The 40,967-nt window shown below is 58.1% G+C and carries 32 protein-coding genes and 5 tRNA genes (1 of these 37 running past the window's edge); 14 read left to right on the top strand and 23 right to left on the bottom strand.

Annotated elements, in window-relative coordinates; translation table 11 throughout:
* Positions 1-653 precede the first annotated feature (653 nt).
* The 10 genes from JMJ97_RS06480 to JMJ97_RS06435 form a co-directional block, all read right to left on the bottom strand.
* A tRNA-Lys gene (locus tag JMJ97_RS06480) sits at positions 654-726 on the bottom strand.
* A 28-nt stretch (positions 727-754) separates the two neighbouring features.
* Positions 755-2,035 (bottom strand): aminopeptidase, encoded by a 1,281-nt coding sequence (locus JMJ97_RS06475; RefSeq protein ID WP_260699582.1) that lies wholly within the window; start codon positions 2,033-2,035, stop codon positions 755-757.
* Positions 2,036-2,124: 89 nt separating this feature from the next.
* The gene (locus JMJ97_RS06470) at positions 2,125-2,700 is read right to left on the bottom strand and encodes an ABC-2 transporter permease (RefSeq protein WP_035136480.1); all 576 of its coding nucleotides are present in this window, start codon (positions 2,698-2,700) and stop codon (positions 2,125-2,127) included.
* Positions 2,701-3,579, bottom strand: coding sequence for a phosphoribosylaminoimidazolesuccinocarboxamide synthase (locus JMJ97_RS06465; protein ID WP_035136481.1), 879 nt, complete (start codon positions 3,577-3,579; stop codon positions 2,701-2,703).
* A gap of 118 nt (positions 3,580-3,697) precedes the next feature.
* Positions 3,698-5,263 (bottom strand): sensor histidine kinase, encoded by a 1,566-nt coding sequence (locus tag JMJ97_RS06460; RefSeq protein WP_055310312.1) that lies wholly within the window; start codon positions 5,261-5,263, stop codon positions 3,698-3,700.
* 11 nt (positions 5,264-5,274) lie between these two features.
* Positions 5,275-5,997: a response regulator transcription factor gene (locus JMJ97_RS06455; protein WP_006236208.1), complete on the bottom strand. Its 723-nt coding sequence runs from the start codon at positions 5,995-5,997 to the stop codon at positions 5,275-5,277.
* Between the two features lie 153 nt (positions 5,998-6,150).
* Entirely contained in the window at positions 6,151-7,362 is a 1,212-nt protein-coding gene (locus JMJ97_RS06450) for a twin-arginine translocation signal domain-containing protein (protein ID WP_260699581.1), read from the bottom strand.
* Positions 7,362-7,625, bottom strand: a complete 264-nt coding sequence (locus JMJ97_RS06445; RefSeq protein ID WP_117848466.1) for a TIGR03905 family TSCPD domain-containing protein — start codon at positions 7,623-7,625, stop codon at positions 7,362-7,364. The genes JMJ97_RS06450 and JMJ97_RS06445 overlap by 1 nt, the downstream gene beginning before the upstream one ends.
* A 128-nt stretch (positions 7,626-7,753) precedes the next feature.
* Positions 7,754-9,100: an adenylosuccinate lyase gene (gene purB, locus JMJ97_RS06440; RefSeq protein ID WP_022093797.1), complete on the bottom strand. Its 1,347-nt coding sequence runs from the start codon at positions 9,098-9,100 to the stop codon at positions 7,754-7,756.
* Positions 9,101-9,394: 294 nt separating this feature from the next.
* Positions 9,395-9,469: transfer RNA gene (locus JMJ97_RS06435), tRNA-Gly, on the bottom strand.
* A 297-nt stretch (positions 9,470-9,766) separates the two neighbouring features.
* On the opposite strand from JMJ97_RS06435, the gene JMJ97_RS06430 reads away from it, so the two are divergent.
* Positions 9,767-13,195 carry a SpaA isopeptide-forming pilin-related protein gene (locus JMJ97_RS06430; protein WP_260699579.1) on the top strand — a complete coding sequence of 1,143 codons (3,429 nt, stop codon included), beginning with the start codon at positions 9,767-9,769 and terminating at the stop codon, positions 13,193-13,195.
* Between the two features lie 66 nt (positions 13,196-13,261).
* On the opposite strand, the gene JMJ97_RS06425 is transcribed toward JMJ97_RS06430, so the two are convergent.
* Both JMJ97_RS06425 and JMJ97_RS06420 read right to left on the bottom strand, forming a co-directional pair.
* Positions 13,262-13,480 (bottom strand): hypothetical protein, encoded by a 219-nt coding sequence (locus JMJ97_RS06425; RefSeq protein ID WP_022094153.1) that lies wholly within the window; start codon positions 13,478-13,480, stop codon positions 13,262-13,264.
* A gap of 21 nt (positions 13,481-13,501) precedes the next feature.
* Complete coding sequence (locus tag JMJ97_RS06420; RefSeq protein ID WP_260699578.1) at positions 13,502-16,699, bottom strand: hypothetical protein; 3,198 nt, start codon at positions 16,697-16,699, stop codon at positions 13,502-13,504.
* Positions 16,700-16,897: 198 nt separating this feature from the next.
* On the opposite strand from JMJ97_RS06420, the gene JMJ97_RS06415 reads away from it, so the two are divergent.
* Together JMJ97_RS06415 and JMJ97_RS06410 are read left to right on the top strand one after the other, a co-directional pair.
* Positions 16,898-17,920, top strand: a complete 1,023-nt coding sequence (locus JMJ97_RS06415) for a helix-turn-helix transcriptional regulator (RefSeq protein WP_260699577.1) — start codon at positions 16,898-16,900, stop codon at positions 17,918-17,920.
* The gene (locus JMJ97_RS06410; RefSeq protein WP_260699576.1) at positions 17,907-18,824 is read left to right on the top strand and encodes a helix-turn-helix transcriptional regulator; all 918 of its coding nucleotides are present in this window, start codon (positions 17,907-17,909) and stop codon (positions 18,822-18,824) included. The genes JMJ97_RS06415 and JMJ97_RS06410 overlap by 14 nt, the downstream gene beginning before the upstream one ends.
* Here JMJ97_RS06410 and JMJ97_RS06405 read toward each other — a convergent pair.
* Positions 18,821-21,715 carry a helicase C-terminal domain-containing protein gene (locus tag JMJ97_RS06405; RefSeq protein WP_260699574.1) on the bottom strand — a complete coding sequence of 965 codons (2,895 nt, stop codon included), beginning with the start codon at positions 21,713-21,715 and terminating at the stop codon, positions 18,821-18,823. The two genes, JMJ97_RS06410 and JMJ97_RS06405, sit on opposite strands and share 4 nt — an antisense overlap.
* On the bottom strand, positions 21,709-22,674 hold the full coding sequence (locus tag JMJ97_RS06400) for a D-alanine--D-alanine ligase family protein (RefSeq protein WP_260699573.1): 966 nt from the start codon (positions 22,672-22,674) through the stop codon (positions 21,709-21,711). Before JMJ97_RS06400 ends, JMJ97_RS06405 begins: the two co-directional genes overlap by 7 nt.
* 85 nt (positions 22,675-22,759) lie before the next feature.
* Between JMJ97_RS06400 and rlmN the strand changes: the two genes are divergently transcribed.
* Positions 22,760-23,812, top strand: a complete 1,053-nt coding sequence (gene rlmN / locus JMJ97_RS06395) for a dual-specificity RNA methyltransferase RlmN (protein WP_260699571.1) — start codon at positions 22,760-22,762, stop codon at positions 23,810-23,812.
* Between the two features lie 199 nt (positions 23,813-24,011).
* On the opposite strand, the gene JMJ97_RS06390 is transcribed toward rlmN, so the two are convergent.
* The 9 genes from JMJ97_RS06390 to rpmH form a co-directional block, all read right to left on the bottom strand.
* Positions 24,012-24,266 carry a hypothetical protein gene (locus JMJ97_RS06390; protein ID WP_149926478.1) on the bottom strand — a complete coding sequence of 85 codons (255 nt, stop codon included), beginning with the start codon at positions 24,264-24,266 and terminating at the stop codon, positions 24,012-24,014.
* Positions 24,256-25,161 (bottom strand): ParB/RepB/Spo0J family partition protein, encoded by a 906-nt coding sequence (locus JMJ97_RS06385; RefSeq protein WP_260699569.1) that lies wholly within the window; start codon positions 25,159-25,161, stop codon positions 24,256-24,258. The genes JMJ97_RS06390 and JMJ97_RS06385 overlap by 11 nt, the downstream gene beginning before the upstream one ends.
* Positions 25,154-25,954, bottom strand: coding sequence for a ParA family protein (locus tag JMJ97_RS06380; protein WP_022093800.1), 801 nt, complete (start codon positions 25,952-25,954; stop codon positions 25,154-25,156). The genes JMJ97_RS06385 and JMJ97_RS06380 overlap by 8 nt, the downstream gene beginning before the upstream one ends.
* A gap of 134 nt (positions 25,955-26,088) precedes the next feature.
* Positions 26,089-26,826 (bottom strand): 16S rRNA (guanine(527)-N(7))-methyltransferase RsmG, encoded by a 738-nt coding sequence (rsmG, locus tag JMJ97_RS06375; RefSeq protein ID WP_229030414.1) that lies wholly within the window; start codon positions 26,824-26,826, stop codon positions 26,089-26,091.
* Positions 26,827-26,922: 96 nt separating this feature from the next.
* Entirely contained in the window at positions 26,923-27,492 is a 570-nt protein-coding gene (locus JMJ97_RS06370) for a Jag family protein (RefSeq protein ID WP_260699568.1), read from the bottom strand.
* A 44-nt stretch (positions 27,493-27,536) separates the two neighbouring features.
* Complete coding sequence (locus JMJ97_RS06365) at positions 27,537-28,307, bottom strand: YidC/Oxa1 family membrane protein insertase (RefSeq protein WP_035136499.1); 771 nt, start codon at positions 28,305-28,307, stop codon at positions 27,537-27,539.
* A 29-nt stretch (positions 28,308-28,336) separates the two neighbouring features.
* On the bottom strand, positions 28,337-28,561 hold the full coding sequence (gene yidD, locus JMJ97_RS06360) for a membrane protein insertion efficiency factor YidD (RefSeq protein WP_082222962.1): 225 nt from the start codon (positions 28,559-28,561) through the stop codon (positions 28,337-28,339).
* Complete coding sequence (gene rnpA / locus JMJ97_RS06355) at positions 28,558-28,896, bottom strand: ribonuclease P protein component (protein WP_006236191.1); 339 nt, start codon at positions 28,894-28,896, stop codon at positions 28,558-28,560. The genes yidD and rnpA overlap by 4 nt, the downstream gene beginning before the upstream one ends.
* Before the next feature lie 20 nt (positions 28,897-28,916).
* A complete protein-coding gene (rpmH, locus tag JMJ97_RS06350) occupies positions 28,917-29,051 on the bottom strand; it encodes a 50S ribosomal protein L34 (protein WP_019127408.1) in 135 nt (44 codons plus the stop codon).
* A gap of 366 nt (positions 29,052-29,417) precedes the next feature.
* Between rpmH and JMJ97_RS06345 the strand changes: the two genes are divergently transcribed.
* From JMJ97_RS06345 to JMJ97_RS06300, 10 genes are all read left to right on the top strand, one after another.
* A complete protein-coding gene (locus JMJ97_RS06345; RefSeq protein ID WP_260699565.1) occupies positions 29,418-30,749 on the top strand; it encodes an ATP-binding protein in 1,332 nt (443 codons plus the stop codon).
* A gap of 15 nt (positions 30,750-30,764) precedes the next feature.
* A complete protein-coding gene (locus JMJ97_RS06340; protein WP_040360018.1) occupies positions 30,765-32,489 on the top strand; it encodes a DnaA ATPase domain-containing protein in 1,725 nt (574 codons plus the stop codon).
* A gap of 238 nt (positions 32,490-32,727) precedes the next feature.
* The gene (dnaN, locus tag JMJ97_RS06335; protein ID WP_022094338.1) at positions 32,728-33,831 is read left to right on the top strand and encodes a DNA polymerase III subunit beta; all 1,104 of its coding nucleotides are present in this window, start codon (positions 32,728-32,730) and stop codon (positions 33,829-33,831) included.
* A gap of 9 nt (positions 33,832-33,840) precedes the next feature.
* Positions 33,841-34,947 carry a DNA replication/repair protein RecF gene (gene recF, locus JMJ97_RS06330; RefSeq protein ID WP_260699564.1) on the top strand — a complete coding sequence of 369 codons (1,107 nt, stop codon included), beginning with the start codon at positions 33,841-33,843 and terminating at the stop codon, positions 34,945-34,947.
* Positions 34,934-35,497 carry a DUF721 domain-containing protein gene (locus JMJ97_RS06325; protein ID WP_260699562.1) on the top strand — a complete coding sequence of 188 codons (564 nt, stop codon included), beginning with the start codon at positions 34,934-34,936 and terminating at the stop codon, positions 35,495-35,497. The genes recF and JMJ97_RS06325 overlap by 14 nt, the downstream gene beginning before the upstream one ends.
* A 105-nt stretch (positions 35,498-35,602) precedes the next feature.
* Positions 35,603-37,633 carry a DNA topoisomerase (ATP-hydrolyzing) subunit B gene (gyrB, locus tag JMJ97_RS06320; protein WP_117769723.1) on the top strand — a complete coding sequence of 677 codons (2,031 nt, stop codon included), beginning with the start codon at positions 35,603-35,605 and terminating at the stop codon, positions 37,631-37,633.
* A gap of 41 nt (positions 37,634-37,674) precedes the next feature.
* A complete protein-coding gene (gene gyrA / locus JMJ97_RS06315; RefSeq protein ID WP_276550572.1) occupies positions 37,675-40,386 on the top strand; it encodes a DNA gyrase subunit A in 2,712 nt (903 codons plus the stop codon).
* Positions 40,387-40,685: 299 nt separating this feature from the next.
* Positions 40,686-40,762: transfer RNA gene (locus tag JMJ97_RS06310), tRNA-Ile, on the top strand.
* Positions 40,763-40,829: 67 nt separating this feature from the next.
* Positions 40,830-40,905, top strand: a tRNA-Ala gene (locus JMJ97_RS06305).
* Positions 40,906-40,909: 4 nt separating this feature from the next.
* Positions 40,910-40,967 (top strand) — tRNA-Ile (locus JMJ97_RS06300); it runs 119 nt beyond the window's last position.

Below are 40,967 nucleotides of genomic sequence, written 5' to 3'. Positions count from 1 at the left end.
AACAAATCCAAGTTAGACCATTTCAAATGGTTCGATGTCTGCCCGGATGCGACACTGAAGTGAGTGTCCATCCTCGCAGTATCCGGTTCTCAAGGTGCACGCCTGCGCTGGTTCCCGGTTCCACCGGGCCGCGCGGCAAGGAGATATATTGCCAGACCGGAGGGGCCCCGTGGGCGGGAATCGCGCACTCCATATTTTGTTCACAAATAAATAGGTCCCTCAGTCGCATCACTGAGGTTAAAACTGAAGCATTGGCTTCTGATATTGGCGATGACCAGCTGTTTTATGTGTATTGAGACATCGGTCATCTCTGGAGCGCTACTTTACTCCAAAGGCATCAGTTATTTGTTTCCCATCGGTAAAAGGCGGGTTTTGTTCGCCAAGCGTTCTTATATATAGCTAGATACGGGTTCGAACCCGTGCACCGGCAACAAAAAAGCGACCAACCGGAGTTGATCGCTTTCTATTCCATGGTGGGCCGTCAGGGGTTCAGCCTGCTTCGCAGGCGGCCGCTGCGGCGCTTTCGCGCCTTGCGCGCTGCGCTGGCAAACGCTCACGCGTTTACTCAGCTCCGCGCCCCGACGGGTTCGAACCCATGAAAGGGCGACAAAAAAGACGGCCAACCGAAGTTGACCGTCTCAACAATCTTTGGGTGGGCCGTCAGGGGTTCGAACCCTGGACCTTGGGATTAAAAGTCCCCTGCTCTGCCAGCTGAGCTAACGGCCCGCGGGTGGCATTGTACCACGGTCTGGGACTATTCCCAACTCCATTGGCCGTTCTGGAAAATCACAACTTCACGTCCATCAGGCGTAATGCCCACAATATCGATGTCGTCCGTGCCGATCATAAAATCGACGTGCGTGCTCGAGACGTTAACGCCATGCTCCAGAAGCTCCTCCTTGGACATGTCATACCCACCCTCGATGCATTCGGGGAAACCGACACCTAGCGCGAGATGGCAGCTAGCGTTCTCGTCATAGAGCGTATCGTAGAACAGAACACCACTTTCGCGGATCGGCGTGTTCTTGGAAATGAGCGCGACCTCTCCCAGGTGAGCAGCGCCCTCGTCAGTATCGATGATACTTGCGAGCGTTGCCTTGCCCACGCGGGCGTCGTAGTCCACCACGCGGCCGCCCTCGAACTTAATCCAAAAATCTTCGACCTTATTGCCGTGATGGATGAGCGGCATGGCCGAGTACACGATACCGTCGGCGCGCATGCGATCGGGCGAAGTGAAGACTTCCTCGGTGGGAATGTTGGGGAAGAAGGGGTGCCCATCGGGCGTCTTGCCCTTGCCGCCGGCCCACTCGTGACCTTTCGTCATGCCAATCGTCAGATCGGTTCCATTTGCCGCGTTGTAATGCAGGTAGTCGAAACGATTGTCGTTCAGGAAACGCAGGTTCTTTTCGAATGCGGCGTCATGGAGTTCCCAGTCGCTCTCTGGGTCCTGGCCATCGGCGCGCGCGGTGTGCAGAATCGCATTCCACAGCTTATAGATTGCAACCTCATCGGCGTCTCCCGGGAACACCTCGTGCGCCCAAGCCACGACCGGAGCGCCGGCGATGCACCACGGATTGATGTTGTAATCCAGTCCACGGCGGAAAACTTTGCACTGCGTATTCCTCGCCTTTGATGCCGCGGCCGGCTTGGCTGGATCGATGCCCTTGAGGGCCGCAGGATCCGCACCCTCGATAAAGACAAAGCAGGCACCATCCTGGGCCAAGGAATCCAGCTGCATGCGCTTCCACTCGGACGTCTGCTCAAAATAGCTTTTCTCGACATGCTCGTACGTGAGCCTCGTCACGGCATCATCGGCCCAAATGACCGTCACGTGGCCGGCGCCGGCAGCATAGGCCTCCGCGACCACCACGCGCGCAAACGGCGCGCACTCGACCGGAGACTGAACGACGACCTCCTGGCCGGGCTTGACGTTTACGCCCTTGCGGACGACCAGGCGCGCGTAGTTTTTAATCTTGGGCTCCAGGGCCTTCATGCCCTCCAGAGCCTCTTCGACCGTCAGGGCAGCTCGAATCATGTGCCACTCCATCTATCTATAGAACAGTAAAAAGGCGCGCCGCAAAAACGACGCGCCTTATATCTTAGCGATAAGTATGTATGCAAACGCTACTTCTTCTTGGAGTCCTTCTGGTCCTCCTCGGCAGCCGCGCGCTCAATAAGAGCGTTGAGCTTGTTCTCGGACATGCCCTCGGCCTGCGCGCGGTACATGTTGCGCAAGGGACGAATACGAGCGAAGTCGTAGATAAAGTCACCTAGGATGATGACATAGGACAAAACGATGCCGACCATCTGGACAGGGCTGGACACCATGCCAGCGGGAGCGAAGTACAGCGAGGCCCAAATTGCCACGACGAGCACCATGCCAATGGCGAGCACAATCCACCAGATGCGACGGCGCTTGGTGTAGTCCTCGTCCTGCTTGAGGAGGATATTCGACACCGTATAGATGCGGTCCTCCTTGGCGCGCTGCTTGGCCTTGCGGGCGCGCTTCTCCTCTTTAGAGAGGCCCTCGAGGTTCTCGCCCTTCTCGAGCTCTTTGCGGCGTGCCTTAGACGAAGCCGGCACGACGCGAACGGAGCTCGCTGCTTGGCGGGCGGGCTTAGCAGATGCGGCAGACTTGCGCGCAACCCCGGTAACTTCGTGGGATTGCGTGCGCTTGTTCGTGGCGCTACGGGTACTCACTTATGCGTTCTCCTTCATGCTTGTGAACTGGGAGCCCGTGATGATCTGGAAGGCCTCGCGATAGCGCTCGGACGTGCCATCGATGACCTCGGCGGGCAGGTGCGGGGTCTCCCCCGTCATATCCCAGTTGGCCTTGAGCCAATTGCGGACGAATTGCTTGTCGTAGCTAGGCTGGATCTTGCCCTCCTCGTAGCTGGCAGCAGGCCAGAAACGGCTGGAGTCGGGCGTGAGGCACTCGTCGATCAGCGTGACCTTGCCATCGATGACACCAAACTCGAACTTGGTGTCGGCAATGATGATGCCACGGGTCGCGGCGTACTCGGCAGCGGCCTTGTAGATCTTGAGGGAAAGGTCACGAATCTGCGTGGCGATGTCCTCGCCCACGATCTCGCAGCAACGCTCGAACGAGATGTTCTCGTCGTGGTCACCGATCTCGGCCTTCGTGGACGGCGTGAACAACGGCTCGGGAAGCTTGGAAGCCTCGGTCAGGCCCTCAGGCAGCTGGATGCCGCAGACGGTGCCATTCTCGTCGTAGGTCTTCTTGCCCGAACCGGTCAGATAGCCGCGGACGATGCACTCGATAGGAATCGTCTGGGCCTTCTTAACCAGCATGGCGCGGCCAGCGAGGTAGTCACGATACTCAGCAAACTCCTCGGGGAAATCCGCCGGGTCGATGGAAACGAGATGGTTGGGGACGATGTCGGCAAACTTATCGAACCAGAATGCCGAGATGCGATTGAGCACCTCTCCCTTAAACGGAATCTCGTCGGGAAGAATGAAGTCGAACGCAGAAATGCGGTCGGTGGCGACCATCAGCAGGTTTTCACCGGCATCGTAAATATCACGAACCTTGCCACGGGAATCCGGACGACGCTCCATCGTTGTCACGTGAGTCACTCCTTACCTAAATACGACAGAAATGCGGGTTCTTTCCCGCATGTTTTCGCAAACTCGGAGCGGCAGGGACACGGCCCCTCCTTCACCGAATAGCGAAAAGCTAGTGCTCCATTGTAGTAGATGCCGCGTCCGCCATGTGCTCGCGGGGCAGATGAATTGTAAAAGTCGTACCCTTTCCAAGCTCCGACTCCACGGATATGTAGCCATGGTGACGCTCGACGATCTGCTTGGTCACGGCGAGGCCGACGCCCAGGCCGCCAGCTTCGCGGGCGCGGCTGGCATCGGCGCGCCAAAACCGCCCGAAAATGCGCGACAGATCGTCCTTGGCAATACCGATGCCGGTATCAGAAACGGCAATGCTGACGTGCCTGCGGTCACTGAGCACCGACACCACGACCCAACCGCCCTCGGGGGTGTAGCGCATGGCGTTGCTCATGAGGTTGATAACACATTGCGTGATCATGTCGGGATCGGCCTCGACGACATCGTCGTGCCCTTGGGTTTCATCTGCAAAGCGAAGACGAAGGTCACGGTCGGCAAACAGACGCTCCTGGCCGTTCACAATCGATCGCACGAACGGAACCATGTCCACCGGTTCTAGATTGAGCGGAGCCGTGCTGTTTTCCATACGCGATAGGTCGAGCATCTGCTGCACCAGACGAGCCAGGCGACGCGTCTCGGAAGCAACGGTCTCCAAATGCTCATCGTCGGTGGGATACACGCCATCCTGCATGGCCTCGACCGTTGCGAGCATGGCCATAAGCGGCGTGCGAAGCTCGTGTGCAACGTCTGAGGTCAGGCGCTTCTCGTGTTTCATATCCTTCTCGAGCGAGGTGGCCATCTCATCGAAGGTCTCACCCAGCTGATCGATCTCGTCATCACCGCGCAGCCCCGTGCGAGCCGACAGGTCGCCGTCACGGATTTGCTTTGCGGTACTGGTGATGCGATGAATCGGCTTGGTGAGCATGCGCGACACGAGCGATCCGATAACGACCGAAATGCAGATTGCAACAACCGCGGCGAGGGCCATAGCGTTAAAGGTCTTCTCCCTAAACGCAGAGTCCGCCTTAGTGAGCAGAGCGTCGGAGCCGATGGCCCACAGCTTTACCTGTCCGACATGCTCGCCGGAAGACGTTACAATCTCGACGTTAGCAACGCTATCGGAGTCGGTTGGAGCAGACGAGACCGGGCTATGCGATGCCCTCTTGCCGCTCGTGTCGTCGGTCGTAGCCTGGTTTTCGCGTACATCGGCGGTGGCGCTTGCCGAGGGCCATGAGTCGTCGTAGACGATGACGCCCTTTTTATTGACGACCTGCATGCCCAGATCGTCGGAAACCAAACTCGACGTTGCGACCGTGCGCAGTTCTCCCGCGGTCCAAGAGCCGTTTTCCTCATATGAGGTTGCCAACTTCTCGGCAGCGGAATTTGCGATTTCGACGATATTGGAGCGTGTGTAATCCGAAAAGACCGTGCCCCACACAACAGAGACAACGCCCACCAGCACCAATACCGTCATGAGCGATGTCAGAGCAAAAGCAAGTGCCATGCGCGAGGGATAGCTCATCGTTGGCCGTGAATCGGAACGAGGCGTGTTCCAACTAGCCTTGGAACCCGCCTCGCTCTCCTGCTTGTGCTTTTGTCCGATTTCAAAGCGCGCAGGTGTCATATATGATTTCCCTATTTCTCGTCCGACTTATCGGTCTTGGCCGGAGCCTCGAAGCGATAGCCGACACCATGGACGGTGTAGAGCCACTTGGGCTTCTTGGGATCATCGCCCAGCTTGGCGCGAAGATTCTTCACGTGGCTATCGATGGTGCGCTCATAGCCCTCAAAGTCATACCCGAGCACTTTCTCGACCAGCTCCATGCGGTTATACACACGGCCGGGATGGCGGGCAAGCGTGGTGAGCAGCTTGAACTCGGAAGCCGTCAGATCGACTTCCTTGCCCTCGACCAAGATCTTGTGGCCCGAGATATCGATGACCAGATCGCCGAAGTCGAGTACCTCGACGGCGGGCTCGTCGGCCTGATGGGCACGGCGGAACAGAGCGCGAACGCGAGCGACGAGCTCGCGCGGCGAGAACGGCTTAATCAGATAGTCGTCGGCGCCGAGCTCAAGACCGATAATACGGTCCTCGATCTCGCCCTTAGCCGTCAGCATGATGATGGGGACATCCGAGGTATCGCGAATGGTGCGGCAAACGCGCTCGCCGGGAATCTTGGGGAGCATAAGGTCGAGCACGACCAGGTCGAACTGATGCTTCTCGAACTCCTCGATCGCGGACTGGCCGTCGCCGACGCCCACAACCCAGTAGCCTTCGCGCTCGAGATAGGCAGCGACGGCGTCACGGATTGCCTTCTCATCCTCGACCAGCAGAATCTTTTTTGCATCTGAAGCCATAACACGGCCCCCCTGTCTCAATTAGCTAAGAACAAGCCCATTTTAACGCACCTGAGCCCGCCGGATGCCGCTATGACGCGGCAGCTCGGCGGGCGGTACTCACAATTACAACGCGTTTATTCCCCTGTTGGCGCCTTTTTAACCCCTCTAAGCTTAAAGAGAGAATAGGCGTGCAGTGACCGTCTCTGGTATACCCTGGCTGTTGCGCACCGTGGCGTACGTAAGGAATGAGTCCGATTTTCCCGCCGTAGCTGGATAATCGCCATACTCCAAAGCGCGGTCGGGCGACAGCAGCGAGCCATAGGTCTTGGCAGAGGTGTCGATCAGGAAATGCGACGCCTGTACCTTAACAAGGTATTTATTCTTCTTGCCAGCCGCACATGCGAGCGGCTCACGGGACAGGAAGAGATACGGCCCTCCCTCATTACCGATATACGTGCCCATGTTGCCCAGGCTGCCCACGCCACTATAGGCCGCCTCGATAGAAAACACGAAGGTATCGCCCATATATACGGCCTCGAAAGGCGAGACTGACGAGGGAAGGACTAGCTGGGCACGTTTGGTGTTGTTGCCGTCGGTCAAATCGATTGCCGTTATGCCGTAGTAGACGCCCTCGTCGTTGCGGACACGCGGCGAGATGGTCAAAATGCCGTCGCTCGCGCGCGGGGCCGATGCAAAGCGACCCGTCGATTTCCAAATTATCTCAGCCTTGGATTCATCAAGCGAGCGACGATAGCAAAACGAATCGCTACTCGTTTTATTGCCACCTGCCGAGGGCATTTTATACCAGATGACTGATGACCCGAACGCCGTAAACAGCGGCGGATCGTAGTCCTTGCCACCTCGATCGAGCTCAACCACGTCGCCAGAGAGCGAAGCGCCCGACAGATTTTGAGCGTAGAGCTTCCACGATGAATTGGCAAAGTTCATCTCAACCCACGCGAATACGCCGTCGCCGGCACGGACATCGTAGAATGCATATCCCGTGCCCTCGATAGGATCCTCGATTAATGTGGTAAGCGAGCCATCGCCCAGGTTGAGCACACCGAGTGTGTTGGCGTGCAGTGCCGATGCGGGCGCCATCATTGCCGCGGCGTAATCGCCGTCGCAGTAGTACAGCAGCGTACCCAGAGGCAGCGTCCACGACGCCGCCGGCTCAAGATCGATGTCGACTGCCTCGTACTCATCCGTAATCGAGATGATTTTGGAATCATCCTTGATAACCTGCGGCTCGCCGGCGGCATCATCGCTGGTACCCTTTTTTTTCGAGCATCCGGCAAGCACCGTGGCAGCGCCCGCAGCAACCCCACCGAGCACAAAGCCGCGACGCGATATTCCGTTCTTGATGTGATCGGCGATACCCATTAGGCGATCTCGGCGCGAGCGGCCTCGATAGCGCGTGTAAGCTGGTCGGCGCAGGAGGTCTTTTTCATACCGCAGGTATTACCGGCGAGAACCTCGATTACGCGATCGGCAGGAGCGCCCTCGACCAGCTTGGAGATAGCCTTGAGATTGCCGTCGCAGCCGCCGGTAAACTCAACGCCCATCACCTTGTTGCCGTCATCGGAAAGGTCAAGGTGAATATTGCGAGCACACACGCCCTGAGGCTTGTAATCAAACGAAATCATGCGATCCCCTCTCAGAATGTTATTCGAGACGACTATTATCCCCGTCTTTCCCTAAATGCAACGAGGCGCTTTGCCGGCAACACACATTACCAGCAAAGCGCCCTAAAAAGCTAACGTTATGCCCGAACCTACTCGAAGCTCAGCTGCTCCAGGCGATCGAAGACCGTGTCGATACGGGTGAGGAAGTCCCACGGATCAAAGATCTCGTCGAGTTTCTCCTGGCTGACGGTGCAGCGCGGATCGGCCTCGAGACGTTCCTTAAAGGTAGGGCCGGAGACACAATCCTGTACCTCGTGCCAGGTTGCCATGGCGTTCTCCTGCACAATGGCGTACGCGTCCTCGCGGGTGATGCCCGTGTCGACGAGGGCGAGCAGGACCTTGGAGGAGAAGATGAGGCCGCGTGTCTTGTTGAGGTTGGCCATCATGCGAGCGGGATACAGCTGCAGGCCGTCGATAACGCGGATGAGGCACTGGAACATGTGGTCGAGGGCGATGAAGCTGTCGGCCTGGGCGACGCGCTCGGCAGAGGAGTGCGAAATGTCACGCTCGTGCCACAGGGCGACGTTGTCGAAGGCAACCTGCGCGTTGGCCTTCACGACGCGCGACAGGCCGCAGACCTTCTCCATGGTGATGGGGTTGCGCTTGTGCGGCATGGCGGAGCTGCCCTTTTGACCCTTACGGAACGGTTCCTCGGCCTCGAGTGTATCGGTCTTCTGCAGATTGCGAACCTCGGTAGCGATGCGCTCACAGGTGGCCGCGGTGGTGGCAAGAACGCCGGCGAGGTAGGCGTGATGATCGCGGCTAATAACCTGCGTGGACAGCGGGTCGTGAACCAGGCCCAGGTGCTCGCAGACATATTCCTCGACAAACGGCTCGATGGAGCTGTACGTGCCGACAGCGCCCGAGATGGCACCAAAGGCAACGTTCTTGCGGGCATCCTCAAGACGGTCCAGATCGCGCTTGAGCTCCCAGGCCCAAGAGCCAAACTTCATGCCGAAGGTCATCGGCTCGGCGTGGATGCCATGAGTGCGGCCGGCACAGAGCGTGTTGCGCTCCTCAAAGGCGCGACGCTTGCAAATCTCGCCGAGCTTCTTGACGTCCTCGATGATCAGGTCGCAGGCCTGGGTGAGCTGATAGCACAGGGCCGTGTCGCCCAGATCCGAGCTGGTCATGCCATAGTGAACCCAGCGGCTGGGCTTGGGGTCGCCCTCGGGAACATCGGCATCGATGTATTCCTTCATGTTGGTCAGGAAGGCAATGACGTCGTGGCGCGTGACTTCCTCGATCTCATCGACCTTCGCCTTCTCAAAGTTGGCATGGTCGCGGATCCACTGGGCCTCGTCTTTGGAAATACCGATCTTGCCGAGCTCCGCCTGGGCCTCGCAGGCCAGAACCTCGATCTCCTGCCAAATGGCGTACTTGTTCTCGAGGGAGAAGATGTGTCCCATCTCCGGGCGGGTATAGCGATCGATCATAGCGGCTCCTTTTTGGTTATTGGCACGTTGGTCGTAACCCAACCATTGTACCGTGCGCAGGTGCAAGTATGGGCAGCAGGCATTAACCTAACATTTTGGAATTGGAGCGGGCAACGGGACATCCGCGTATTTGCTTCGCAAATCCGCACCGGCTTCAGGCGCCTGTCGGCGCCTTCGCCTGCTCGCTACAAACGCTTCGCGTTTGCTTAACGCTCGCACCCTGGCGGGTTCGAGTCCCGGCGCTTGATAGTAAAAAGCACGGCAACGTAACGCTGCCGTGCTTGTGCTTCTAGCTGGAGCGGGCAACGGGACTCGAACCCGCGAGTGTCAGCTTGGGAAGCTGATGCCTTACCACTTGGCGATGCCCGCATATGTGGGGGATAGTATAACGCGGTTGTCTTGTTCGATACAAGGGTGTCGATGCTTGTTTTAGCTGTGGAGAATCGTTTGAAAACCGCGCCAATTGTGGAGATGAGGACCTTTGTCTTTCTTTTCTTACCATCTTCTACCTGCACTTTTATCTGATTGTTGTATTTGAGCTCGATTTGTCAGAAATCGGGCAAGCTTTTGGTCAGGCTCCGGTACTTACCCGCATGAACCTCGGGGGTAGCCTCATCCTACGCGTCGCAGCCTCCCCGTGCGGCGCACGAGGGATAAGGAGCAGTCATGTCCAACGCACCCACGCACTCTGTCCACAGCGCAATCGCAACAGGTCCGCTGCTCCTGCTCCTCTTCCTGCTTTTCGGCTGCCTGGCACCGGGAGCCGCATTTGCCGTCGATGGCTACGACCAGCTCGGCTTCCGCACTATTAGCGATGATTGTGGACCCTTCCTCATCGGCAAGTATGAAGCTCAAGACGCCTCGATTGCCTACTGCATGAACCAGGAGCGCCCCGGCCCCACCAAGCCGGGCGGCCCATGGCTCAACTTTGATCAAGGCTGGGTGTGGCTCGACGACGAGTTCGCGGCAATCGTTTGTCACGGATATCCTACCGCCACGTCGTTTGGCGGTTACCATCTTTCACCCGATCGCGCCCGCGCCGCAACCCAGCTTGCCGTATGGATGCTCAACGGCACTACCCATGTCGACGGTACCTATTCCTACACGACCGCTCAGGGCAAAACCAAGAGTGGGCACTTTACCGCCGACAATGAAGTCGTGGCGGCTGCGCGGTGGCTCCACGACAGCGCAAAATCAGGAAGCATCAAAGCCGCTCCGCACCGCGCGCGGCGCTATCTAGGAGCCGTATCGGGCGGCAGCAAACGTCAAGACATGCTCTATGTACTGCCGGCGGTCTCTGTTTCCTTCCAAAAGCAGTCTGCAAACGCTGCCATTACCAGCGGAAACAATACTTATCAGTTTGACGGGGCAACATTCGATGTTTTTGAGAGCACCAGCGGCGCGCGTGTCGACACCGTCCAGATGGACAGCAACGGTCGAGCGCAAGCAACACTTCTGCCCAACACGGCATACTACCTAGTTGAAACGAAGGCGCCGGCCGGCTATGTCCCCCGTCGTGATCGCATCGCCTTTACCACGGGGAATGACGGTGGACAGGTCGCCATTGATGAACAGCCCGGCACCATCAACCTGCGTATCGTAAAACTCGATGCCGCGACGAATGCCGGCCCCCAGGTGGGATCTTCACTCGCAGGAGCAGAGTTCACGTGTGTGTCGCAATCAACCCCTGGATGGGCGCAAATCCTCACGACCGACGAAAGCGGTCGGGCCACCCTCGCCGATGTCCCCTTAGGAACCTTTACCATCTACGAATCAAAAGCCCCCGAGGGCTACCTGCCATCCAACGACAGCTGGACCTATACCGTTGGAGCCGACCAGCTCGGCGATTCAGGCGTGGTCGAGATCGAATCTCGCATTTCCGATATCCCCATTGCGTTTAACCTTGAGATTTCCAAATTCAAGGATTACGGCAATAGCGATCAATCCGGCCTGGAGCAGCCGGCGGGTGGTGTTGTCTTTGAGGTTGTCAGCAACAGCTCTCAGCAGGTTGTTGGCACACTGACCACAAACGTCTATGGCTTTGCCTCCACCAAAGATCAGCCCGAAGCATGGTTCGGCGCAGGCAAGCGACCCGCCGGTGTCCACGGAGCCGTCCCATACGACCGTGCCGGCTACACGGTTCGCGAGGTTCCGGAAACCGTCCCCGAGGGTTTTAAACGTGCAGGGGAATGGACCGTCGGGGCCAATCAGATTTCCAACGGCGCCGAGCTTCAATATATCGTGGACAACCACGCTCTGTCGACGCATCTCCAGATTGTAAAACGCGATGCCCAAACAGGCGCTTCTGTTCCACTAGCCGGATTCACCTTCCAACTCCTAGACAGCAATCACGAATCTGTCTCACAAACTTGCTGGTATCCAACACATAACGTAATGGACACCTTTACGACTGACGCGACCGGGACCGTCACACTGCCCGAATCGCTCGTGCCGGGCACCTATTATGTACGCGAAACCTCGGCCAAAGAGCCCTATCTTGTCGGCGAGGAGATCGAGGTAAACATACCCGCCGACATGAACCTAACGCCCGTTGCAATCGCCTCGTATTATGACCACGCCGCGACCGGAAACATCAGGATCGTTAAAACCGATGCCATAGACGGCAGCAGCCTCGCGGGCGCCGTCTTTGAGATCCGTGCCTCGGGTGATATCGTGCGCCCCGACGGTAGCATTGCCGCGCTCGACGGTGAGACTGTCGCTACCGTCACGACGGATGAAACTGGAGAAGCACGCGCGGACAACCTCCCGCTGGGATCTGGCACCGCACGCTACGAGGTTGTCGAGACTCAAGCGCCGGCAGGCTTCTTGCTCGACCGGACAACCCATATTGTCGACCTTACTTATGCCGACCAGAAAACACCCGTTGTAGAAGCACGGCTTAACGTATCCGACGATTACACCAAGGTTGATATCTCCAAGGTCGATGCAAGCGGTGAGCAGGAAGTGGAAGGCGCACAGCTCACCTTATATGGTCCCGATAAAACCGAAATAGACTCCTGGACCTCATCCGACAAGCCACACCGCGTCGAACATCTTGCACCCGGCACCTACTCGTTGCGCGAAATGATGTCTCCGCGGACCTATGACCTTGCCGAGGAAATAACGTTTGAAATAAAGGATACGGGAGAAGTCCAATCCGTCGCGATGAAGGATGCGCCCATCGAGATCAAGGGACAGGTCGACAAGCGTCAGGAACTTGTCCAACCTATCGAAAAGGGCCTGTTGGCTAACGGCGATGGTAAAAACCGCGCCACGACGCAAACCAATAGTGATTGGCTTTTCTCCTATACCATCGATGCTCGAAACGATTCCGCTACTTGGGTTGATGAGTTTACGATTACCGATGATCTTGAGTGCGCCAAAGACGGCACAGCGAGATTCATCTCAATCGAAACCCCCGTCGCCATCGGCGACCTCAACGGTCTGTGCAACGTATGGTATCGCACGACGCCGTTGGACTCGACAGACGTCGATGAGCCGGCAAACGCGACACTTGACGATGGGCACGAAAATCCTTGGCTTGAGTCCGACGAAGTAAAAGAGAGCCTTGGTGAGGACTGTCGCCTCGTCGATTACGACGGTTGGCACCTCTGGAAGGCGGATATCTCGACCACGGAATCCACCACACTCGAGGCGGAAGAGCTCGACCTTGCATCCAATACCGTCGTAACGGGCATTCGAATTGAATACGGTGCGGTAGCCGCCGACTTTACGACTCGAAGCGATGCGGATTCTTGGACCCGCGATGATCTCAAAGATGAGCACGACGACCTTGACGATGCCAAAGCAATCCTTGGTGCAGACGCTCGGGGCGCAGTCGTGCACATGCAGGCAACATCGGCTTATACGCCCCAAACCGCACTCACCAACAGCGCACGCGTCGATCTTTGTCGCAACGGCGGCGATAAACTTGAGTCACATGACGAGGACTGTGTCATTCAACGCTGTACCCTACCGCAGGACCTACCGGCAACAGGACCAGTCCCCATCGCCGCTTGCATCACCGCGCTCCTGACCTCGGGTGCCGCAGCCCTATGGTTCGCTCGCCTTAGGTCGATCCCAAAGAACCGCTAGCGCGATGAAAAAGCGGGCGAGCCAGTCCCCTGGCTCGCCCGCTTTCAATCATTTAAATCGCCGTATCTACTCTGCAGACGAAGATCCACCATCAACGATTGCTTGCTCGGACTCAGGAATCCCATCGGCACCCGTGCTCTGTTCTTGCTCCACCTCTTCGCTGATTGCGGAGGCGGGGGTCGAGCCCTTCGCACCCACGATGTAGGCGGCCCCAAATCCTAACGCAATGGCAATCAAGGTCAAAATCACGTAGACAGGCCAATGGCGCTTAATATACGAAAACACGTTGACTCCTTAGAGCTCCGCCTACGAACGGCGGATAACCTCGGTAACGACCTCGGATACCGTGGCAATGTTCGTCGGGTTGACATTGTGGGGCAGGTCGTCCTCGGTACGAGCGCAAGCCAGACGTGTGCCGTCCACACCGGCGATGGTGAGGGCTCGGCGGCTCGCCTCGAGCGCGGCGTAGGCATCGGTCTTGGCATAGGGCATCTCGAGCGCGCCACAATCGACATGGAACGACTTGCAGACCTTGCTGACCAGGTTCATGATGCGGCGATCGCCCTTGAGCAGCTGTTGTTCGCCCTCGACCGTCACAACCGAAAGCCTACCGGCGCCGACGGATTCAAGATTGATGAAGAATACGCCGCGGAGCTTATCGCGATGCGAAGCCAAGAAGGCCTTCATGCCGGCGCCATCACAATCCGAGGCGCCCGTTGCCACAAACCAGATATCGTGACCGAGCAGCTCATCATCGCCCATAGAGGCGACAGCCGAGAGCATATCTTCGGAAGAAGCGCCATCGGAAGACGTAGCGCCGCCCTTCCAGCCATCGTTATCGTCCTCGAAGTTATCCCACGAACCGATACCGCGACCGGATTTCTTGGCATCGTAATCGTCTTCGACGCCCAGCCAGTCACTCATGCTGTCCTGCTCGTTTTTCTTTTTACGACCGAACAGGCCACCCAGGCCGCGCTTACGAGACTTGGGTGCCGCCGGGGCGGGAGCCGAAATGGTCTCGATCGGCTGCGCGCCCGACGCAACGGGCATAGGAGGCGCAACGGGTGCCGATGTGGGTTCGGGACCTTGGGCGGTAGCAAAGGGGTCGTTGACCTGGGCAGAGGGATCGGGAAGGTCGAACAGCGACGTGCGAGACGCAACGTTTGCCTGCTTCATAGACGGCAGCGACGGATCGGGGACCGAAGCCAGCGGAGACGAGGAAGGTGCAGGCGACGGTGCCGACGCCGGATCGGGAACATTCATCTGCGGACGCGGCGATGCCTGGGAGGAAATCTGGGCCATAAGGGAATCGACCGTTTCGTCCTGGGTGGGAGCGACATTGGCAACCGTGGCACCGGAACCACTCGGGGTCGGCATGGTGAAAATCTGCGTGGAATAAGGCCTCGACTCATCCGGCTCGGGAGTCTCGGAAACCGCAGGCACTTCCTCCTGCTCGACCTCGGTCGAATCACCTTGATCGGCTGCCGCGTATTGCTCTTCGTCAGAGTTGGCCTCGACGGACTCGTCCTCGGCAGCATCCTGAATTTCGGCAGCATCAATGGGCTCGTCATCGTCCACCGCGTCGCCCTGTTCATCGGAAATAGGAAGGGGCTCAGCAATCGCGGTGCCCTGCTTTTCAAACGTTATCGTGGAATCGAACTTCGCGGCATCAAACGACATGGTGCTATCGACGTGCTGCTGAGCCTCGAAAGACGTTGTTGCCTCAACAACATCCGCGGACGTCGGTTGCTGGGACTCAAAGGACGTTGTAGCTTCGGCGGCGTCGACGGGCACGGACTGCACAGCCTCGTTCTGCTCGAACTCTTGCGCCGCGAGCTCACGTGCCGCCTCGGCTGCCTGCTGCTGAGCGATAGCCTCCTGCTCGGCAGCCTCGCGTGCGGCAGCGCGCTTCTCCTCGAAGTCGTCGACAAATTTCTTGCCCTTTGCAAGTGCACCCTTAAAGAAGTTGGAAGCGCTGGCGCCAATCGACGAGAACGCGGATGCAATGTCGGCATGGGGCGTTGCCGCGGGAATCTCGGCCGAGAAATCAGTATCGCTCTCGTAAGACACGCGCCTCGGCTGTTCAACGTAATCGTCGTCAGACTCGTCCGCAACGTCTTGTGCCGGCGCGGCGGGAGCCAAAATGTCCAGTCCTGCCGCGGGATCGATCGCGGACACCGCCTCGGGCTCGGCAACGGCAGCGGCAACCGCGGCAGACTCATCATCCACGGTGACAGCGGGCGCAGGCGCAGTCACGACGGGGGCAGGCTCGGGCTCAAACGTCGGCTCCTCGCCCTCCTCGTAATCGAGCGTGCAGGACTCGGGAAGCATTCCGAGCGCACGGATGGCATCCGAACCAAAGCGGATGTTGCCGGCGGCATTGCGATAGAGCTTGGGCTCGGGCTCGGCCGCGACAGGCTCCTCCACCGGCTCGGCAGCGGAAACCTCGTCATTGAACTCTTCAGCCTGGGCAGCCTGGTTCTGATCCTCGGGCACGATGGCGCCGATCAGCGTCTCGTCGGCAGACGCACCCTCAAAGCCCTCGATCTGCTCGTCGAAAGCCTCACCCTGTTCGGGCTCGGTCTGAGCGTCGGGAGCAATCGGCTGACCGAATTCGTCCTCGGCGTAGGTAGGCTCTTCATACTCGATGGTGTTGCCGTAGTCGTTTTGCTGCTGGGCCGCGGCATATTCCGCCGCTGCGCGCGCCATTTCCTCGGCACGACACTTCTGCTCCCCAAAATAGGTATCGAACGGAACATCGTCGGGAAACTCGTTTTCGCCCTGGAAGGGAGCAACGTTGTCCATAACGCCGAGCATAGCGGCGACAGAAGACTTGTTGCACACCGCGCCGGACGTATAGGGAAGAATGTGGCGGTTAGAGATGATGTTTGCCGCGTTGGCGAGCGCAACGAGGGAAGCGATGATCGCGACAATCCACAGCAGAACCTTGAGCGCGCCGGGGAGCGACAGGATACGCAGGATGGCAACGGCAGCAGGGGCAACCGTGGCAACGGGCAACAGCTTGGCGATGAGCGCACGATACGAAGCACAGGGCTCGCGGGCGAGCAGCTCAGCACGGGGAGAGTCGTAGTGTGCGACAACGACCACCGGGCGGTTACGCGGGGACGCGAGCGGGCCCGAGGCCTTGTGGTAGGCGATGACATTTTGGCTCACGCCCGTCTTGCCCAGGCGCGAAACCACGGGGTGGCCCGTGCGTTCGAGCACGTAAAGAACGGCGCCGACAATGGCCAGTAAGGTGCCGACCAAGCCGATACCGCCGCCGATGCCCATCAGCAGGGCGCCGGCAAACGCAAGAATACCGGTAACGGCAAATGCCAACCTACTGGGCGCTGGGGCATTGAACTCCTGAACCTCGGGGTCAAAGCCGTGGTTGCGGAAGATCTGAGCGATATCCTCGGCAGCCAAGCGCTCTTCTTCGCTGCATGCCGGCGTAATGCCGGTGTTCTGCAGCAGGTGGTTAATATAGTTCTGGGTGTTCGCCATGTGCGCTCCACATCCATAATCCGACAAATAGGCCCAATGCATGCACATTAGAACCGTATATAGTCGAAAGTATACCCCGAGCGAGCGCAAACGACCGAATTCGGGCCATCTTAACGCCCCGAGCGGACAAGGATATAGCCTAATCTCCATATCGGACTAAAATCATGGCAGCAAACCACCTTCTCATGCGAGGACTCTATGACGGCAAGCGACACGACCGAGACAATTAAAAAGGGAAATTCTGAGCCCAGTTTCGATAAAACGGCTCAGCGCATCCTCAATCTTTTCTTTGTGCTCAATAGCTCCCCCGAACCGCTGACGACCGAGCAGATCGTCTTGGATTCCGACCTGGGATATGGCTCGGGCAACATCGACTCGGATAAGCGCAAGTTTCGACGCGATCGTGACAAACTGCTCGAGCGCGGCATCTTAATCAAGGAGGTTCGCCCCGCCGGCGCGCAGGAAACCGAGGAAAGCTCATGGACAATCGACCGCGAGCACACGTTTGCTGCAGGCGGCCTCATCACCACAGACGACGCCGATATCCTGCTCAACGCCATCGACCAGACACTAGCGGCCGGCTCATCCACTTTTGCCGCACCGCTTGCCGATATTCGCTCCAAGATTGCCTATCTCACCGGCAGGACGACGGTAGACGAGGCGCCGATCAGCCGCTCTCCCACCGTCGATGCGGTTTGGAGCGCCTTTGCCGAGCGATGCGCGCTGCGATTTTTATATCAGAACGGACGCGGTGAGCAGAAAGAACGTACCGTCTGCGTCTACGGCATGTTCGAGCGCGAGGGCGTGGCGTACTTCTGCGGCCTCGACAACGTCACCGGCGACATCAGGACATTCCGCTGCGACCGTATCGTTCGCGCTTGGCGTCCTTCGAAGGCCTACGTCATCCCCGCGGACTTCAATCTCAACGACTATCTGTTCTTTGAATTCGATTTTGCCGACCGGCCGCCCGTTGCAGCCACGTTCTCGTTCGCCCCTCAGACGCAGATCGATATGATCAACGGCCTCACGCGTGGGCGAGGTGAGCTCGCACACACCGATGTGGGATGGGCCTGGACCGTTGACGTGCGCGATCTTGAAGCCGCCGCCTCATTTTGCATGGCCCACGCCATGGACGGCATGAGGCCCATGGCCCCCAAATCGCTCAAGCAGGCGTGGAACCACCTCATCGAAAGGACGGTGCACGAGTATGCCCGTGCGTAAACTCACCAGCGAGCAGAGACTCTCGCGCGCCATCGACATCATGGAGGCCCTCTACGCCGCCGGCGAGAGCGGCATGACACGAACCGAGATTTGCAGTCGCTTTGACATCACAGGGGTATCGCTCGACGAGATTCTCGAGATCGTCTCGACGCTCGCGGACCGAGAATCGGGCGCGCGCATCATCTGCGAATACCGCGGCGAGCGTGTGGTCCTCACCGGTGACGCCGGGCGTGTGCTACCGCTGCGCTTGAGTGCCGCCGAGGGCGCTGTGCTCAACCATGAACTTGAATCGTTGGGGATCGAGCCGCATACGGCAGCTCGGATTCGACATGCCCTTCTACCCGAAGAGCTCGGCTATAACCAGCGCGTCTTTGACACCGTCAACCACGGGTCGCACTGGCAGCAGCTGAGCTGCGCCATTCAGGACGGCGTTCGCTGCCGCATCTCGTATCGCTCGATGGACGATGCACGGCCACGTGAGCGTCTGGTCGACCCCTTGCGCATTACGGCAAACGGCGACCAAACATACCTGATTGCCTGGGACATCGCAGTCGATGAGCAGCGCACCTATCGCATGGATAAAATCGAGGGACTCGCCTTGACGGAAGACTCCGTCGTGCCTCACGCATCGGACGTCGCATCCCTCCACGATTCCCTTGCCCGGACGCAGCGTAGTGCAAAGCTCTTGATGCCATTCGATATGGCGGAGCATCTGGACTGGGCCGGCATCACCCTAATCGAGCGCAGCGGAGCAGACATGGCAACGGTAACCGTGCATTACGGCTCCGAGCGTTGGCTACTGAGCCAGATAATTGCAGCGGGCGGAGCCATCCACATCTTGGATGACCCCGCCCTGTCAAAGCGTCTGTGCGATATGGCAAAAACCCTCGTCTGTCCGCTTTAGCGCCGCCGCTCGTGGCGTGCGCGCCACAGTTGCAGATAGTGCCCGATCTGCGCCGATTCGATGCGCTGGTAGGAGCTCGTGGGCAGCGACGTTAAGAACTTCTTTCCGTAGCCCTTCGTCACCAGGCGCGGGTCGGCCAGAATCAGCACGCCGCAATCGGTCGACGAGCGGATAAGGCGGCCGGCCGCCTGCTTGACCTCGAGCACCGCCTCGGGCAGCGAATAGCGCGCCCAAGCGCGGTCTTCGCGCAAGTTGCGCTCGCATGAGAGCGGGTCCGTGGGGCTCGAGAACGGCAGCTTGGGAATGATGACGCAGCGCAGCGTCTCGCCGCTGGCGTCGAATCCCTCCCAGAAGGCCTTAAGCGCAAAAAGCGACGAGGTCGGCTCGTTGATAAACCGGTCGCGCAGGCGACGAGGAGATGAGTTGCGCTGCTGGCAGTTGAGTTCCAGACCCGCACGGGCCATCTTGGGCTCAACGCGGGTGTACAGGTCTTCCATGTCGCGCCGATTGGTGAACAGCGTGAGCACCGATCCGCCCATGGCAAGATGGGCGTCGACCAGCACGCGCTCGAGCGCCGTAAGATAGCTCTCACGATCGCGCGGATCGGGTATATCGCCCGCAACGACTACAGCCATGTTCGAATCAAAGTCGTAGCTCGAGTCCAAGTGCAGCGATGAGGATGTTGAAGCACCGATGCGATCGAGGCCGACCGCGTGGTTAAAGTGTTCAAAGCTTTTGGACACCGTCATGGTCGCCGAGGCAAAGATAGCCGTGTGAACCTCGGGCAGCCACTCGGTTGCCAAGGCCTCGCCAATGTCGATGCGCTCTGCGGTCATTGACTCTCCGCCGGCACGCAACCTGCGATTGACCTGCAGCGAATACACGTAGTGTTCATCGGTGCCGTCGATGATGAGTTTGAGGTTCTCGGCCAGCTCGTGCAGGCGGCGCGAAATATCACCCAGGTCGACAACAACCTCGGGCTTGTCGGCGGCGACGGCTTGCACCAGCGCGTCGACGCTCTTGTCAGCCTGTTCCAACGCGTCGATGGCAACGTAGGCCGACTGTAAGAAATCATGCCAGTCGTCAGATTCGCGCAGTTCGGGGCCAATCCATAGATTGGCATTGTCATAACCCCCACGGGCACGGCGGCCGAGCTCGCGAACGCCATCGAACACGTCGGCGATTGCCATGCTCGCGCGCGCAACCGTCGACGTCGCCTTGGCAGTAAGGCCCAGATAGAGCGTAGAGCCCTCGGAGGTTGCCAAATCACGGGAAACCTGGCTTAGCGCGCCGGTGCTCGAGCCACCCAGACGCTCAAACAGAACGCGTGATTCGTCCGCCGATACCACGCGCGCCCACTGACGGCGTGCCTCGCGCTCGATGGAATGGGCCTCGTCGATTACCCAATGACGAATCGGAGGCAAAATCCTGCCCTCGGCCGCGACATTGCGGAACAGCAGGGAATGGTTGGTGACCACCACATCGGCATGCGCCGCACGACGACGAGCGCCGTGGACCAAACATTTATCAGGGAAAAACGGGCAGAGGCGACGAGCACACTCGCGCGAGGCCGTCGTAAAGTCGGGGCGGTTGACGCTGCGCCACCGAATGCCAAGCGAGTCGAGGTCGCCATCGGCTGATTGGCAGACGTACGCCATAATGACCGCGACCGCCGTGAGCGTGTCCGCCGGATCGCGCTTGGTGGTAATCTCAACCTGGCCGCGGCTCATGCGCTCAAGCTTGCGCAGGCACGGATAGTGGTCATACCCCTTGAGAGCGCAAAATGACAGACCACCGTCCAGTTGCTCGGCAAGTTTTGGCAGCTCATGGTACATGAGCTGGTCTGCAAGATTGTTCGATTTGGTCGCAATACCAACCGTGATGTTGTTACGGCGTGCCGCCTCGGCAAAAGGCACCAGATAGGCCATCGATTTGCCGACGCCTGTGCCCGCCTCAATTACACGATGAGTGCCCGTGACCAGCGCATCGCGGACCTCGAGCGCCATCGCGATCTGCTCATCACGCGGCTCGTAAGTGGGATACATGCGATTGACCAGGCCACCTGGCGCATAGTCTGCCTCAATCTCCTCACGACTCGGCATCTTGAGGACCGGCAGTTCGTCGGCGTCCACCCGATCGTCGGCGCGATCGGCCTTGAGAACGTCAGCACGAGCGGCGCTGAGAGAGAAGATAGAACCAGGGTTCTGCCCTGCCAAGAATGAGAAGATAGGGCGATAGGACCAAGGCACATCCGGATGCATGTCGGCTAGGCGCGCCATGAGGCCCTGGGGCAAGTCGGTGAGCGCCACGAGCAACACGCGCCATACGCCACACAGGGCGTCGACGTCGGCATTGGCACGGTGTGATACCGAGTCACAGCCAAACAGATCGGCCATAAAAGACAGCTTGTGCGAGGCCAGGCGCGGAAGCGCGATGCGCGACAGCGCCAGCGAATCGATCCAAATATCGCTCACGTTGACGCCGCCTTTGACCGACTCGATAAACGAGCGGTCGAACGTGGCGTTATGTGCGATCACCGGACAACCACCGACAAAATCGGCGAGAGCGGCGACGGCCTCAACGGCCGACGGGGCATCTGCCACGTCGGCATTTGTAATGCTCGTGAGCTCGGTAATCTCGGCGGGAATCAGCTGCTTGGGATGCACGAAGGTATCGAAACGGTCGACGATCTCGCGGCCCGAAAGACGGGCCGCCGAGATCTCAATCAGCTCATTGTCCTGCACCGAAAGACCTGTGGTCTCGGTATCGAGGACAATCACATCTTCCTCGATAAGGCCAAAGGACTGCGTTTTGGCGCGTTCGGCTAGCGTGGCATAGGAGTCGATGACAAACTGCGGCGTTCCTGACGAAACCGCGTCCTCGATTAGCATGCAATGCCCGCTCGACAAAGGCCCATACGGATTAGGCTGTCACAGACCTGCGGGAACGTCATGTCGTCGGTGTGGCGGATCTCATCCGGATACAGCGACGTATCGGTCATGCCGGGAATGGTATTGGTCTCGAGGATGACGGGGCCGTCCTCACTCACGATAAAGTCGCTGCGCGAGATACCCAGGCAACCGAGAGCCTTGTGAGCGGCACAGGCAAGCTCCTGAGCACGAGCGTAATTCTCGGGCGAAATCTGCGCCGGAATGCGATGGATGTCTGTAGGGTCGACATACTTCACGTCCAGATCGTAGAACTCGCAGTCCTTGGGCTTACGAATCTCGACAATCGGCAGAGCGCGCACGTCGTCCTCGCCGTATACGCCGACGGTGATCTCGGTACCCTCGATGCACTTCTCGACCAGCACTTTGTCGCCGTACTCAAACGCCTTGGCGATTGCCGCGGGCAGCTCGGAGGGCTCATGGACCAGGGAAATGCCATAGCTGGAACCGTTGACGGCCGGCTTCACAAAGCAGCGCTCGCCACAAACCTCGACGATATGATCGATATCGACTTCATCGCCCACCTCGAGCGCAAGGCCGGGGGCAATGGGAATGCCCGCCTTGGCGTACAGGAGCTTAGAGACCTCCTTGTCGGCACCGCAGGCGCTGGCAAGCACGCCCGAGGCCGTGTAGGGGATACCCAGGGTCTCCATGGCGCCTTGCATGGCGCCATCCTCGCCGCCGGCACCGTGCATGGCGATAAACGCCACGTCAAAGCCGCCGGTCGCCATGGTTACCATAAAATCATCGGCAGCCGTGTCGAGCAGCTCCACCGAAGTGTAGCCGGCCTCCTTCAAGGCAACCACGACGTTCTTTCCCGAATTGAGCGAGATCTCGCGCTCAGCGGAATGACCGCCCGCCAAGACCGCTACGTGCATGTTCTCTAGGCTTTTACCCGGCATGGGCAGACTCCTCCTCTATAATTTCTGCAGCTGATACCATATTGTAGCGATACCCTCTACGTTTCCCCAAAATCGAAAGGCTTCCATGAATCCCAGGACTAAATCTCAGGACATTCGCGACTTGAGCCAAAACGATATTCGCGAGCTCGTGGCCGAGCTTGGCCAGCCCGCCTTCCGCGCGAAGCAGCTCATCGAATGGGTCTTTGAGAAGAACGTTTGTTCGTTTGACGATATGACCAACCTTCCCAAGGCTTTCCGCGAGCAGCTTAAAGAGGCTTTTGCCTTTGACACGCCGACTGAACTCACCAAGCAGGTTTCCAAAGATGGCTCTCGCAAGTATCTGCTCGAGTACCACGACGGCGTTTCCGTCGAGACCGTCGGCATGCCCCGTCGTAACAAGCTTTCCGTCTGCGTTTCCACCCAGGCAGGCTGTGGCATGGGCTGTGCCTTTTGCGCTACCGGTCTCAACGGCCTCAAGCGCTCTCTGACCGCTCAAGAGATCGTCGACCAGGTACTTCATGTATCCAACGACTTTGGCGAGCGCGCCACGAGCGTTGTCTTCATGGGCCAGGGCGAGCCGTTTGCCAACTACGACGAGGTTCTCAAGGCGCTGCGAATCCTCAACGACCCCGATGGCATCGGTATCGGCGCTCGTCACCTCACTGTCTCTACCAGCGGCGTTATTCCCGGTATTCGCAAATTTGCCGACATCCCCGAGCAGTTCACGCTTGCCGTTTCACTGCATTCCGCCATCCAGTCGACGCGCAATAAGCTCATGCCCGGTGTTAAGAAGTACACGCTGCTTCGCCTTCACGAAGCGCTTCAGCTCTACACCGAGAAGACTGGCCGCCGCCCGACCTATGAGTATGCCATGATTGAAGGCGTCAACGATACGAATCCCGAGATGCAGGCGCTCTGCGACTTCTGCGAGGGAACGTTGTGCCACGTTAACCTAATTCAACTTAACGACATCGAGGGCAGTCCGCTCAAGCCGTCGCCGATTCATAAGGTTGAGGATCTTCAGCGTCGCCTTGAGTCCCGTGGCATCGAGACAACGATTCGTAACTCCCGTGGTAACGATATTGACGCCGCTTGCGGACAGCTGAAGCAGCGCTTCAAAGTTCAGAAAAAAGCATAGGGGAGTCGCACCCCAAAACGTTTCATGTGAAACATCGAACAACCCCGGTTGCAGGATATGCAACCGGGGTCGTTTCATTTATGGACCTTAATTTTGAATCAGCTGCTACCTGTCCCATTTTTTACGGCCAAAATAAGGGGTCCTTATCTCATGAATCAGACAAGGACCCCTCAAAATATGCTGAGTAATTGTTAGGTACCTAATAGCCTACATTTTCCCATTGGTTGCTGACCCAACCTTGATTTATCTTGGGATTCTTCGTTACCTGAGCAGTACGCATGGCAACATCTTCCGTCATAACATCCATTTTCTTTTTGGAAGTATCGACGATATCTTGCGCGCTACGAAGCAAACGACCTCGAAGTTCATCGTCTGTCGCGATCTTATAGCCAGCAAAGGCACCAGCCGCGACAGTCGTCGCCAATGCAATCGCAGTTAAAATCCTATTCCTCATCTTGGCCTCCTTGATCAAACTGAATCATTTCGCCAAGAATACGAGAGAGCTCTTCCTCGTCTTTAAACTCAATCTCAATCTTATTCTTTCCACGCGAGCTCTTAACACGCACGTTGGTATTAAAAACCTGACGAAGCACGCGGGCAGCCTTTTTAAAAGACTGAGGCGTTGCAGGCCTCGGCGTCTTAGGTGTCTCTCCGGCAGAAAACAACGGAGCAAGATTTTCTGTCGCTCTTACGGAAAGGCCCTCTGCAACAACCTTCTCTGCAAGTCGAATTCGAGCGTCCTCATAGGGAACTGCAAGAATCGCACGTGCATGACCAGCAGTAAGTTTGCCCACAAAAATCATCTGCTGAACAACTTCAGGGAGATCGAGAAGGCGCAGCGAGTTTGTAATTGCAGAGCGTGACTTGCTGACTGCCTTCGACAATGCCTCCTGGGTCATACCGCTGGCATCGATAAGCTGGCGATAGCCCTTAGCCTCTTCGACGGGATTCAGATCAGAACGCTGAAGGTTTTCGATCAGAGCAAGAGCCAGCATCTCTTCATCATTAACATCTTTAATGATGACAGGCAGCTCCTCAAGACCAGCAAGCTTTGACGCTTGGTAACGACGCTCACCAGCGATGATCTCATAGCCGTTTCCATGCTTGCGAACCAAAAGCGGCTGCAAGACGCCATGTTCTTGGATTGATTCGCTCAACTCACGAAGTTCAGTTTCGTTAAAGTGAATTCGCGGCTGATTAGGGTTGGGAACGATATCCTCAATAGGTAGTTTTGTTTCAGATGCGGCATTCGAAGCCGATGCAGCCGAACCACCGGTCTCATACTCGGCCTCTGAGACCAAAGCATTGAGTCCACGTCCCAATCCGCCACGTTTCTTTACACTAGGCACGCTTGATCACCTCTTTTGCAAGGTTCATATATGCTTTTGCACCCTTATTTTGAGGTGCATAGGTAATTACCGGTTCCCCAAAAGACGGAGCTTCGGAGATTTTAACCGTACGGGGGATCAACGTCTTAAATGCCTTATCACCAAAGTACGATTGAACCTCCTCAACAACCTGATTCGATAGAGAAGTACGCGAGTCATACATGGTCATAAGCACACCGTAGGTGTCTAAGCCCTTGTTCAGACGAGATTTGACCATCTTCATTGACTCAAGCAGCTTCGTAACGCCCTCGAGTGCGTAATACTCGCACTGGATCGGAATCAAAACGCTGTCTGCTGCGGTCAAAGCGTTGATAGTAAGCAGGCCGAGCGAAGGAGGGCAGTCAATGAAAATAAAATCGAACTCGTCCTGAATCGGCTCAAGCAAATCTTTGAGACGGGTTTCACGAGCAATTGCGCTTACGAGTTCAATTTCCGCGCCTGCAAGCTGAATTGTAGCCGGAATTACGAATACCTTTTTGCAATTTGTATCAAGAACAAGCGATTCTGCCGGCACATCATTCAGCAATGCATCATAGATGCAGTGATCAAGGTCTTCTTTTTCAATTCCGAATCCACTGGTGCTGTTTCCCTGCGGATCAAAATCAACAATCAGTGTCTTACGACCCTGCTCACCCAGTGCTGCTGCAAGGTTTACAGCCGTCGTTGACTTACCGACGCCGCCTTTTTGATTGATGATTGCAATGATACGCGTGTCTTTTGCGCTCTTAGAACGCTTAACGTCGCGAAATCCCACGGTCCCTCCTGGTGTGTATTAAAGCTGTCAAACGGAGGATGTTTCACGTGAAACATTCCGAATCGATAGCAACTGCTATGTTTCACGTGAAACACTGCAAGCTGTTAGTAACCATTATGTTTCACGTGAAACATCTAGGCAAGCGGATTCTTCTTTGCCATGCCATTTGCACGAGGCAATGAAACGGATGCTGAATGACTCTTCTTAAGAACAATGAACTCCCTGTGACCCAAGCCTTCAGGCAAATCAATTGCGTCATTCAGAAGCAAAGTGAAGCCGCAAATCTTAGCTGCTGACATGCCGGAAGCAAGCTCCTCATCCGAAGGATTGCCCTTGGTGATAACAAATAGCCCTCCATCCTTCAGGTACGGAGCCGCATACTCAACAAGAATCGGTAGAGGGGCCAGTGCACGGGCGGTTACAACGGAGAACTGCTTCTTATGGCTTCGAGCATATTCTTCAAGACGATCATGAACCGCATGAGCATGTTTCAATCCAAGAGCATGGACAAAGGAATTAACCGCATCAACCTTCTTGCCAACAGAGTCAATATAAGTAGCTTTACGATGCGTGGTTATGGTTAATGGAATACCAGGGAAGCCCGCACCTGTTCCCATATCGAGCAAAGCTCCCTCAGGAGCCTTATTGATATAGGGGAGCAAAACAAGTGAGTCGAGGATATGAAGTACGGCAGCATCTTCTACGTTAAGAATACGGGTGAGATTGGTTGTCTTATTTGTTTCTAGAACCAAATCCAAATGCTGGATACATTTCCTCAGCTCAATATCAGTTACGCTCAAGGAATATTCTTTGCAATAGGAAGTTAGGCGACTCAACATCTCGTCAGCCTGCTGATCGGTAAGTACAAACAACAGAAGCTCCTTTCTGACAAAAATCAGCGTATCGAGAACTTTTGACAAAAAAAGGGGACGTGGAAACCACGTCCCCCTAGCATAAGCTCGAGTAGATTATCGAGCAACAATCACCACATGGCGATCAGGGTCAGAACCCTCAGAATGAGTATCGACTGCATCGTTGCCACGAAGTGCAATGTGAACCAGTCGGCGCTCGTAGGCATTCATGGGCGGAAGCGAAACACTCTTATGAGTGCGGATGGCACGCTCGGCAGCAGACTGAGCCATGGAGGCGACCTTATCCTGACGGCGACTCTTGTATCCCTCGACGTCCACTACAACCGGATACCTAAAGCCAAGCTTGCGGCTCACCAGCAAAGAGAACATAACCTGAAGAGCATCAAGAGTGCGACCATGACGGCCAATGAGAACAGCAAGGTCGGGAGCCGTTACATCCAAAATCAGCTCACCCTCGTCGCCCTCATACTCATCGATAGGAGAGTTGGCGGCATCGAAGTGCAAAAGGATGGAACGCAGGATGGAAATCGCAACATCGGCAATGGTGTCGAGCTCCTCATCGGTCAGCTCTTCACCAGCCTTGTAGCGCTGTGCAATCTCGGGATAATCGCCCGCGACCTGCGGGGCAACCTCCTCAAGCATATCCTCGATGATCTCTTCAGACATAACGTACTCCAAAAGTTAGGTACCTAAATAAGATTGATATCCCGTTACTTCTTCTTGTGCGGGCGCGGCTTCTTCTCGCGACGAGTGACCTCAACCTGCAGCGGAGCGTTCTTAAGACGCTCCTCCTCATCGGCCTTCGCCTTGTCGATGACCTTCTGCGTCACAAAAATCTGCTGGATAACCTGCCAAGCAGACGAGACGTCGTAGTACAGCAGAACACCAACGGGAAGGCTCCAGCCCATCCAAAGCATCATGACCGTCATGACAACGGCCATCATACGCATGCTCTGAGCCTGCTGGCCGGTCTGGTTGCGCGACATATAGAGCTGCGGAATCAGGGTCAGGACGGCAAACAGGATCAGGCAAACCAGCGCAGGCAGTGCAACCATAAAGCCATCGGCAAAGGAAGCGCTCGGCGTGGTGGTCAGGTCGGGCAGGATGTTGAAGAACGAGAACGTGCCGTTGTTAAAGTACTGCGGCAGGTTGCGCAGCAATGTAAACAGGGCGAACAGGATAGGCATCTGAATCAGCAGCGGCAGACAGCCAGCCATGGGGTTGAACTTGTTCTCGCTGTAGAACTTCTGCATCTCCTCGGCCTGACGCTGGGGATCGTCGGCATAGCGCTCCTGGATCTCGAGCATCTTGGGCTGCAGCACCTGCATGCGAGCCGTCGACTTGGTCGACTTGAGCATAAGCGGCGTCAGCAGCAGACGGATGATGACCACCAGGATGATGATGGACAGGCCCCAGTCGACCGCAAAGGTCTGGATGAGCTTGAGCAGCTCGAAAAGGATGTTAACGATCCAATCCCACATGTAAGTTTTCCTCCGATAGCGAGTGCCCGCTAGGGCACAGGGTCATAACCGCCGACGTGCAGGGGATTGCAGCGAGCGATGCGCCTCACGGCAAGCCAGCAGCCTCTCAAAACACCGTGCTTCTCAATCGCCTGGATGGCGTATTGCGAGCACGTTGGGTAATAAATGCAGGCGTCAGGCAATAAGGGCGAAATAACCTGTTGATATATGCGAATAGGAGCGATGGCAACACGTCGCAAAACGTGATTGCTCATCGCTCCTCCCCGGCAACGCCGGCGCGCTTCATAAGCGAACGCAACGCCTTGTCCATCTCCTGCGGCGAGGAAACCCTCGTCTTGGGAGTTGCAAACAAGATGATGTCATAACCCGCAACGGGAAATCCGCAGCTGCGGGCGGCCTCGCGCATCACACGCTTAGATCGGTTGCGCACGACGGCACAACCGAGTCGCTTAGCACCAACGAAGGCGACCCTTCCGGAGTCGCCTTCGCCAACCGATTCACATATGGTCATTCGAATCAGAGGGTGATTGAAACGACGCCCCTGACTGAACACATGCTCGAAATCTTGCCGAGACTTAATAGTCTTCATGCGAGATGTGTGTATCGCTGCTAGACAGTGAGACGCTTGCGGCCCTTGGCACGACGACGGGCGAGCACGGCACGACCACCCTTAGTGGCCATACGGGCACGGAAGCCATGGGTCTTGGCACGCTTACGCTTATTAGGCTGATACGTACGCTTCATCTTAAGTTCCTCCTGCTGCATTTCGAGTGTCCGCGGGGACGCGGACGCAGATATAGACACGTGAGCTTGAAGATTGTAGGGAAATCAATGTTCAAATGTCAAGAAATCAAAGGTAAAAGGTTGCGCAGTTCACACGGTTCCCCCATAAGCACAACCGAAATTTGTGCCTCATGGCAACCTTTCACGATATTTCATCGAGTTTTCAACAGGTCATGTTGGCAATGTTGAGAACTTTTCGCCCGTTTTCCAAAGTTTTCAACAAGTTTTGAAAAGTTGTCGAAAGATGAGAAACGTTGCACGGTGAGCTACTATTTGTTCGAAACCTTTTGAAAGATTGCGAGCGGCATGTCTGACGACTTTTACACCATGGTCGATTCCGGAGACCCGGCACCCGACAACGAGCACATCACCGGCGTGCGCGAAGAGCGTGCGGAAGGCGAGCAGACGACCACGCAGGCGCCAAAAGCCATGTACGCCGCGCGCATTGCCGTCTATGACGACATGCTGTCGACACCGCGTGTGATCGTCATTGATCCGCAAGATGTCCGCACGTATTTGGAAGAGACGACCAACACCGTCTACCAGTGCATGAAAGAACAAGGTGGCCATATCTCGCTCATGGTCATCCGCGAGATTGTCGAAAACTTTATCCACGCGCACTTTGCCGAGCCCATCATCTCGATTCTGGACGGCGGAGACACCATCCGCTTTGCTGATCAAGGACCCGGCATCGACGACAAGGAGCGCGCTTTCGACTTTGGCGTTACCAGCGCAAACAGCAAGATGAAGCGCTATATCCGTGGAACCGGAGCAGGTTTTCCCATGGTGCAGGAGTATTTGGAAAACGCCGGCGGTGCCGTATCCATCGAGGACAACATGGGCAACGGCACCGTGGTTACGGTAAGCCTGAACCCTAAACGCGTACAGGAAATCGAGCGTGCCGGCGGACGCGGTGCTGCCGTGCGGCCCGAGACGGATCAGCCCACATATCCCCTGCCGGGAGCTTTTGCGCAGCAGCCCATGGCAACGCAGCAGATGCGGCCCCCCGTGGGACAGATGCAGCAGCCCGGAATGCTTCCTACACAAGAGTCCCAGGCGGCATCGATGCCGATGCCGCCAAACATGCCAGAGGCCATGCCGCTGGCGGATCAGGATGCAGCAGCAATGCAGCAGGCGACGGGGGTACCGGGTGGCCAGAAAATGGGCTATCAGCCGTACCAGCAGGGATATCCATATCAGCAGATGCCGCCACTGGGGTATGGCCAGCAGTTCCCGCAGCAGTACCAGCAGGGATATCAGCAGCCGTACCAGCAGATGCCGCAGCAGCAGTACAACCCTTGGACCCAGCAGATGCCTCTGCAGCCTTACCAACAGTGGCCTCAAAGTTTTCAACAGCAAATGCCGCCGATGCAGAGTTCTCAACAACCAGCAGCTCAAATGATGTATCCTAATGCAGCAAATCAGTATGCGCAGCCACAACCGGACGTGTTCGTAAGCGATCGCGGCAACGCCGCGCTGGGCTATCTGGCGCAAAATCAAGCGTGCGGTGCAACCGATCTGGCGAGGACGTTTGGAAACTCGGCCCCCACTTGGTCACGCACGCTCAATGACTTGGCGCAGGCCGGCTTGGTCATCAAGCATGGCCAGAAATACCATCTGACCGAACTCGGCGCCGCTCGCGTGCGAGCTCAGAGCTAAAGAACGGGAGAGACAGTGGACGAGGAAGCAAGCATCATCCTGGGGGATGCCATCGCCTTTTGTCAGCGCGACGGCCAAGATGCACGCCTCATCAACATGCTGGGGCAATCGCGGGCCATAAGCCTGACCGAAGATACGCTCACGATCGAGGCCCCCTCGCGCTTTGCCATCGCGCAGCTCAAAAAGCATCAGCCGACTATTGAGGCCTATCTGGAAGAAATCGCCTTTGCACCGATTGCGCTCGACATCGTGGCACCGCAAGGCGCCGCGACGGAATCCGCTGCCGCGACGGCGGCCGCCGCGGCTCCCGCTGCTTCCCCGGCGGTGTCGGCCTCCGCAGGCGACGTGCCGACAATCGAGCACCAGCACAGCGATGTTTCCCGTGAAACCATGGCACCGTTGCCGACCGCGGCGGCGACGCCAGCGAACGCACCCGTCACGCACATGCCAATCGCTCACGACGCAGCGGCGAGCGCGGATTCGGGCATTGCAATCAAGAACACACTCTCGGCCGATGATTTTCGTCGCATGATGAACCAGATGAAGGGCGGAGCGCCGGCTAAATCCACGCAAGCTGCGGCCCCCGCTTCACCCGTGCCAGCACCGACCGTGCCGGCCGAGCAGAATACGGATGGAGCCCCGCTCGCCGCGAACTCAAAATTTACCTTTGAGAACTTTGTCTACGGGCCCGAGAACAGCCATGCCTATCGCTCGGCACTCAAGTTTGCCGCCCTCGCGGACGAGCGCGGCACGTGCACATCACTGTTCATCTACGGCAAATCGGGCCTGGGCAAGACCCACCTGCTGCTTGCCATCAAAAACGAGCTCGCCGAGAAGTCGCCCGAGATCAAGGTCAAGTATGCAAACTCCCAGGCATATCTGGACGACCTGATGACCGAGTTCGACCGCCAAAAGAAGAGCAACGCCCCCATCATGCAGGCGTACCACGGCGTGGACGTGCTCATCATCGATGACATCCAAAACATCATCGGCAAGCGCGCGAGCGTGGACTACTTTTTCCAGCTCATGGACGAGTTCATCCGCAACAACAAGAAGGTCGTCATCGCGGCAGACCGCGCCCCCAAGGACCTGAGCATGGACGAGCGTCTGACCAGCCGCTTCAACGCCGGCATGCTCTGCCTGGTCGCAGAGCCCAGCTACGAGATGAAATACAAGATCTTGCAGCGCTATTACGAGAACACCATCGTCGCCGCTCCCGAGGCAGGCGACGACTCACTGCTGGCGGCCTACGGGGGCGACGGCGGGCACCTGACCGATGAGCACTTTAAGCACATGGCAGAGGTGTCGGGCACCAACATCCGCGAACTCGAGAGCTTCTGCGAGCGCTGCGCCGGCGAGGCGGGCGACCGTGAGCGCGAGGGTGGGGAACTCACCTTTGACGATATCGACGCCATCGCCAGCCAGTACTTCGACACATCGGCCAAAAAGATCAACGTCCAGACGGTTCAGTCCGTCATTGAAGAGCAGTACGGCGTGACGCACGAGGAGCTCATCGGCCCGCGTCGCAACGCCAATATCGCCAAAGCACGCCACATTGCCATCTATCTGGCCATCGAGATGTGCGAGATGACGACCACGGCGGTGGGCGCCGAATTTGGCAACCGCAACCACTCGACCGTCAGCACGAGCTACAAAAAGGTCCAGAAGATGATCCAGGAAGACCGCACCGTCACCGAAGATCTCAAATCGTTGCGCGATAAAATTACACTGCGCTCGTAGGGAAATAGAGACACCTGTTGAAAACTTGTCAAAACCACGGGCATAAGGTGTCTAAAACCCAACCCGCGGTGATGAAAAGTTTTGCGCAGGTTTTGAACGTGGAAAACCACCCCCGTTGCACACAGGTTGCTGTCGATTTTCTTTCTGGGTCTGACCTGCGTCTTTGGGAGTAATCAACAGTTTCGTCAGTGCTATTACTATTATTAAGATATTTATATCTAAAGAAAGGTATTAAAAGATGAAGTTCACCGTCAGCCAGAGCTCGCTTACACAAGCCATCGGCGTCGTTATGAAGGGTGTCGCTTCGGCATCCACCCTTCCCATCCTGTCGGGCGTGCTCGTCAAGGCGCAAGACGGCATCTTGGAATTCCAGACCTCTAACTACACCATCTCGATCCGTCATCGCATCGCGGCGCATGTCGAAGAAGAGGGCGAGATGGTTATCCCCTGTAAGATGCTCTCCAATATCACCAAGACTCTCCCCGATGCCCCGGTCACCTTTGAGCTGTCCGAGCGCCAGGTGCTGATTGGTTGCGAGAAGAGCTCGTTCCGCCTGAACACGCTCGATGCCAATGACTTCCCCGAGTTTCCGGCCTATGCCATCGAGAGTGCCGTGGAACTGCCGACCGATATCTTGTCCGAGATGGTCGGCCGCGTGTGGCGCGTCACCTCGACCGACAAGGCCCGCCCCATCCTGGGCGGCGTGCACATGAAGGTCGAGAACAACACCGTGCGCCTGGTGGCGACCGATTCCTTCCGCTTGGCCGTGTGCGATACGCAGGTCGAGACCTCGACCCTCGAGGGCTCCTTTGAGCTCAACGTTCCGGCTGACGCCTTTAACGACGCACTGAACATCATGGCCAGCCAGGCGACCATCATGATCGGGGCTACCGACACCCAGGTCGTCTTTGAGGCCGGCAACACCACCTACGTGTCGCGCCGCATCGAGGGCGTGTACCCCAACTACAAGCAGCTCATCCCCGATTCGTGCGTGACGAGCGTCAAGATCGACGTCGCCGCCTTTAACGCCGCCCTCAAGCGCGTGGCCGTTATCGCGAGCGCCAACCCCGCCGTCAAGTTCGAGATCGATGTCGAGAACGGGCAGATGGGCCTGTCCTCCATTTCCAATGACCAGGACCTTGCGCAGGAGACAATCGATGTCGAGGCCGAGGGCGAGTCGGGTACCATCGCCTTCAACTACCACTACATCTTCGGCTGCCTCAATGCCCTGTCCAAGGAGAAGGAGATCACGCTGGAGCTCAAGAGCTACTCGCAGGCGGGCATCTTCAAGTCCTACGACAAGATCAACTACCTGTACCTGGTCATGCCGGTTCGCATCTAGCGCTGCGCCATGACCATGTTCGCCCGCGATCTTTCCGTCGCGCACTACCGCAGTTTCGAGAGCTATCGTCTTGCCCTGGACGAGGGCGTGACGATACTTGCGGGACCCAACGCGGCGGGAAAGACCAATCTCATAGAGGCGCTGCAGCTGCTGACGAGCGGCGCCTCGTTTAGGCATCCGACCGCAGCCGAGCTCGTCCATGATGACGTGGGCTCGTGCAAGATCGAGCTGAGGCTCGAGGGCGACGGCCGCGTACTTGATATGGGATTGAGTGCGGAGGACGGTAAACGCTCGTTTAGCCGCAACGGCAAGAGATGCTCTGCCGCCGGTGTGCGCGGGGTTCTGCCGAGCGTGCTGTTTTGCCCCGACCATCTGGACATGGTTAAGCGAGGCGCCAGTGTGCGCCGCGCCGCCCTCGACGACTTTGGCATGCAACTGAGCGCACGCTATGCCGATCTTGCGAGCACCTATGGTCGCTGCGTGACCCAGCGCAACGCCTTGCTCAAGGAAACCTGGTGCTGCCGCGAGATGCTCGGCGCGTGGAACGATTCGATTGCCCGCGCGGGCGCGGCTCTGCTCGTGCACCGGTTGGCCCTGCTCGACCGGCTGGCGGGCCATGTGCGTACTGCCTACGGGCAAGTGGCGTCCGGTGAAGCCGCCAACGTGTCCTATGCATCCACGCTGGGGGATTTGCCCCAGGTCGAGGATCGCGAAGAGCTGAAGGGCTGGGCGTACGAGCGCATGCTGGCTGCCCTTGATGGGCACGCCGACGAGGAAATTCGCCGCGGCGTGACGTTGGTGGGACCGCATCGCGACGAGATTGAGTTTACCGTTGCGGGTCGCTCCGCCCGTTCATTTGCCAGCCAAGGACAGCAGCGAACGTTGGTACTGTCCTGGAAGGTGGCCGAGGTGGCCGTGGCTCGCGATGTTCTGGGTACTGCTCCGCTGTTGCTTCTGGACGACGTGATGAGCGAGCTCGACGGCGAGCGCCGCGGTGCTTTTCTGCGGCTGATCGGCGATGATATCCAGGTGGTCATAACCACGACCAACCTGGGATACTTTACCGATGACCTGCTTGATCGAGCCAAGGTGGTGAGCATGGGTGAGACGTGCTAATTACGAGCGCGAGAGCGAGACGGTCGCCTTCAGTGGGTTTTTGAACGCAGAGCGCCAGCGCATCCTGGCGGCCGCGACACCTGAGCGCCGTGCGCAGATGGAGGCTGCAGAGGAATCTCGTGCGGTCTATCGCGCGTGGAACGCGGTGTGCTCGGGCACGCGCGAGGGGCGCCATGTGACGGGCCTGCGCTACCTGCCCGAGTCCAATGAGCTGCTGGTGTATCTCGACTCGCCCTCGTGGACGCAGGAAATGACACTGTTGCGCGAGATCATTCGCGCGCGCATGGAGCGCGCCGGTGCGCATGTGGACGGTCTGGTGTTCAAAACCACCGCGCCCGGTCACACGCCGCCCGCCGCCAAGGAGCGCCTGCGCCCGGCGACGACCGAGCGCCCGCCGGCCCCGCACGCCGACCTAAGTGAGGCCGAGCGCACCGAGATTGAGCGCCGAGTGGCGCCCATCGAAGACCAAAAACTGCGCGAGGCCCTCGAGAATGCCATGAGAGCCAGCGCCGAGTGGGCCAAGGGCGTGCAAAGCAAAAAAGAGCCTTAAATCGCATCTGGTGGCCTTGTAGAGCCAAATACCCTCGTTCCCGAGGGTATTTTTTTACGATAAACTAGTAAGGCTGTACACATTTTCTTGACTGAAGGAGGACGTGTGGCAAACGAAAACGATTACGATGGCGGCGAGATCAAGATTCTCGAAGGTCTCGAGGCCGTTCGTAAGCGCCCGGGCATGTATATCGGCTCGACGAGCGCCAGCGGTCTGCATCACCTGGTGTGGGAGATCGTTGACAACTCCGTCGACGAGGCCATGGCCGGTTTCTGCACCGAGATCCAGGTGACGGTCCACGCCGACAACTCCATCACGGTCGTCGACAACGGGCGCGGCATCCCCGTCGACGAGCACCCTGTTAAAAAAATCCCGACGCTCGAGGTCGTCATGACGATCTTGCACGCCGGCGGTAAGTTCGATAACTCGGCCTATAAGGTCTCGGGCGGCCTGCACGGCGTTGGCATCTCCGTCGTCAACGCACTGTCCAAGCGCGTGGTCGTTCAGGTTCGTCGCGACGGCAACACCTACGAGATGGAGTTCTCGCGCGGCAAGACCGTCAAGAAGATGGAGGTCGTGGGCACCTCGGATTCGACGGGCACCACCGTCACCTTCTGGCCCGACGACGAGATCTTCGAGACCTGCATCTACGATTTCGATACGCTGCACAACCGTCTGCAGGAGACGGCGTTCCTCAATAAGAACCTCAAAATCGTGCTGACCGACGAACGCGAGGCGACTCCCCACGTGGAGGAGTTTTGCTACGAGGGCGGCATCATCGACTTCGTCAAGTTCCTCAATGAGGGCAAGGACGTCCCCGAGGCCTTTAAGGAGCCTATCTACATCGAGGGCAAATCGGACCCGGACGCACCTGTGGCCAAGATGGGCGAGGTTGAGGTTTCCCTGCAGTGGAATAGCGGCTACGGCGAGAACGTCATGTCGTTTGCCAACGACATCTACACCCCCGAGGGCGGCATGCACCTTGAGGGCTTCCGCACCGCGCTCACCCGCGTGATCAACGATTACGCGCGCAAGCAGAACCTGCTCAAGGAAAAAGACGCCAACCTGACCGGCGACGATGTGCGCGAGGGCCTTTCGGCCGTTATCTCGGTCAAGCTGCCCGATCCGCAGTTTGAGGGCCAGACCAAGGCCAAGCTCGGCAGCTCCTATATGCGCGCGCTCACGCTCAAGATCGTGACCGACGGCCTCGCCGATTACTTGGAGGAGCATCCCAAGCCCGCCCGCGAGATCGTCAAGAAGGCGCAACAGGCCTGCAAGGCGCGCAACGCCGCCCGCAAGGCGCGCGAAGCGACCCGTCGCAAGAGCCTGCTCGAGACGGCGTCCCTGCCCGGTAAGCTCGCTGACTGCTCGGTGCGCGATGCCGAGCTGACCGAGCTCTTCATCGTAGAGGGCGACTCGGCAGGCGGTTCGGCCAAGGACGGCCGTCGCCGAGACATCCAGGCGATTCTGCCCCTGCGCGGCAAGATTTTGAACGTCGAGCGCGTTGGTGACCATCGCGCGTTCTCGAGTGACACCATCCAGTCGCTGATTACCGCGATCGGCTGCGGCGTCACGACGAGTGCCGGCGACGGCGGCGATTTCGATATCACCAAGGCGCGCTACCACAAGATCATCATCATGACCGATGCAGACGTCGACGGTGCGCATATCCGCATCCTGCTGCTGACGTTCTTCTACAAGTACATGCGTCCGCTGATCGATGCCGGCTACGTCTATGTTGCCTGCCCGCCCATCTTTGGCATTAAGGTGCGCAACAAGATCCACTACGTGTATCCCAACGGCCGCCAGCCCGAAGACGAGATCCTGCGTGACACCATCCAGAGCCTGGGCCTGAACCCTGACGATAACGACGAGGACGGCAAGGCCAAGGACGGCAAGATCACCAAAAAGCGCAAGGGCTATACCGTCCAGCGCTACAAGGGCCTGGGCGAGATGGACCCCAAGCAGCTTGCCTCGACGACGATGGACCCCAAGACCCGCATCCTGCAGCGCGTGTCGATCGAGGACGCCGTGGTGGCGGACCGCGCCGTGCGCGAGCTCATGGGTTCCGAGGTCGGCTATCGCCGCGAGTACATTGAAAAACATGCGCATGACGCGCGTTTCCTTGACGCTTAAGAGGAGGTAACGTGGCAGACGATATCAACAATAACGGGGGTATGGACGAGGCCGGCGATGCCGGCATGCCCGACGATCTGAAGCGCCTGCTTGCCCGTGCTGAGCAGGGCGAGGACGGCGACCCGGACGCCTATAACCCCGATGTCGATGATGACGAGGAAGAGGATGACGACGGCGAGCTCGAGGAGAGTTTTGGCGAAGTCGACCGTGGCGCCTCGGCCGGCGAGGATATCAACGGCGGCCAGCTCCAGATTTCGGAGTTCGGTCGCGAGATGAAGCAGTCGTTTATCGAGTATTCGATGTCGGTCATCACGGCGCGCGCCCTGCCGGACGTGCGCGACGGCTTAAAGCCGGTGCACCGCCGCATCCTGTACGCGATGAACGAGAGCGGCATCTACCCCAACCGCCCGCACAAGAAGTCGGCGTGGACGGTCGGCGAAGTTATCGGTAAGTACCACCCGCACGGTGACTCTGCGGTCTACGAGGCCATGGTCCGCCTGGCACAGTGGTTCTCCATGCGCACGCCGCTCATCGACGGTCATGGCAACTTCGGTAACATCGACGGCGACGGCGCGGCAGCCATGCGTTACACCGAGAGCCGCCTGGCAAAGCCCGCCATGGAACTGCTGCGCGACCTGCAGAAGGATACCGTCGACTGGCAGCCCAACTACGACGAATCGCTCGCCGAGCCCGTGGCGCTGCCTGCGCGCTTCCCCAACCTGCTGGTCAACGGCAGCCAGGGCATCGCCGTCGGCATGGCCACCAACATCGCCCCGCACAACCTCACCGAGGCGATTGAGGCCACCTGCTACCTGATCGACAACCCCGACGCCACTGTCGACGAGCTCATGCAGATCATGCCCGGTCCGGACTTCCCCACCGGCGCCATCATCATGGGCAGCGCCGGCATCAAACAGAGCTACGAGACCGGACGCGGCTCCATTACCGTGCGTGCCAAGGCACATGTGGAGTCCACCAAGACCGGCCGCAGCCGCCTGGTCTTTACCGAGATTCCCTACATGGTCAACAAGGGCACCCTGCAGGAGAAGATCGCCCAGCTCGTCAACGATAAGCGCATCGAGGGCATCTCGGATATGCGCGATGAGTCCAACCAGAAGGGCATCCGTCTGGTCATCGAGCTCAAGAAGGGCGTCATTCCTCAGGTCGTGCTCAACAACCTGTATAAGTACACCTCGCTGCAGACGACCTTCGGCGCCAACAACCTGGCGCTCGTCAACGGCGTTCCCAAATGCCTAAGCCTGCGCGAGATGCTGCAGCACTACATCGACCACCAGGTCGACGTCGTCACCCGCCGCACCCGCTTCGACCTTAAGAAGGCCCAGGCCCGCGCGCATATCCTCGAGGGTTACCTGATGGCCCTTGACCATATCGACGAGGTCATCAGCATCATCCGCTCCTCGCAGACCGACTCCGAGGCCAGCAGCCGCCTGATCGAGCGCTTTGGCTTTACGCCCGAGCAGACCACGGCCATCCTCGAGATGAAGCTGCGCCGCCTGACCGGCCTGGAGCGAGACAAGATCCAAGAAGAGCTGGACGGCCTGCGCCGCGCCATCGCCTACTACGAGGACCTGCTGGCGCACGAGGAGAAGATTCTGGGCGTCATCAAGGAGGAGATGCGCGAGATCTCCAAGAAGTTCGGCGATAAGCGCCGCACCGAGATCAGCCATGTCGAGAAGGACCTGGACGTCGAGGACCTCATTGCCGACGAGGATATGGTCGTGACCATTACCCATACCGGCTACGTTAAGCGTATCCCGGTGGCTGCCTACCGCGCCCAGAAGCGCGGTGGCAAGGGCGTGTCGGGCGTCAACCTCAAAGAGGATGACGTTATCGATGAGATGTTCATCGCGTCCACGCACGAGTACGTGCTGTTCTTCTCGAGCAAGGGCAAGGTCTATCGCCTGAAGGTGCACGAGCTGCCGGTGGGTACGCGCCAGGCGCGCGGTACCGCGATTGTCAACCTGCTGCCCTTCGAGGAAGGCGAGAAGATCGCGAGCGTCATCAGCTGCCGCGAGTTCCCGGCCGACGAGTACCTGATGTTTGCCACTAAGAGCGGCATGGTCAAGAAGACCGTGATGAGCGCATATGACCGCAGCCGTCGCGACGGCCTGATTGCTATCAACCTGCGTGACGACGACGCGCTGCTGAACGTGCGCCGCGTGCGCGAGGGCGACAAGATTATCCTGGCCACCACCGCGGGCAAGGCGATCATGTTCTCCGAGGAGCAGGTGCGCGCCACCGGCCGCGACACCAGCGGCGTTCGCGGTATCGGTCTGAAGGACGGTGTGAGCGTTCTGGGCATGGAAGTCACTAACGGCAACGGCGATCTGTTCGTCATCACCGAGCGCGGCTACGGCAAGCGCACGCCGGTCGCGGACTATCCGGAGCAGAATCGCGGCGGTCAGGGCGTCTACACCATCCAAATGACCGAGCGTAAGGGTAACCTCGCGGCCATGAAGACGGTGGGCCCACAGCACGAGCTGTTCATCGTGACGGAGGGCGCGACGGTCATTCGCGTCAAGACCGACGAGATCAGCCAGACCGGCCGCGCCACCCAGGGCGTCAAGATGATGACCGTCGACGACAACGACCGCGTATGCGCCGTAGCCCGCATGACGGCAGCCAAAGAGAAGCCCGAAGGCGAAGCAACAGAAGACGGTTCTGCCCCCGAAGAAGCCCCAGTCGATCTAGGCGATGGCAACGACATGCCAGAAGATCTCCTAGACGAGTAAGAGGCTCTAGCTGGTAAAAATCATCAGACCCTATATATCGGCGGTCGGCGCACTGCGCGCCGACCGCTTTTTTGAAAACCTTGGGACTCGTGTTCGCCCCGGTCGCACGGCGGCATGTGAAGTCGATCGCGAGTTCCGCACGAGCAGGAGAGCACTTAATGTGCTCTCCGTGCGAGCAGGACTGTCCGAGCAGGCGACTTCGCATGCCGCCGGGCAGCCGGGGGCGACACCCCTCAAAGATTTTCAAAAAAGTTGTTGACGCGCGCGTAACGACTCGTCTAATATATCCCTTGCGCGATGGACCTGTAGCTCAGTTGGTTAGAGCGTCCGGCTGATAACCGGGAGGTCACAAGTTCGAATCTTGTCAGGTCCACCACTTTCTTTCGCAATAAACACCCCAGCGAGAGCCGAGTCGCCGCTGGGGTGTTTATTACTGTCTCCGTGGGGGTTTAGCTCAGCTGGGAGAGCGCGGGCTTTGCAAGCCTGAGGTCAGGGGTTCGATCCCCCTAACCTCCACCATGATGGACCTGTAGCTCAGTTGGTTAGAGCGTCCGGCTGATAACCGGGAGGTCACAAGTTCG

This window comes from Collinsella aerofaciens (genome assembly GCF_025289055.1).
Classification (GTDB): domain Bacteria; phylum Actinomycetota; class Coriobacteriia; order Coriobacteriales; family Coriobacteriaceae; genus Collinsella.
Note: the sequence above shows the minus strand (reverse complement) of the source record. Positions and strands in the feature narration are given on the sequence as shown.

Excerpts from the sequence above, each read along its gene's own strand:
- JMJ97_RS06420 (WP_260699578.1), bottom strand. The coding sequence starts at position 16,699 with ATGGCGAACACCCAGAACTATATTAACCACCTGCTGCAGAACACCGGC.
- JMJ97_RS06410 (WP_260699576.1), top strand. The coding sequence starts at position 17,907 with ATGCCCGTGCGTAAACTCACCAGCGAGCAGAGACTCTCGCGCGCCATC.
- recF (WP_260699564.1), top strand. The coding sequence starts at position 33,841 with ATGACCATGTTCGCCCGCGATCTTTCCGTCGCGCACTACCGCAGTTTC.
- JMJ97_RS06445 (WP_117848466.1), bottom strand. The coding sequence starts at position 7,625 with ATGATTTCGTTTGATTACAAGCCTCAGGGCGTGTGTGCTCGCAATATT.
- JMJ97_RS06345 (WP_260699565.1), top strand. The coding sequence starts at position 29,418 with ATGGTCGATTCCGGAGACCCGGCACCCGACAACGAGCACATCACCGGC.
- dnaN (WP_022094338.1), top strand. The coding sequence starts at position 32,728 with ATGAAGTTCACCGTCAGCCAGAGCTCGCTTACACAAGCCATCGGCGTC.
- yidD (WP_082222962.1), bottom strand. The coding sequence starts at position 28,561 with ATGAGCAATCACGTTTTGCGACGTGTTGCCATCGCTCCTATTCGCATA.
- rpmH (WP_019127408.1), bottom strand. The coding sequence starts at position 29,051 with ATGAAGCGTACGTATCAGCCTAATAAGCGTAAGCGTGCCAAGACCCAT.
- JMJ97_RS06400 (WP_260699573.1), bottom strand. The coding sequence starts at position 22,674 with ATGCCGGGTAAAAGCCTAGAGAACATGCACGTAGCGGTCTTGGCGGGC.
- JMJ97_RS06430 (WP_260699579.1), top strand. The coding sequence starts at position 9,767 with ATGTCCAACGCACCCACGCACTCTGTCCACAGCGCAATCGCAACAGGT.
- JMJ97_RS06390 (WP_149926478.1), bottom strand. The coding sequence starts at position 24,266 with ATGAGGAATAGGATTTTAACTGCGATTGCATTGGCGACGACTGTCGCG.
- JMJ97_RS06405 (WP_260699574.1), bottom strand. The coding sequence starts at position 21,715 with ATGCTAATCGAGGACGCGGTTTCGTCAGGAACGCCGCAGTTTGTCATC.
- JMJ97_RS06465 (WP_035136481.1), bottom strand. The coding sequence starts at position 3,579 with ATGGAGCGTCGTCCGGATTCCCGTGGCAAGGTTCGTGATATTTACGAT.
- rlmN (WP_260699571.1), top strand. The coding sequence starts at position 22,760 with ATGAATCCCAGGACTAAATCTCAGGACATTCGCGACTTGAGCCAAAAC.
- JMJ97_RS06365 (WP_035136499.1), bottom strand. The coding sequence starts at position 28,307 with ATGTGGGATTGGATCGTTAACATCCTTTTCGAGCTGCTCAAGCTCATC.
- JMJ97_RS06455 (WP_006236208.1), bottom strand. The coding sequence starts at position 5,997 with ATGGCTTCAGATGCAAAAAAGATTCTGCTGGTCGAGGATGAGAAGGCA.
- JMJ97_RS06450 (WP_260699581.1), bottom strand. The coding sequence starts at position 7,362 with ATGGGTATCGCCGATCACATCAAGAACGGAATATCGCGTCGCGGCTTT.
- rnpA (WP_006236191.1), bottom strand. The coding sequence starts at position 28,896 with ATGAAGACTATTAAGTCTCGGCAAGATTTCGAGCATGTGTTCAGTCAG.
- JMJ97_RS06460 (WP_055310312.1), bottom strand. The coding sequence starts at position 5,263 with ATGACACCTGCGCGCTTTGAAATCGGACAAAAGCACAAGCAGGAGAGC.
- purB (WP_022093797.1), bottom strand. The coding sequence starts at position 9,100 with ATGATCGATCGCTATACCCGCCCGGAGATGGGACACATCTTCTCCCTC.
- gyrA (WP_276550572.1), top strand. The coding sequence starts at position 37,675 with ATGGACGAGGCCGGCGATGCCGGCATGCCCGACGATCTGAAGCGCCTG.
- JMJ97_RS06475 (WP_260699582.1), bottom strand. The coding sequence starts at position 2,035 with ATGATTCGAGCTGCCCTGACGGTCGAAGAGGCTCTGGAGGGCATGAAG.
- JMJ97_RS06415 (WP_260699577.1), top strand. The coding sequence starts at position 16,898 with ATGACGGCAAGCGACACGACCGAGACAATTAAAAAGGGAAATTCTGAG.
- JMJ97_RS06370 (WP_260699568.1), bottom strand. The coding sequence starts at position 27,492 with ATGTCTGAAGAGATCATCGAGGATATGCTTGAGGAGGTTGCCCCGCAG.